The 57,671-nt window shown below is 40.4% G+C and carries 40 protein-coding genes and 1 pseudogene (2 of these 41 cut by a window edge); 32 read left to right on the top strand and 9 right to left on the bottom strand.

Annotation, left to right across the window (positions count from 1 at the left end; genetic code table 11):
• The 24 genes from AB5217_RS06365 to AB5217_RS06250 form a co-directional block, all read left to right on the top strand.
• Positions 1-190, top strand: partial view of an alpha/beta hydrolase gene (locus tag AB5217_RS06365; protein WP_229115798.1) — the 3' portion only. It extends 611 nt beyond the left edge of the window; 190 of the gene's 801 nt are visible here — the last part of the coding sequence; its start codon lies off the left edge, out of view; its stop codon occupies positions 188-190.
• Positions 191-880: 690 nt separating this feature from the next.
• A complete protein-coding gene (locus AB5217_RS06360; protein ID WP_368112667.1) occupies positions 881-2,191 on the top strand; it encodes a glycoside hydrolase family 28 protein in 1,311 nt (436 codons plus the stop codon).
• 302 nt (positions 2,192-2,493) lie between these two features.
• Positions 2,494-4,923 carry a glycoside hydrolase family 88 protein gene (locus tag AB5217_RS06355; RefSeq protein WP_373131945.1) on the top strand — a complete coding sequence of 810 codons (2,430 nt, stop codon included), beginning with the start codon at positions 2,494-2,496 and terminating at the stop codon, positions 4,921-4,923.
• A 173-nt stretch (positions 4,924-5,096) separates the two neighbouring features.
• A complete protein-coding gene (locus tag AB5217_RS06350; RefSeq protein WP_004301615.1) occupies positions 5,097-6,788 on the top strand; it encodes a polysaccharide lyase family 1 protein in 1,692 nt (563 codons plus the stop codon).
• A 26-nt stretch (positions 6,789-6,814) separates the two neighbouring features.
• Complete coding sequence (locus AB5217_RS06345) at positions 6,815-9,088, top strand: fasciclin domain-containing protein (protein ID WP_004301617.1); 2,274 nt, start codon at positions 6,815-6,817, stop codon at positions 9,086-9,088.
• A 12-nt stretch (positions 9,089-9,100) separates the two neighbouring features.
• The gene (locus tag AB5217_RS06340; protein WP_004301619.1) at positions 9,101-12,367 is read left to right on the top strand and encodes a SusC/RagA family TonB-linked outer membrane protein; all 3,267 of its coding nucleotides are present in this window, start codon (positions 9,101-9,103) and stop codon (positions 12,365-12,367) included.
• Between the two features lie 13 nt (positions 12,368-12,380).
• A complete protein-coding gene (locus AB5217_RS06335) occupies positions 12,381-13,928 on the top strand; it encodes a RagB/SusD family nutrient uptake outer membrane protein (RefSeq protein WP_004301622.1) in 1,548 nt (515 codons plus the stop codon).
• A 16-nt stretch (positions 13,929-13,944) separates the two neighbouring features.
• Positions 13,945-15,678, top strand: coding sequence for a DUF5108 domain-containing protein (locus AB5217_RS06330; RefSeq protein ID WP_032846044.1), 1,734 nt, complete (start codon positions 13,945-13,947; stop codon positions 15,676-15,678).
• Positions 15,679-15,685: 7 nt separating this feature from the next.
• The gene (locus tag AB5217_RS06325; RefSeq protein ID WP_004301626.1) at positions 15,686-17,365 is read left to right on the top strand and encodes a hypothetical protein; all 1,680 of its coding nucleotides are present in this window, start codon (positions 15,686-15,688) and stop codon (positions 17,363-17,365) included.
• A gap of 20 nt (positions 17,366-17,385) precedes the next feature.
• Positions 17,386-20,526, top strand: coding sequence for a SusC/RagA family TonB-linked outer membrane protein (locus AB5217_RS06320; RefSeq protein WP_032846036.1), 3,141 nt, complete (start codon positions 17,386-17,388; stop codon positions 20,524-20,526).
• Positions 20,527-20,528: 2 nt separating this feature from the next.
• Positions 20,529-22,202, top strand: coding sequence for a RagB/SusD family nutrient uptake outer membrane protein (locus tag AB5217_RS06315; protein WP_004308520.1), 1,674 nt, complete (start codon positions 20,529-20,531; stop codon positions 22,200-22,202).
• 123 nt (positions 22,203-22,325) lie between these two features.
• Positions 22,326-24,437 carry a hypothetical protein gene (locus AB5217_RS06310; RefSeq protein ID WP_195647115.1) on the top strand — a complete coding sequence of 704 codons (2,112 nt, stop codon included), beginning with the start codon at positions 22,326-22,328 and terminating at the stop codon, positions 24,435-24,437.
• A 16-nt stretch (positions 24,438-24,453) separates the two neighbouring features.
• The gene (locus AB5217_RS06305; RefSeq protein ID WP_032846031.1) at positions 24,454-27,717 is read left to right on the top strand and encodes a DUF4450 domain-containing protein; all 3,264 of its coding nucleotides are present in this window, start codon (positions 24,454-24,456) and stop codon (positions 27,715-27,717) included.
• 35 nt (positions 27,718-27,752) lie between these two features.
• Complete coding sequence (locus tag AB5217_RS06300; RefSeq protein WP_185968689.1) at positions 27,753-29,162, top strand: glycoside hydrolase family 28 protein; 1,410 nt, start codon at positions 27,753-27,755, stop codon at positions 29,160-29,162.
• A gap of 28 nt (positions 29,163-29,190) precedes the next feature.
• On the top strand, positions 29,191-29,526 hold the full coding sequence (locus tag AB5217_RS06295) for a hypothetical protein (RefSeq protein WP_004304482.1): 336 nt from the start codon (positions 29,191-29,193) through the stop codon (positions 29,524-29,526).
• A 269-nt stretch (positions 29,527-29,795) separates the two neighbouring features.
• Positions 29,796-30,488 (top strand): hypothetical protein, encoded by a 693-nt coding sequence (locus tag AB5217_RS06290; RefSeq protein ID WP_004304486.1) that lies wholly within the window; start codon positions 29,796-29,798, stop codon positions 30,486-30,488.
• A 37-nt stretch (positions 30,489-30,525) separates the two neighbouring features.
• Positions 30,526-31,248, top strand: a complete 723-nt coding sequence (locus AB5217_RS06285; RefSeq protein ID WP_118032528.1) for a DUF4369 domain-containing protein — start codon at positions 30,526-30,528, stop codon at positions 31,246-31,248.
• Between the two features lie 295 nt (positions 31,249-31,543).
• Entirely contained in the window at positions 31,544-32,053 is a 510-nt protein-coding gene (locus tag AB5217_RS06280; protein WP_032846649.1) for a DUF4251 domain-containing protein, read from the top strand.
• A gap of 16 nt (positions 32,054-32,069) precedes the next feature.
• Entirely contained in the window at positions 32,070-32,885 is an 816-nt protein-coding gene (locus AB5217_RS06275; RefSeq protein ID WP_032846647.1) for a DUF4369 domain-containing protein, read from the top strand.
• Positions 32,886-32,911: 26 nt separating this feature from the next.
• Positions 32,912-33,745 carry a DUF4369 domain-containing protein gene (locus AB5217_RS06270; RefSeq protein ID WP_032846646.1) on the top strand — a complete coding sequence of 278 codons (834 nt, stop codon included), beginning with the start codon at positions 32,912-32,914 and terminating at the stop codon, positions 33,743-33,745.
• Entirely contained in the window at positions 33,738-34,112 is a 375-nt protein-coding gene (locus AB5217_RS06265; RefSeq protein ID WP_368112666.1) for a DUF1573 domain-containing protein, read from the top strand. The genes AB5217_RS06270 and AB5217_RS06265 overlap by 8 nt, the downstream gene beginning before the upstream one ends.
• Before the next feature lie 247 nt (positions 34,113-34,359).
• Positions 34,360-35,700: an O-antigen ligase family protein gene (locus AB5217_RS06260; RefSeq protein WP_230595660.1), complete on the top strand. Its 1,341-nt coding sequence runs from the start codon at positions 34,360-34,362 to the stop codon at positions 35,698-35,700.
• Positions 35,604-37,010: a discoidin domain-containing protein gene (locus AB5217_RS06255; RefSeq protein WP_229115796.1), complete on the top strand. Its 1,407-nt coding sequence runs from the start codon at positions 35,604-35,606 to the stop codon at positions 37,008-37,010. The genes AB5217_RS06260 and AB5217_RS06255 overlap by 97 nt, the downstream gene beginning before the upstream one ends.
• Entirely contained in the window at positions 37,001-37,423 is a 423-nt protein-coding gene (locus tag AB5217_RS06250) for a PD-(D/E)XK nuclease domain-containing protein (protein WP_004304505.1), read from the top strand. Before AB5217_RS06255 ends, AB5217_RS06250 begins: the two co-directional genes overlap by 10 nt.
• A gap of 291 nt (positions 37,424-37,714) precedes the next feature.
• Here AB5217_RS06250 and AB5217_RS06245 read toward each other — a convergent pair whose 3' ends face one another.
• Positions 37,715-38,149: a DUF6078 family protein gene (locus tag AB5217_RS06245; protein WP_032842376.1), complete on the bottom strand. Its 435-nt coding sequence runs from the start codon at positions 38,147-38,149 to the stop codon at positions 37,715-37,717.
• 432 nt (positions 38,150-38,581) lie between these two features.
• Between AB5217_RS06245 and AB5217_RS06240 the strand changes: the two genes are divergently transcribed.
• Positions 38,582-42,868: a two-component regulator propeller domain-containing protein gene (locus AB5217_RS06240; RefSeq protein WP_368112668.1), complete on the top strand. Its 4,287-nt coding sequence runs from the start codon at positions 38,582-38,584 to the stop codon at positions 42,866-42,868.
• Positions 42,869-42,933: 65 nt separating this feature from the next.
• Here AB5217_RS06240 and AB5217_RS06235 read toward each other — a convergent pair whose 3' ends face one another.
• Positions 42,934-44,073 (bottom strand): glycoside hydrolase family 88 protein, encoded by a 1,140-nt coding sequence (locus AB5217_RS06235; protein WP_042994127.1) that lies wholly within the window; start codon positions 44,071-44,073, stop codon positions 42,934-42,936.
• Between the two features lie 264 nt (positions 44,074-44,337).
• On the opposite strand from AB5217_RS06235, the gene AB5217_RS06230 reads away from it, so the two are divergent.
• Together AB5217_RS06230 and AB5217_RS06225 are read left to right on the top strand one after the other, a co-directional pair.
• Positions 44,338-44,661 (top strand): nucleotidyltransferase domain-containing protein, encoded by a 324-nt coding sequence (locus tag AB5217_RS06230; protein ID WP_032843062.1) that lies wholly within the window; start codon positions 44,338-44,340, stop codon positions 44,659-44,661.
• On the top strand, positions 44,658-45,059 hold the full coding sequence (locus AB5217_RS06225) for a HEPN domain-containing protein (protein ID WP_004301673.1): 402 nt from the start codon (positions 44,658-44,660) through the stop codon (positions 45,057-45,059). The genes AB5217_RS06230 and AB5217_RS06225 overlap by 4 nt, the downstream gene beginning before the upstream one ends.
• Before the next feature lie 23 nt (positions 45,060-45,082).
• Here AB5217_RS06225 and AB5217_RS06220 read toward each other — a convergent pair whose 3' ends face one another.
• Entirely contained in the window at positions 45,083-45,733 is a 651-nt protein-coding gene (locus AB5217_RS06220; RefSeq protein WP_004301675.1) for an HAD family hydrolase, read from the bottom strand.
• Between the two features lie 179 nt (positions 45,734-45,912).
• Here AB5217_RS06220 and AB5217_RS06215 point away from each other — a divergent pair, with 179 nt between their 5' ends.
• Positions 45,913-46,287: a hypothetical protein gene (locus tag AB5217_RS06215; protein WP_004301677.1), complete on the top strand. Its 375-nt coding sequence runs from the start codon at positions 45,913-45,915 to the stop codon at positions 46,285-46,287.
• 2 nt (positions 46,288-46,289) lie between these two features.
• Positions 46,290-46,718 (top strand): DUF6575 domain-containing protein, encoded by a 429-nt coding sequence (locus AB5217_RS06210; protein ID WP_004301681.1) that lies wholly within the window; start codon positions 46,290-46,292, stop codon positions 46,716-46,718.
• An 82-nt stretch (positions 46,719-46,800) separates the two neighbouring features.
• On the opposite strand, the gene AB5217_RS06205 is transcribed toward AB5217_RS06210, so the two are convergent.
• The 3 genes and pseudogenes from AB5217_RS06205 to AB5217_RS06195 form a co-directional block, all read right to left on the bottom strand.
• Positions 46,801-48,477 carry a glycoside hydrolase 43 family protein gene (locus AB5217_RS06205; RefSeq protein WP_032843063.1) on the bottom strand — a complete coding sequence of 559 codons (1,677 nt, stop codon included), beginning with the start codon at positions 48,475-48,477 and terminating at the stop codon, positions 46,801-46,803.
• Positions 48,478-48,631: 154 nt separating this feature from the next.
• Complete coding sequence (locus tag AB5217_RS06200) at positions 48,632-49,873, bottom strand: DUF4861 domain-containing protein (protein WP_004304515.1); 1,242 nt, start codon at positions 49,871-49,873, stop codon at positions 48,632-48,634.
• Positions 49,874-50,074: 201 nt separating this feature from the next.
• Positions 50,075-51,738: pseudogene (locus AB5217_RS06195) on the bottom strand (glycoside hydrolase family 28 protein).
• Between the two features lie 352 nt (positions 51,739-52,090).
• Here AB5217_RS06195 and AB5217_RS06190 point away from each other — a divergent pair.
• The 3 genes from AB5217_RS06190 (at position 52,091) to AB5217_RS06180 (ending at position 54,756) form a co-directional block, all read left to right on the top strand.
• Entirely contained in the window at positions 52,091-52,948 is an 858-nt protein-coding gene (locus AB5217_RS06190; protein ID WP_032843067.1) for an enoyl-ACP reductase, read from the top strand.
• 6 nt (positions 52,949-52,954) lie between these two features.
• Complete coding sequence (locus AB5217_RS06185; protein WP_004304519.1) at positions 52,955-53,962, top strand: hypothetical protein; 1,008 nt, start codon at positions 52,955-52,957, stop codon at positions 53,960-53,962.
• Between the two features lie 89 nt (positions 53,963-54,051).
• Complete coding sequence (locus tag AB5217_RS06180; RefSeq protein ID WP_004304520.1) at positions 54,052-54,756, top strand: SAM-dependent methyltransferase; 705 nt, start codon at positions 54,052-54,054, stop codon at positions 54,754-54,756.
• On the opposite strand, the gene AB5217_RS06175 is transcribed toward AB5217_RS06180, so the two are convergent.
• The 3 genes from AB5217_RS06175 to AB5217_RS06165 all read right to left on the bottom strand — a co-directional run.
• Positions 54,722-55,840 (bottom strand): hypothetical protein, encoded by a 1,119-nt coding sequence (locus AB5217_RS06175; protein WP_032843069.1) that lies wholly within the window; start codon positions 55,838-55,840, stop codon positions 54,722-54,724. The genes AB5217_RS06180 and AB5217_RS06175 overlap by 35 nt on opposite strands.
• Before the next feature lie 63 nt (positions 55,841-55,903).
• Positions 55,904-56,752 carry a lipoyl synthase gene (gene lipA, locus AB5217_RS06170; protein WP_032843070.1) on the bottom strand — a complete coding sequence of 283 codons (849 nt, stop codon included), beginning with the start codon at positions 56,750-56,752 and terminating at the stop codon, positions 55,904-55,906.
• On the bottom strand, positions 56,752-57,671 hold the end of the coding sequence (locus AB5217_RS06165; RefSeq protein WP_032843071.1) for a S9 family peptidase. It continues 1,291 nt past the right edge of the window; only the last 920 of its 2,211 coding nucleotides appear in the window; its start codon lies off the right edge, out of view; its stop codon occupies positions 56,752-56,754. Before AB5217_RS06165 ends, lipA begins: the two co-directional genes overlap by 1 nt.

Raw genomic sequence — 57,671 nt, 5'->3', positions numbered from 1 at the left:
TTTATCCGATGATGACAGGGGCGTGGTACCTATGAATTCTATTCGTTACTATTCTGCTTTGAAAGAAAAGGAGATACCGGCTGCCATGTATATTTATCCCAGTGGTGGGCATGGATGGGGAATGAAAGATAGTTTTAAATTCCGCAATGAAATGTTGATAGAGCTGAAGGCTTGGTTAATGACTTTTTAAAGTAAATGATCGAATCTTATGATATAATTCTTCTTATGGACAGGTTGCTCTTGACAAACCCTTTTTTATGTTGTATATTTGTAGGTGTGAATATCAATGAGTAAAAGGTATCATTAAAAAGAATGAAAAAGAAAATAGTACAATATGATGACAATATATTAGGGAACTCTTGCAGTAGTTAAACTGTGAGAGTTTCTGTATGAGCCAGAGGCTGCGAATCTTTATGGGGTTTGCAGCCTTTTTTGTTGCAAAAAAAGACCGCTATATCTTTAAAGTCGGAATTTATCATTTATAATAAACTTGGGTACCGTTTATAATAAACTCCTCAATAATTTATTAAGAACGTTGAAGAGGATTATGAAAGAAGAGTTAATTTTTTTCTTCTTTGATATATGATAAAATATGTTTTATCATGAGTTTACTATAGAAAGTAAATGAAATGGACGTTACTATCACGAAATTCTATTCTTTTATAAAGAAGATGTGCTTTTTTATTTCGGACATAACGTTTTTATTCTGGTTCTATGTATATATAAAAGTGTATCCGGATATGGAATATTGTATATGGATAAGTAGTATTTGAATCCTTTGCATAGAACTCCATAAGAAAATCAATATCTCCATATCCTTAGGCTTGGGGTGAATGGGAAGATGCGGTACTTTTGCGGAAAAAGTAATAAGCAGTAGAAAATGATAAAGTCAGCATTTTTAATAGTAGCGACATGTTGCAGTCTGCAACTGTTTAGTCAGGAAAAATTTCCCGATGGTAAAATTATACCGGATTGGTTTTACAAAAATGAAAAAACTGATATAAATGGATTAGGAAAGAATTTCTTGATTACCGACTATGGAGTAGTGAATGATAGTACACTGTTACAGACAGAGCAAATTCAGGCTGTTATAGATTTGGCGTCTGATAATGGAGGCGGAGTCATTGTTATACCTGAAGGTACTTATCTTAGTGGTGCGCTGTTCTTTAAGCCGGGAACACACTTGCATTTGGAAGAGAAAGCTATATTAAAAGGTAGTGACGATATTAGCAACTTTCCTGTAATAGAAACACGGATGGAGGGACAGAACCTAAAGTACTTTTCAGCTTTGATTAATGTTGATAAGGTAGATGGTTTCACCCTTTCCGGAAAAGGAAAAGTTGATGGAAACGGTGAACGATATTGGAAGTCATTCTGGTTGCGGAGGCGTGTTATTCCTAAATGTACTAATATGGATGAATTGCGTCCTCGTCTACTTCATATATCTCATAGCAATAATGTACAAGTTTCAGATGTGCGACTTGTTAATTCTCCGTTTTGGACAACTCACATTTATAAGTGTGATAGCGTAAAACTTTTGAATTTGCATATCTTTTCACCTTCTTTTCCCATAAAGGCTCCAAGTACGGATGCAATCGATATTGATGCGTGTAAAAATGTACTTGTCAAGGGATGCTATATGTCGGTTAATGATGACGCAATTGCATTAAAAGGTGGCAAAGGACCATGGGCTGATCAAGATCCCGATAATGGTGGCAATTGTGATATTATCATTGAAGACTGTACTTTCGGATTCTGTCACGGAGTGCTGACTTGCGGTAGCGAATCGATATATAATCATAATATAATTCTTCGACGCTGTAATCTGGATCAGGCTAAACGCCTGTTGTGGTTGAAAATGCGTCCGGATACTCCCCAACAATATAAGTACATCCTCGTTGAAGACATAAAAGGAAATGTCCGCAATTGTATCTTTATTGCTCCTTGGACACAGTTTTATGATTTGAAAGATCGCAAGGATATGCTAGTCTCGTATTCCAGCTATATTACAATGCGTAATATTCATCTGGATTGTGATTCCTTTTTTGCTGTAGAGAAATCAAAACAATATAAATTATCCAATTTCTGTTTTGACAATTTGACTATTACGGCTAAAAAAGATGTGAAGATAGATGAAAATATTATTGATGCATTGGTTATGAGAAAGGTTGAGATAAATAAAGTGAATTAAAAAAGAATGGTAGAAAGACTGGAAAATCGTACATAGCCTGTAAAATCGTACAAAATAGGCGTGTGATGGGCTGTACGCACATGAATTTACATAAGAAAGTCGAATTCTCCATATTCCTTTTCTTTAACTCTACCATGTAATGCGGTATCTTTGACATGTGCTTATTCAGTAAAATATTGAATCTAAAACTATAAAATACAATGAAATTCTGTAGAATTATTTTTTGTCTGTGGTTATTGGTCTGTTTCTTTCCAATAGGTATTCATGCAGATATACAACTTCCTTCTATATTATCAGATAATATGGTACTTCAGCAAAATGCGAAAGTACGTTTTTGGGGAAAAGCACGTCCCGGAGAAAAGATTTTGGTAAAGACTTCATGGGATCATAAGAAATACAAGGTGACTGCTTTAGCAAACGGTCATTGGGAACTGATGATACAAACACCGGCTGCTACTTCCGGACAATCTGTAATGTTGAAAGGTGATAATAAGATCCGGATCAATAATATATTAATAGGTGAAGTTTGGCTTTGTACGGGACAGTCAAATATGGAATTTCCCGTAGCCCGTAATCCGCAAGTGAAATGGAAAACAGGAATGTTGAATGAAGCGGAAGAAATGAAAGATGCTGATTTTCCGGAAATCCGCCTGTTTCATGTAGAGCATCAACTGGCACCTGATGGTGAAAAAGAAGATTGCGTTGGAAAGTGGGTGGTTTGTAATCCGGAGAATCTGAAGGACTTTTCTGCTGTAGGATTTGTCTTTGGACGTAAATTGTATAAAGAATTGAGTACACCGGTTGGATTGATTCAGTCTACTTGGGGAGGAACACATGCTGAATCCTGGACAAGTATGAAAGTGATGGAAAACAATCCGCTGTATGCTGATGTCTTAAAACAATATTCGAAGGAAAAGGTGAGTAGGGAAAAAGATAAGTGTAAGGTTCCGGCTACTTTGTGGAATGGTATGATTGCTCCTATAGTAGGGTATACAGTGAAAGGAAATATCTGGTATCAGGGAGAATCCAACTCTGTTCGCTATGAGAAATATCAGGAAGTATTTACTAACTTGATAAATAGTTGGCGGAAAGAATGGAATCAGCCGGATATGCCTTTCTATTTTGTACAGATTGCACCACATTACAAACAACCGGCAGGTATTCGTGAAGCACAATTAAAAACATGGTTAAGTGGACTTGAAAACATTGGTATGGCAGTAGTGACGGATGCAGCCGATTCTACCGACATACATCCACGAAATAAAGTTGCACCGGGCGAACGGCTGGCAGCTTGGGCATTAGCAAAGCAATATGGTAAAAAGATTGTTTATTCAGGACCTCTCTACAAATCAATGAAAGTGAATGGGAGAGAAATTACATTAGATTTTCAATTTGCGGAAGGTGGCCTGCAGACACCCGGCAATGAACCGGTAAAAGGATTTTTTATTGCCGGCAATGATGCGCGGTTTTATCCGGCTGATGCTGTGATTGATGGAAGTTCGATAACACTTTCTTCAACTTATGTCTCTGCACCTGTAGCTGTACGCTACGGTTATGGGACTTTCTTTAGAGTGAATCTGTTTAATAAAGCCGGACTTCCGGCAGTTCCTTTCCGTACGGATACTTTTGCTCCCGACACTTATTATCGTCTGTTTGCCGATTCGGAAATTCGTCGTTTCCCGGAAGCGTGGCAACTGGATCATGGAAAACGCCTGTATTTTGGTTATGCGCAAGGAGTAGGTTGTTGTGCGATGTTACAAGTTTGGAAGAAAACAGGAGACCGTAGGTACTTTGATTATGTAGAGGCATGGGCTGATTCTTTGGTAGACGACAAAGGAGAGATTCATTTATATAAGAAAGAAACCTATAATCTGGATTATATAAATTCCGGAAAAGTTCTGTTTGATTTGTACAAGGAAACCAAAAAGGAGAAATATAAATTGGCTATCGAGAATTTGATAGATCAGCTAAAAAAGCAACCTCGTACAACAGATGGAGGTTTCTGGCATAAGAAAATATACCCTAATCAGATGTGGTTGGATGGATTGTATATGGCTTCTCCTTTTATGGCTCGATATGGAGCTGAATTTAATTGTCCGGAATGGATTGATGAGGCTGTTAAACAATTCACTCTATGCCATCAACATACTTATGACGCCAAGACCGGACTTTACTATCATGCATGGAATGAAGACCGGAGCCAGCGATGGGCTGATCCGGAGACTGGTCATTCTCCTAATTTCTGGGGACGTAGTATAGGTTGGTGGTTTATGGCTATGGTAGATGCTTTGGAATATATTCCCCAAGATCATTCAGGTTATGCTGATATGATTAAATGGACGAAAGAATTAGCAGAAACCCTTTCAAAATACCAAGATAAAAATGGCTTGTGGTATCAGGTAATTGACCAACCTTCACGTACCGGTAATTTTCCGGAAGCTTCTGTTACGACACAATGTATGTATGCCTATATGAAAGCTGTAAATAAAGGATATATTGATAGTAGATATCGTGCCATTGCAGAAAAAGCCTTTAAAGGTCTGTGCAATAAACTGCTAATCTCAAATCCGGACGGAACATTGACATTGACAAGATGTTGCCAAGTGGGTGGGTTAGGTGGTAAGCCTTACCGTGACGGCAGTTTCGAGTATTATATAGGAGAGAAGATGAGAGATAATGATGCTAAAGCAACAGGACCTTTCATTATGGGATGTATTGAGTTGAATAAATAACAAGATTCTGGGATGAAAATATTTGCTATATATTGCAACACTTTTGTAAGGGTATTTGTGGATATTTCTATTCCTAAGAATATTATTAAGGGCACTCCTTAAAGGATGTACACTTTTTAAATTTGATTTTATTTATTAATCAAATAAGTATTTTTAATTATAATTTTATAAGAATGAAAAACACTGTATCTTTTCAGAGGAAAGGCATATCTATTGCCATGAAATGCTTTACAAGCATTTTCTATTTCTTCTTATTTTCGCTTTCATCGCTAGCGGCTTGTGTTGATAAAGAACCGGTAGATGAAGAAGATGTAGACCCTGCTATTAATCCCCCTATTACTTTTGTGGAGGATGATGAAGAAGGTAATAATGAAGGCATTACAGGTCCGGCATTTCCTTCCTTTACCAGTAATAATGCACCAGCATTTCCTGGTGCAGTGGGATATGGAAGAAACGCTGATGGTGCCCGTGGAAGTAACACTAAATCTGTTTATGTTGTAACCAATCTGAATAATAGCGGTACAGGGTCACTAAGAGATGCCGTCAGCCAGTCAAACAGAATTATAGTATTTAACGTATCGGGTGTGATTGATTTAAACAAAGAAGTGCTCGTATTTAAGGACAACCAAACGGTTCTGTTCCAAACAGCTCCAGGTGATGGTATTGAACTTTATAATGGTAGGACTTCTTCTACCAATGCAGATAACCTGATTGTACGCTATATGCGTATGCGTGCCGGTCGGCAGGTTAGTGGCAGTGACAATATAGATGCGGGAGGAGCGGCTTACGGTCACGACCAAATTTATGACCATTGTTCTTTTACATGGGGGACAGATGAATGTTTTTCACTTAACAATGACAAACAGCCAGAGGGACTTTATAACATTACATTACAAAATTCAATACTAGGGCAAGGATGTCAGAATCACTCTTGTGGAGGATTAGTTCAAACGAGTGACGAAGAAGGAATTACTGTTTACCGAAATCTATTTATTGATAATAAGACTCGTAATTTTAAAGTAAAAGGACTGAATCAATTTGTTAATAATGTTCTCTACAATTGGGGAAATGGAGCAGCTTATAATATGGGTGGCGAATCTTCTGGGCACTCCAACACAGTCATTGAAAATAATTATTTTATCAAAGGACCAGCTTATACATGGGTGAATACGTCATATCCTATAGCAACTACAGATAAGAGTATGTTCGATGATGAAACGAAATATCATTATAATGGAATAAGTAGTGACAATAACAATTATTTGGCAGATACTTATCAACAAGTAAATCCGACTAAACCTTTCATTGGTGGTACCGGTGATGGCGATTTCGATACCTATTGTGTAGGCAACTATTACGATGATAATAAAGATGGCACATTAAATGGATTTGAAATCACGCAAGGCAATTGGCAAACTTATTGCAGTGCCACTCCTGTCTTTTTGAGTAAACCAGACAGCCAGCATCCGGAAATCACCATAAAAGTTAGTGCTACAGAAGCCTATCACTGGGTTGTTAAAAATGTTGGTCCGGTTTTACCCAATCGTGATTTGGTAGATCAATTCATGATTGATGAACTAACCACATTAGGGATTAAAGGAACGATTTTCCGTAACCAAAACCTAGAACGCCAATACCCTCTTGCCAAGACTTGGCAAAGCATCAATATTGGCACTCCTAGAGTAGATACGGACAGTGACGGTATGCCCGATGATTTTGAAGATAAATGGGGCTTAAATAAAAATGATCCGAATGATGCTGTAAGAACTGCAGCAAACGGATATACTAATATTGAAAACTATGCTCTTTCGCTTGAATTCCCAAATGAATATGAGAAAGCATGGCAAGAAGCATACGGAGAATAGTAACTTATCTAATAATTTATCAAACAATGAAAAACGCTACATTTTTACAAAAGATGTTGTGGCTGCTATGCCTTCCATTGATCTTGCTTTCGTGTGAGGATAAGATGGACGAGCACTATGAAGTGCCCGATTGGGTGGCAGACAACGCATGGGAGGTGTTAAGTTCCGGTGAACACGGTAACTATTCTATCTTCCTACGGGGACTGGAGATTTCCGGTTACAAACAAATGCTGGAAGGCAAAAGTATTCTGACTATCATGGCTCCTGATGACACAGCCTTTCAGGCTTATCTGAACGAAAAAGGATATGCCAATATTGAAGTCGTGCCCATTAACGAAGTCAAAAAGCTCATTGGTTATCATGTACTTTATTACTCTTACACCAAAGAGAATCTAGTTAATTTCCGTCCTGTGGGAAGTACAGAAACGGAAGAAGAAAAAAATGTTGATGCTGGATTATTCTACAAGCACCGCACCAGAAGTTCGGACACTCCGGAATTAGAAAACAGATCCGATGGTTCTTCCGTTATGGTGTATCATCTTGAACGTTATCTTCCGGTATTTTCTTACCGCTTTTTTCAGTCAAGAAAGCTGGATGCCAAAAGCAATTACGAAGCTTTCTACCCCAATTCCACTTGGACAGGAGACAATGGATTCAATGTTTCCAATGCATCTGTCAAAGAGTATGGCATTATAGCCAACAACGGTTACATTCATGCCATTGACCGTGTGCTTGAACCTTTGGAAACTATCTATACCGAGATGAAAAAACGGGACGAATATTCTACATTTTTCAATCTATACGAGTCTTTTGGAGAATATGTTGCCGATGACAACCTGACCAAATCATATGCTGCAGCATACGGTGTGGACACTTTATACCAATATCAACACAATGGTCTGCCTAACATTGCTTGCGAATGGCCGGTTAGCTCCTCACTCGCTTTCACCTCTTTGACAGCTATGGGTTATACCATCTTTGCGCCGTCCAATACTGCAATCGACAGCTTCTTTGAGGAATTCTGGGCAAAAGGAGGATATACTTCCTTGGGCGAAGTTGATAAACTGGCTATGAATTCATTCCTGCGTCAGTTCATTGATGCCGGATTAGCAGTATTTCCCGGTGACATAGAAAAGAGTATCAGTAGTACGAAAAGTGAGGATAAAATCGTGTCTGTGGAAGGTTCCGAAATCAATGTCAATCCGAATACGCTGAACGATAAAATTATGTGTGTCAACGGAGTATTATATGGTATGAACAAAATCAGCACACCGACTACTTTTGCTTCCGTACTTGGCACCATGTTCCAAAATAAAGAAGCACGTTCGTTCCTTTATGCAATGAACGGAACCTCTCTTCAACCATCTTTCGTTTCAAACAATGCAAAATACATTATGTTGATTCCGAAAGCAGCGCAATTTGAAGGTTCAGAGATTAGAACCTCTTATAGCACATCAACGTTGGAACAGAACACGGAAGATGGATGGGTGGAATTGAGCAATTCTTCCAAACAAGGTATTGTGAATATTCATTCGGCGAATATCCCGGAAACGCAATCGGCTTCTTTGCCGGACAATGGGATAAGGGTCATTACTACCCAGACAAGTTGGAACTTCTGGTTTGTCAAAGACGGGAAAATCACTAGTAACGCCCGTTTCAATATGCAACTGAATCCAGAATTCCAAGGAACGGTATTCTCTTCGTTCACGAAAGTTGGTGAAGGCTCTAACGGTACTTCTTATTGGTTTGACAATGAACAGCTCTTTAGCGCGGAAAATGGTGACTTGTCTCGTTCCATCGCTATTTGTGCCGACAAGCGCTATGTTTATTACAACTTTGCCCAATTGCTCAAGGAGGCGGGTATTACTGTCGGTGAGACTATGATGAATATCTTTGGCAAAGGACGCTTTGTCGCATTTATTCCGACGAATGAAGCCATACAGACAGCATTGTCAGAAGGAAAGATTCCGGGCGCTACCAATGCCTCTTTCGATGAAGACGGCAAGCTGACCGGAGAGTTCGACACAGCGACGTTGAAGGATTATTTGAATTCCTATTTTATCACCGGTGCCAAAAACACCATCGCGGCCTATCCTTATCCCGGTTCCAGTTTCAAAAGCGGAACATACAAGACTGAAAGTAGCGTAGCTCCCAACCTCATTTATACGGATAATGGAAGCACTCTGAACCTCGAATTGCAGGGACACGGCAAGTGCCAAGTGGTTTCAACTTATTCCAATTTCCCGTTTGCTTTTGGAGACGGTTGTTTTCACTTGATTGATGGCGTCTTTTTAAAATGAAAAACATAAGTTATGAAATTATTAAAATACATACTAGTAGCATTAGTATTCGTTGTCACTACCGGAGAGGCTTTCGGGCAAGTCAAAGTCTTGTCCGGTAAAGTATCGGAAATGTTCGGATCGACAGCGGATCCTTTGATGGGAGTCAACATAAACGTCATGAACTCCCAGAACCGTTCTTTGGGTGGAACCGTTTCCAATGTAGATGGTATCTATAATCTGAAGATTCCTGCCGGGGAGAAAAACCTGACAATCGTATTCTCTTATATTGGAATGAAAACGAAGAGAATCAAGTATACGGGACAAGAAAAGTTGAACGTCACCTTGCAGGAGGATACGAGAACTATTGACCAAGTAGTCATTGAAGGAAAACGTATCGAACGCAATGAATTGGGTATTACCGCCAGAGAACAGACTTCCGCTACCCAGAAAGTACAGATGAGCGACTTGGTAGACATAGCTCCGATTACGACCATCGAAGATGCCTTGCAAGGGCAGTTGGGTGGTGTGGATGTTGTGTTGGGCGGTGGCGACCCGGGTGCACGTGCTAATATTCAGATTCGTGGTGCAAGTACGCTGAATGCCAATGCCGACCCGTTGATTGTAATCGATGGTGTGCCCTATCCGGCTAATATTAGTGACGATACCGACTTCTCTACGATCAGTAATGATGATTTGGGAGCATTACTTAACATATCTCCACAGGACATCGAATCCATTGAAGTTTTGAAAGATGCTGCTGCTACTGCCATCTGGGGTACTAAAGGCGGTAACGGTGTATTGATGATCAAAACCAAGCAAGGAGTAACAGGAAAGACCCGTTTCACGTTCTCTTCCAAATTCTCTGCCAAGTTTGAACCGAAGAGCATTCCGATGCTGGACGGTAACCAATATTCAGCCATGATTTCCGAAGCTCTGTGGAACAGTGCCAACTATATAGGTCTTAGTAATTCGCTAAATTATCTGAATATGCTTTATAACTCTCCGGAGATCGGTTATCAACCGGACTGGACTTATTTTGACGAATACAACCAAGATACCGATTGGTTGGCTGCGGTACGCAAGAATACACAGACATGGGATAATAACTTCTCCATGAGCGGGGGTGGTGAAAAAGCCACTTATCGTTTTTCTCTAGGCTACCTCAATGAAGGCGGTACGACGATCGGAACCGGATTCAGCCGTTTGAATTCTTCTTTGAGTATCAACTATAAGTTCTCAAGAAGATTGAATTTCGGGGCACAGTTCAACTACTCTCAATCAAAAAGAGATGAAAACTATTACAACGTGCGCTCGGAAGCTTTCCGCAAAGCTCCAAACAAATCGCCTTATTACGTTGACGACACGACCGGAGAACTTACTTCACAGTATTTCAATCACAGTGAATATAGCAACTTGGATCCGGCATTCAAGGAGGACGGTAATGGTAGCAAATATTACAATCCGGTAGCGATGGCAAACGAGAGCGTCAAGAAAACGATCCAACGGGAGAGCAAGATGACTTTCCGTATCGAATATCAGATATTGAAAGGGTTGACTTATAAAGCCTATGCGAACTTGAATATCCGTAATACCAAAGGCCGTATGTTCTTGCCTCAGGTTGCTACCGGCCTTCCTTGGACAGACAGTTTTGCCAACCGTAGTACAGATACCTCTTCCGACCAGCTGACCATTGCTACGGAAAACCAGTTGATGTATCGCAACAGTTGGAAAGACAAACATTCATTGGTTGCCAACTTGTTGTTCCGTACGAATGAAACGACTAACTCCAGTTATGGCAGTCAAACTTCCGGTAATGCATCTTCCAGCCTGTCCGACCCTACTATCGGAAGCACGGTGCAAAAAGTAAGTTCCGGTGATTCTAAGGTGCGTAATATCAATGGCATTGGCGTTGTTAACTATACGCTGCTCAACCGTTATGTATTCAACGGAACCATTGGAGTAGAGAGTAACTCGGCAATGGGTAAGTCCGAACGTTTGGGGATTTTCCCTGCGGCAGGTTTTGCTTGGCATTTGGCTGACGAACCGTTCATGAATAACACAGACGAGTGGTTGGATGAATTCAAACTCCGTTTCAGTGTCGGTGAAAAAGGTAATGGCGCCGAAGGTACTTCCATCTATCTGGGTTCTTATGCATCCGGTGACAACTATATGAATATGAACTCCATCAAACCCAGTAGCATGCAGCTCAACAGGTTGAAATGGGAAACGACTACCGAATATAATACAGGAGTGGATATTTCTCTTTTCAAGAACAGAGTAAGTCTAACAGTGGATGTGTATCAGAAGTATACAAGAGATATGTTGCAACCAAAAATGAGCACGCCTACCAGCATTGGTTACGGTAGTGGATATAGGATGGCTTACTATAACTCAGGAAAGATGACTAATAAAGGTTGGGAGTTCCGTGCAAACATAATCGCTCTTAAACGTAAGGACTTTCAGTTGGGATTCAATTTCAACATCAACCAAAATACCAATAAGATTACAGAAATTCCGGTAAACTATACGGAAGAAAACTACACATTCGGTAACGGGAACTATGCTTTTCGTTATGAAGTCGATCGTCCTTTAGGCTCTTTTTACGGTTATCGCTACAAAGGTGTTTACCAGAATGCGGAAGCAACTCATGCACGTGATGCAGAGGGCAACATTATGAAAGACGTTAAAGGTAATCCTATTGTAATGATGAACGGTCATTATACTGTAGCTCCGGGTGATGCCATATATGAAGACATCAACCATGATGGTGTCATCAATCAGTATGATATTGTCTATTTGGGCAACTCACAGCCGAGATTTACCGGAGGATGCGGTTTTAACATTACTTACAAGCAATTCAAACTGGTTGCCAACTTCTATGGCCGTTACGGACAGAAAGTCATTAACATGACTCGTTTGAACAACGAATCTATGTACGGAATCAACAACCAAAGTACCGCTGTGCTCAGACGTTGGCGCAACGAAGGTGATATGACCGAAATCCCGCGCGCGCTTTATGGGGAAGGTTACAACACTTTAGGTTCCGACCGTTTTGTGGAAGATGCTTCTTATCTTCGTTTGCAAACTTTATCATTGAGTTACCGTCTGCCTAAAAAAGTATGCAGAGCTTGGGGAGTCAATAATATTGATTTCTATGTGACCGGCCGTAACCTCTTCACTTTTACTAAATATACAGGACAGGATCCGGAAGTGAAGACGGAAAGAACATTGGCAAAGGATGAAGCGGTAACGCCGACCTCCATCCAGCTCACTTGTGGTTTTAATCTAAGTTTTTAAAAACGCTACGAACATGAAAAAAATATTTGTTATACTATTACTGACAGGAGGCTTGTTGACGAGCGGTTGCAGTGACTGGCTTGATGTACTGCCTAAAGACAAGCAGAGCACGGATATGTACTGGCAATCTGCTGAAGACGTGGAATCCATCCTTGCGCAAGGATACAGTTGTATGCGCAATTGTATTCCATATATGATTGACTGGGGAGAGTTGCGGGGCGGATCGGTAATTGTTCCTTCCAGAGCTACCGAGAATGGTAGAGTCCAGAATTTTCAAGTACTTCCTAACAATTCAAGAGTGGCATGGGGTACATTCTACCAAGCCATTGGCATGGCGAATGCTGTATTGAAATATGCGCCGGGTGTGATGGAGAAAGACGAAAGTTACCATGAATCCCAGATGAATTCACACTGTACGGAAGCCTATTTTATTCGTGGATTGATGTATCTGTATCTGGTACGTAATTATGGAGAAGTACCTTTGATCACCGAACCTTACGTGGATGATGAGATGCCGACCAATGTGGCCAAATCATCTGAACAGGAAATCTTGGAACAAATAAAGAGCGATATGCGTACAGCTCTGGATACCAATGCAGCCAAGGAATTTTTTGAAGATTCATGGGCAACTAAAGGACGTTCCACCAAATGGGCTTTGTATGCGTTGATGGCGGAAACCTGCTTATGGGCGGAAGATTATGACGAATGCGTCACTTACGCTGACTATCTAATTAATGCTACCTCCGGTAGGCGTCCGGTTTTCATGTCTGTCCCCAGCCAATGGTTCCAAATTTTTTATCCGGGCAATAGCAATGAGTCCATTTTTGAATTGCAGTTCGATGGCGCTACTTATTACCAGACAAACAATTGTCCGACTAGTATTATGCCATACAGTACTTCCAGTACCAATAAAACTTATATGTATTCTGAAGCGATGACATTGCGTTTGTATGAGGAGAGTCTGAAAGAGGCTGTCCGTACTTATTTCGGTTCATGTGCACCACGCGAAAATCTTCATACACCCAGCTATTATGACGATTATCCCGATAATGCCATTATTTGGAAATACTCAGGGATGGGTACAAATAGTCTGATAGCTATCCGTGGTGGAAATCAGATGGATGCCAATTATATCATTTACCGGATGGCAGATGTCATGTTGATGAAAGCCGAAGCATTGATTCGGAAAGGCGGTAGCGAGAATTGGACGGAAGCCGTAGAGATAATGAACCAGATTCGCAAACGTTCCAACTTAGTTCCCTTGACCGTGGCTATGGAAGAAATTAGTGAACTGGATTTGTTGCAACTATTGCTGAACGAACGGGACATGGAGTTTGCCGCAGAAGGAAAACGATGGTATGATCTGCTTCGTCTGGGAAAGCAGCAAAATTTTAAGTATAAGGCTGAATTTAAGGAACTCGTGATGCAGAACAACAGCACCGCAGAGCCTAAATGGCTAAATTCCGCTTTGAATAACAGCGATGCCTGGTATCTGCCTCTTCCCGAAAGTGATGTGAACACCAACCGATTATTGGAACAGAACCCTTATTATGATAAATAATCAAACCATGAATAAAATGAAAAAGATAGGAAGGATTTATTGGATGCTGCTCATTATCTTATGCACGGCCTGCAATGATCCGTATGAAGGAGACACGTTCTCTGTTTATGATATACAGCCGGCTGCTACTTACTTGTCCAGCCGTTCCGGTGAATTTTCAGAATGGATTTCCATTATGAAATACGCTGACCTATACAATGCCGTCAATCAAGCGACTCAATATTTCACCCTTTTTGTCCCCACGAACGAGGCGGTGAAAGCATTCTATACGAAGAAGGGGATTACTTCTATTGAAGAATTGGGAGTGGAATATGCTCGTAACCTAGTTTCTTTTCATATTGTTCAAGATACAATCAGTCAGGAAAAATTTATCGAGCAAGAAGGCACGTTAAGTAAAAAAACGGTTTCCGATGACTTCCTTTCGGTGTCTTTCGGCAGTGCTGAAAATGGCGGCGGTGGTTTGCAATCAGTCTATCTGAATAAGGAAGCCCATGTCATAGAGTTTGCCAATTTGGTATCAAACGGCTACGTTTATGTGCTTGAAAACACGTTGACTCCGTTGACCGAGAGTGTGTATCAACGTATCGCTGAAAATGGAGACTACACCATCCTGAAAGGTGCATTGGATGCTACCGGATGGGGAAAGGAAATCAATACCATCTACGACACCATAGAAAATCAGTCGGGAGGTACTACTCAGCAAAAGCGAAACTATACCTTCCTTGCCGTAACGGATGCAGTTTTTAGTGAAAACGGTATCAGTAGTTTGCAAGATTTAGTACGGAAATTGGAAGCAGGTTCTGACTATACTAATCCGGATAATGCTCTTTATCAGTACGTTGCCTATCATATTTTGCCGGGAAGCTATGATCTGAAGAAAATGAGGAGTTTTGATACAGCAGACGTAACTTCTAAAATTTGGGATACTTCAAGTACCGGAAATATCGTCAAGGTAAGCAACAAGAATGATATTTTCTATCTCAACTATGCAGATGAGGAACATCGTGCCACGTTCCTCGAAGATTACAGTGACTTGCAGGCAAAGAACGGATACATTCATCAAGTCAGCACATGGTTGCCCATCGCCGAAGCTGAACCGGAAACTGTTTTGTTCGACTTGTGTAATTACTCCCTCATCGGTGAATGGATTGCAGCTGGTCATGGAGAAGAAGGTATCAAATTTCAGGCAGTAGGAGATGAAGAGAAAAAGTGTTCGGTGACAGAATTAAACTGTTATCAATATGAATTAGTAAATCCGGCAGGAGCGTATGACAGTTATTATAATGTTACTTATTTCCAGATAAGTTCAAAAAATGATTGGAAAACAGCAAATAATGGTGATCTTCTAATGCTGAATATTGGTAACACTGGATGGGTTTCCATGCAAACTCCTTCCATTATCAAAGGTAAATATAAAGTGACTCTGCAGTTTGGATATGCTACATCGCAACTATTCATTAAGCAACAAAGTAATAGCAATGGCGGACAAATGGATTTCAAGCTGATAAGCGGAACAGAAGAAGTTTTGTTGAACGAGCAAACTGAATATAAGCCTTATACAGAATTAGAAGGTTCAGCTCCTAAATTAGGACTCTATAAAAGCGTCATAAATAATGAAATAGAGTTTACAGATACTCAATCATATACTTTAAAAATAGTATTGAAAGATCCGGGAGCTAGCGCTAGTTCCAACTCTAAATATCGTATTTATCTGGATTATATCTTATTTGAACCTGTAATAGAAGAATAAAAGAACCATGAAAACGAAAAAATACATACTATATGCTCTATCCTTTCTGACATTGATAGGCAGTAGTTGTTCCGACACATGGGACAACCATTACGCTCAAGAGCAGAGTGCAGTAAACAATGACCAAATTACGATTGTCAATAAACCGCTGACCGAGTATCTGGCAGAAGAATCTTCGTTGACCAATATGTATCAGTTGTTTAAGGAAACCGGTATGATTGACGAAATGCAGAAAAAGGAACAGATGTACACCATCTTAGCTACGGAAGCAGATCTGGCACCAACAAGAGCTGCAAGCAACGATGATGTATATACCGCTCAAACTTATATCTCCGATGCATCTATTTCTCCGTCTAAAATTACAGATGGCCAACGTCTTTTGATGTGGAGTGGCAAATTTTTGAATATCAAGAAAACGGAAGAAGAAACCGGGAACATCATCCAGTTCAATAATGCAACAGTAACTAAAATAGTGAAACTGACTAATGGTTATCTTTACATACTGGATCAGGCGATTGTATCTCCGCGAAGTATGTATGAGATTATTGAATCATTGGGAGACGATTATTCCATTTTCCGTCAGATGATCTTGTCGCGCAATCAACTGACATTCGACAAGAACGCCAGTGAAATTATTGGAGTGGACAACACGGGAAATACGGTTTACGACTCCGTATTTACTGTAAAAGCCCCTTATTTTGAGAATAAAGGCTTCGACATTATGTCGGAAAACGTGACTGCAACCATGCTGATTCCTTCCAACGAGGTAATCAATGATGCTTTGACTACCGCACGTCAGAAACTGACAGAATGGGGACTGGAACGCGAAGACAGTATCATTAGAAACTGGGTATTCCAAGCTGCGTTTTTCAACAAGAAGTACACTAAACTGGATTTTGAGGAGAACGAAGACCTCAAATCGGTGTTTTCCAAGCAGTGGCGTACCACCGTTCAGGAAGTAGATCTTGACCATCCGGTAAACATGAGTAACGGAACTGCATACTATGTGAAGAAGATGAAAATTCCTACCAATGTGTTGATTTATCGTCTGAAAGATCATTTTTATTACTATGAAAAGATGACGGCATTAGAAAAAGAAACTTATTTCAAAACGACAAATCTGGCATATAAGGAAATTGGACATAGCGATGGTAAAAGTTATCATGACGGATGGCCTGCAATGGGATTTCCTAGAATCTATTATTACACTTTGGTGTATGATCTGGCAGATCCTGCAAACAAAACTTATACGCTTGAATTTACACCATTCAAGTATAAAGAAATGGGAACTACAGAGCATGAGGTTTCACCTTATAAGATTCCGGAAGGAACATATAAGATTTATTTCGGATTTGAACAGGACAAAAGTGGTAAAGTTGGACAGGTGAAGATATTTGTCAATGACGTGGAGGTAGGAACCGCTTCAGAAAGTGCAAATAAAGGTACCAATTTCCATTTCGACCGTAATGGCGGTGGATATGCGGAAGGATATGATGCTAATGCTGCCAAAGCTGCCGGAGTTAGCAAATATAGTAACTATGATCGCGATGGTGGAGTCATGTCCAATGAGTTGGTCGTTACGGGAGAAGCCAAACCTATCACGATACGTTTTGAAGGTTCAGGTAATAGCTTGACAAAGGCTATCTTCTTCCACTGGTGTTTGAAACCTACAGAGGATTGTTATTAATCTTATGAAATAAAGACAAAATGAAAAAGATACAAATTTTATTTTTCACTTTTCTGCTTTGCCTTTTTGCAGCCGATGTATGTGCGCAGAAACAGGACAAGGTAAGCGGAAAAATCCTATCTTCTCTCAATACTCCGGTGAAGGGAGCGGTAGTGTCCGTTACAGGAAGTGAAGATGTGACCACAGATGAAAACGGAGTATTCCAAACTGAATGTAAGGATCTGAAGAAAGCGTGGATTTCTGTCTGGGCGGTAGGCTACTACACGGTTCGTCAGGCATTGGACGGACGGAAGGATATCAACATCATCCTGATTCCCGAATCTAAATATAAATATAATGAGACAACGGTTTTGCCTTTTCGGGTTGAAACGAATGAAGTCACTACTTCGGCAGAGAACATCACTAAAAAGGATTTCACGCCTGCCAGCATGAATATTGACCGTGCGTTAGCCGGTCAGATCGCCGGTTTACAGGTCACTCGCGGCAGTGGTATGCCGGGGGAAGGAAGCTATATGAATCTGCGCGGTGTGCGTTCATTTGTCGGTAACAACGCTCCGCTAGTGATTATCAATGGCATTCCTTATATTCCTGACGTGCACAATTCGCAGATGATCAACGGATATAGTCGAAATATTTTTCAAGCCTATAATATCAATGATATTCAGAACATCACTGTTTTAAAGGGTGCGGAAGCTGCTATCTATGGTTCGATGGGTGCCAATGGCGTTATTCTGATAGAAACCGACGGTGCTACTTCAGACAATATGAACACGGAAATCAGTTATTACGGACAGTTCGGAATGAGTTGGAATGATAAACGTATACCGCTTTTGTCTGGTATCGATTATAAGTCGTTCCTGTCTGACATGGGTATGAATTACTATGGAAATATGGAGAACTTTTTCAATAATTTCCCGTTCATGAATGATGCAGAAGGCAAAAACGGTTACCTTTACAACAACAATACCAACTGGCAGGATGAACTCTACCGGAATGGATTCGTCACAGACAATTTGTTCCGTATAGAAGGTGGTGACAATATTGCCAAGTACGACTTGTCATTGGGTTACGCCAACGAACAGGGGATACTGAAAAGTACGAAGCAAGACCGTTATCACACGCAATTAAACGGTAACTTCCTCGTAAGCAAGAACTTTGAAGTGTATGCCACTATCGGTCTGGCTTATATGAACGGTCATTTCCAAGAACAGGGAATGTCCCGGCATACCAACCCGATTTTGGCAGCCTATGCGCAATCACCTTTGCTTGCTCCTTACCAGAAAACGTCCAATGGTGACTTTACTCCTCTTTATTCATCTTATTATTATGGTATCTGTCAGGATTTGACTTTTGCAGTCAGTAACCCTGTCGCCATCGTGAACGAAGTGGACGCTAACAACCGTCAATATGATGTCAATATCAAAGCCGGATTCAACTATCGGATTATTCCCGGACTGTCTGTCGACGGTGTATTTGGCATTTATTATAACTATAACAAAGAGCACATCTTCATGCCGGGTGTAAGCGATCCGGTTATTGTTCCCGCTATTGACACTTACGGTGAACAGAAGAACGTCGTGCGCGAAGGAGTGGCGGAAACGCAGAACTACTTCTATAACCTGAATGCCCGTTTCAACAAAGTGTTCAGTAACAGACACGTCCTTAACGCAATGGCGGGATGCCAAGTGCTGACTACGCAGAACGAACTTGATGGAGCTTTTGCCCGTAATACGACAAACGACTTTTATCAAGTATTAAATTCTGCCAATAAGGTGGGTTCTTATTTCGACGGTTATCTGGCAAAATGGAACTGGATGAACATCTTTGCCCATGCCGACTATACGTATAACAATCTTTTGAATGTTTCTGCAAATATGTCTGTCGACGGTTCTTCTGCCAATGGAAAATATACCAATCGTTTCCGTGTATATCCGTCTGCCGGATTGACATGGATGGCAAAGAATATGTCTTTCCTGATTGACAAGGATTGGGTTAACCGTCTGGATCTCCGTGCCGAATATAGTGTTACCGGCAACAGCCGTTTCTCTTCCAATTATGGCAGAAATTACTATAGCAGTTTGCCGTACATGGCAGTATCCGGCATTGTGCGGACACAAATCCCGAATACACACCTGAAACCGGAAGTGACCACACAGATGAACTTGAGCTTGGACGCCGCTTTCTTGAGAAACCGCATCAGTTTGGGAGTTGATTATTATCGGGGCAGAAGCAAGGATGTAATCATGAATGTCAACACTTCAGCCGTTTACGGTACTTCCGGCTATTATACCAACTGTGCAAAAATCGACAACAAAGGGGTAGAACTCTCCTTCCAGGCTTCTTTAATCCATCTGCGCGATTTCGAATGGATTGTGGGAGGAAATATCGCGTTCACCGACAATAAGATCAAGTCTTTAGGCGGATATGACCAAAAGACATTGGAATATAGCGATGGCGCCACAGTGGTCAGTCGTGTAGGTGGAAGCCCGTACGAATTCTACGGATTACAGGCCGACGGAGTCTATGCCACTCAAGCCGAAGCTGACAAAGCCAATTTGGTCAACAGCAGTATGCAGGCATATCAAGCCGGTGACGTGCGTTTCATTGACCAGAATAACGACGGACGTATTGACATAAAAGACCGTATATCTTTGGGAAGCGCCGCTCCCGATTATTTCGGAGGCTTTTACACTAACTTCCGCTACCGGCATTTCGCACTGTCCGCAGAATTTGCATACTCTAAAGGAAACAAAGCATACAATGCCGTAAGACGTACTTTGGAATCGGCTTCTTCTTTTTCTAACCAGAGCGTTGCCGTCAGTAATCGTTGGAGCGTGGAAGGGCAAGTGACTGATATGCCTCGTGCAACCTTCGGAGACGCTATCGGCAATAACAACTTCTCTTCACGTTGGATAGAGGATGCTTCTTATCTGCGTATAAAGAATATCACATTGAGCTACAACTTTGATAAACCGATATGGAACTTCTTCCGCTCCGGAACGATCTACGTAACCGGTGAAAACTTGCTGACAGCTACCAAATATTTAGGATTGGATCCTGAATTTGCTTATTCGTCTAGCGACAACGCAACACAAGGATTCGATTATGCGAAAGTAATGCAACCAAAATCCGTTAAACTGGGTATAAACTTGAAATTCTAATTATGAAGATGAAAAAAATAATACTGAATGTCGCATTGGTCTTTGCAGCTGCTGTAATGGGTAGCTGTGACAGCTTCTTTGAAGTAGATACGGATGACACGTTGGACGGCAGCGAATATATTTCTGAAGAGAGCGAAATGTATTCGGGGTATATGGGTATCATGGCAAAGATGCAGGCTGTCGGTGACAAGGCAATTTACTTGAATGAACTAAGGGGGGAACTGGTAGAACCCACCTCAACCGCTCCCACAGAATTGTATAGCTTGTACAATTATGATGATGATCTGGAAGGAAACTCGTATGCGAATCCTGCTGGATATTATGAGATAATCAATGCGTGCAACGACTATCTTCGGAAGTTACAGACATACAAGGAGAGCAATTCAATAGATATGACCCGCTATAAAGCTTTGGTCAGCAGTACGTTGCGTATAAAAGCATGGACTTTTATGACGATTGCCAAGATTTATGGTAAAGTCGTATGGGTGGACAAACCGATGGATTCATTAAGGGATCTTTCCAAATTCAAGACTTTGGAATTGGATGATGTCATGGCAGCCTGCAAAAATCTGCTGGACATTGGTTTTGATGATGTAGACGGAACATACGAGACTGCTTGGAAAGACTGGGTGGATCCGGATACAGAACTTGCAAACAGTGAATACCGTCGTTGGGATATGATGACGCCTCCTTACTATGCCGTATATGCGGAAATCTGCTTGTGGATGGGTAAATACCAGAAATGTATTGATCTGATACAAGGTGAAATGAATAGAAGATACCAACAGAGTCAGAACCAGTCTATCGCCTATCTGCGTAACGCCCAATTGCTGGGACAATGGGGAAAGTTCTTTAATTACGAGACTCCTTACGATTATGAGTCGGTATCTGCTGTTATGTACAACTATCAGAATAAGCAGACAAACAGTCTGTTAAAACATTTTGATTCCGATTACCCCAATAAGTTCTGGCTTGCTCCTGCTGAAAAAGCGATGGAACGCTTCTCGGATAAAGACTTCGACCCGATAGGTGCCAACGAAGAAGATTTCAGGAAAACCTATACTTTCAAGGAATACAATGGCAAGTGGGTTATCAGCAAATTCCGTCCGCCCTATAATCCGGTGCGTGCCGCTTATCGCGATGACGTGTTTGTCTATTTGTACCGTGGTGCAGAACTTTATCTCATGATGGCGGAAGCGTTCAACCAACTCGGCAAGAAGAATGCCGTTGATGCATTGATAAATACCGGTGTTGAAGGTTATGTGGATGAATTCGAGAGAAATGCGGATGGAGTTCTTTCCGGAACATGGAACGGCTTTACTCCCCACTGGACCAGTTTGAAAACTGTATATAAACTGGCAAACGGAACGACGAGTATTACTAACCGTGCTTATGGAGATAACGGCTTGCGTGGAACTGCCAAAACCAATATGGGCTCTCGGTCATTCACCAATGATATCAAAAGCAATGATGAGGAACTGTTGAAGGAAATGATGCTGGAAATGGCTTGTGAAGGAAAGGTTTATCCAGCTATGATCCGTATGGCGAAACGTTATAATGACAACAGTATTATGGCAAAATATATTTGCGAGAAATATGAAGGCAAGGGGAATGTTGCCGCTATCCGTGAAAAGATCATGAATGGAGACTATTTCATCAAATGGAATTTAAAATAAAATTTCCTGAATAATCCACTGACATGGATTAAGTAAAATATGGGTGACGCGGGTTTTTGAATGAGAATCCGCGTCATTTGTTTCAAATATAAATACTTTTGTAAATAACAATAATAAAGAATCATGAAAACATTCGCAGTATCTATTGCAGTACTTTTTATTTGGACAGCTTGCGGAGATGGAAATCAGCCGATAATTGACCGCGAGGCATTAGTAGAAAGGAATAGTCCTGTTGTGACGGCATTCGATTCATTAGCTTCACTTTCTGTAGGAAATGGAGAGTTTGCTTATACGGTAGACATAACCGGATTACAGACGTTTCCGGACAATTATAAAAAAGGAGTTCCATTGGGAACGCAAAGCCAGTGGGGCTGGCATAGCTTCGCCAATCCGGACCGGCTTACTCCGGAAGAAACCCTGAAAGAATACGATTTTGGCAGGGGAAAGAAAGAACTTTACGCTACTCAATTCAAAGAAGAAGGCAGACAACAGGATGCCGCTAATTGGTTTCGTGTCAATCCGCATCGTCTTCATTTAGGAATTGTCGGTTTTGACGTGGAAGAAGGTACGGATATTGAACAGGTAACTGACGTTCATCAGAAACTTTGCTTGTGGGATGGAAAAATCGAAAGCCGGTTTAAATTAAACGGTGAAGATTATCAAGTGGAGACAGTCTGCCATCCTTCTAATGATATGATTGCTGCAAATATTACTTCTAAGGCGCATACCGGGATTTGTTTTCGCTTTCCGTATCCTACGGGCGCTCATTGTGATGATGCGTGTAATTGGGAAGCCGTTGATAAACATACAACGACTATTGTTACTCAAAATGAATCTTCCGCAGTTTTGAAACATACTTTAGATAGCACAGAGTATTTCGTAACTTTGTGTTGGGAAGGGAAGGCTACTTTAAATGAGAAAGCAAAACATTATTTTGTCCTGACTCCGATGGACGATCATTTAGCTTTTACATGTGCTTTTACTAGTACAGCTCCTTCAACGCAGCCTGTTACTGTAGCACAAACTCAAGAAGAAGCAAAAAACTATTGGAACTCGTTTTGGAAGGAAGGCGCAGCTGTTGACTTTTCGGCATGTACGGACCCACGGGCCAAAGAACTGGAACGACGTGTGGTACTTAGCCAATATTTGCTTGCTATTCAGAGCGCAGGTACTATTCCTCCGCAAGAGACGGGGCTTACCTATAATTCGTGGTTTGGCAAATTCCATCTTGAAATGATCTGGTGGCACGAAGCTCAATTTGCTCTTTGGAATCGTAGCAACTTACTTGACCGTACATTAGGTTGGTATGAAAAGGTTGAACCGATAGCGCGTCAAATAGCCCAAAGACAAGGGTTTGATGGCGTTCGCTGGATGAAAATGACCGACCCGTCAGGAACAGAAGCCCCTTCCAAAGTAGGAAGTTTTCTGATTTGGCAACAACCTCATTTAATTTATTTGGCAGAATTACTTTATCGTGCTGATCCGACTAAAGAAGTGTTGGAGAAATATAATCGTTTGGTACAGGAGACTGCAGAATTTATGTACTCTTTTGCTACATACGATGAACTGGAAGGACGTTACGTATTGAAAGGTGCCATTCCTGCACAAGAAACGTTGCGTGCTGCAGAAACAATTAATCCTCCTTTTGAACTTTCTTACTGGCATTTTGCCATGCAGACCGCTCAACAATGGCGTGAACGTATGGGACAGCAACGCAGTTTGGAATGGGATGAAATGATCGATAAACTTTCCCCTTTAGCATCTAATAATGAAGGACTTTATCTGGCTGCTGAAACAGCCATAGATACTTATAAAGATATTCGTTATACTTCCGACCACATGGCAGTATTAGGTGCAGTCGGTATTCTTCCGATGAATAAACTGATCCGGGAAGATTATATGAAAAATACATTGCACTGGATTTGGGATAACTGGAATTGGGGTAAAACCTGGGGATGGGATTATCCGATGACGGCTATGAATGCTGCCCGTTTGGGTGAACCGGAAAAGGCAGTCGGAGCTTTACTGATGGATAAACGCACAAACACATACTTGCCGAATGGTCATAATTATCAGGACGGTCGTTTACGTATTTATTTACCGGGTAATGGCGGCTTGCTGACTGCTATTGCGATGATGTGTGCCGGTTGGGACGGATGTACGGAGATTAATCCGGGATTTCCGAAAGATGGAACTTGGAATGTCCGTTGGGAAGGATTGAAGCCATTACCATAATCAAACACAAAAAAATATGAGTTATTTTCATCTGAATCTTATTTTAAAAGGAAAGCTGACAGTTTGTTGCCTCTTGATGTTGCCGGCGATACCATTAAATGCTCAAAGAGAGGCAAAGCAGATCGGTGACTTTAAAGAATCCATCTCCTTGAATGAACATCTGCGAGGTACAAAAAGGACGTTGCAATATCGTCCCGATGGTGATGAGTTTGTTTGTGTCAATGGTAAGAATCGGTATACCCGTGCTTTGTACGGTAGTCACAGTCCCTTTCGGGTAGAAACAAGTGACCGGCCGGTTTTTGCTTTTTATAATAACGGACGCGGAGGAAATATAAGTTTCAAAGTCATTCTTCGTGACGGAACAGAATTGGCGCTTGACTGCACCGGGCATTGTGAATCCCGTTATTCGGCTGGAAAACGTACCTATTATTTGACAGACCCGTCTTGGGGAAAAGGAGAACTGCGTATTTCTGTATTGGCATTAGCCGATATGGATGGAGCTATTTGGCGTTTTTCTCCTTCGAATATGCCTAAAGGAGCTATACTTCGTTGGCAACATGGGGGAGCTACCGGAAAACGTTTGAGTCGTAATGGAGATATGGGGGTAGATCCGGCTGATTGCTTCGAACTTCCTGTCGAAGCGACTGACCTTGTCACTGGTGAACTTCCTTTGCAGAAAGAAGTATACTTGGTACGTGGGGAGGTTCCCGAAGGTTATAATGTCCGTAAGCTCTATCAACAAGCGGAGGCAGCTTCTTTGGCATTGGCTTCTCATTTGAAGATAGAAACGCCGGACCCTTATTTGAACACGTTGGGTGGTGCATTGGTCGCAGCTGCCGATGGAATTTGGGACGGGCAGGTTTGGTTGCACGGTGCTATTGGCTGGCGTATGCCGTTAAGTGGGTGGAGGGCCGGATATACTGGTGATGCTTTAGGTTGGCATGACCGGGCACGGACTCATTTTGATGCTTATGCAGCTAGTCAGGTGACTGATGTCCCGAATACAATACCTCATCCGGCACAGGATTCTACAATGAATCTGGCGCGTTCGGAAAAACGTTGGGGAACTCCTCAATATAGTAATGGGTATATTTGCCGGAATCCTGAACGTAACAACCAGATGCACCACTATGACATGAATCTTTGTTACATGGATGAATTGTTATGGCACTTCAACTGGACGGGAGATACTGCGTATGTCCGCAAAATGTGGCCTGTGATTACCCGCCATCTAGCTTGGGAAAAATTAAATTATGATCCGGACAATGATGGTTTATATGATGCATACGCTTGTATTTGGGCAAGTGATGCGCTTTACTACAACAGTGGCGCAGTCACCCATTCGTCGGCTTATAACTACCGTGCCAATAAAATGGCAGCTTTTCTTGCTTCTTTGATAGGCGAAGACCCTTCACCTTATCAGAACGAAGCCGAGCAAATATTGAAAGCGATGAATAAGCGTCTTTGGATGCAGGGCAAAGGTTGTTGGGCGGAATATCAGGATTTTATGGGACATCGCCGGCTTCACGAAAGTCCGGGATTATGGACTATATATCATGCACTCGATAGCGACGTTGCCGATCCTTTTCAAGCTTATCAGGCTACACGGTATGTTGATACGGAAATACCACATATCCCCGTGTATGCCGATGGACTGGAAGAGGGGTATGCAACGATTGCCACTACCAATTGGTTACCTTATTCCTGGAGTATCAATAATGTGGCTTTCGCAGAGGTAATGCATACAGCTTTGGCCTATTTCCAGGCAGGACGTCCGGAGGAAGCATATCGATTGATGAAAAGTTCATTTCTGGATGGTATGTACTTAGGTAACAGTCCCGGCAATTTGGGGCAAGTCAGCTTTTATGATGCTGCCCGTGGAGAGTGTTATCGTGACTTTGGAGATCCGATAGGGGTAGCTTCCCGATTACTGGTACAAGGATTGTATGGCATTTTACCCGATGTATTGAACGGGAAGATGGTGATTCGTCCGGGATTTCCCGCAGGATGGTCAAAAGCTTCTATTTCTTTGCCTGACATAACCTATCACTTTGTCAGGGAGAATGATATAGATATTTACCGGATAGAGCAACGTTTTAAGGCACCTTTGGCATTGACATTACAAGTGAATGTCGGAAGGGAAAGGATTCATTCTGTGAAAGTAAATGGGAAAGAAGTTGACTGGAGCTTTGCGGAAGCTGCTTCCGGTTATCCGGTGGTTGTTATTCCTGCTTCTTCTGCCCAAAAAGCAATTGTCGAAATAGTGTGGGGAGGAAACAGTCTGAATCCGGTTCTACCTGAAATACAGGCGGAGGCTTTAGCGGAGATCCGTGTTCCATCCATTTTAGGGGCGGTATTCGGTGAAATATATGATCCGCAGGGAGTGCTGATACAACCGAATGTTAGTGATACATCTATAAGAAGTAAGGTCAATGATCATTTGGGGCATCATACATTCTTTGTTCGCACGAAACAAGGACAGATGGAATGGTGGCAGCCTGTAAACGTACAGATTACAAAATCGGAAAAATCACCGGTCATTCTTCCTTTCTCGCAGGTGAATACGTCAGAGTGCCGGGTGATGAATATGGATTCTTTGTTCAATGCGAATGTGACAGATATTTTCCGGAATGAGTATCTGACACCCCGTTCGCCTTATACCACTTTACAACTTCCTGTTCAGGGCATTGGCGAGTGGTGTCATCCGAAATTAACTGCTGATATTGATGATGCAGGTTTGCGTGCCTTGGTACGTGATGAGATGCTGACTACCAAACTGGGTGTGCCGTTCCGAACATTGGCTCAAGGAAGCAATATTGCTTTTACTTCGTTGTGGGATAATTATCCCGACAGTTTGAGTATTCCGCTTTCCGGTCGGGCTTCTCATGCCTATTTAATGATGGCAGGCAGTACCAACCACATGCAGTGTCGCATTGCTAATGGTATTGTTCGTGTATACTATACAGATGGAACTTCTGATGTATTGGAATTAGTGAATCCGGATAACTGGTGTCCTATTGAGCAAGATTTCTATGTTGATGGTCAGGCATTCACTGTTGTTTCTCCCCGTCCTTATCGCATTCATTTTAAGACGGGTTTGGTTAGCAATGACTTGGGAAAGGACTTAGGCATAAAGGGTGTTTATGGACGTTCCATCGAGGGAGGAGCAGGTGTACTTTTGGACATGCCTCTGAATCCTTCCAAAGAGTTAAGTCATCTGACGTTGGAAACACTTTCAAACGATGTTGTTATCGGTTTGATGGGAGTTACATTGCAATAAAATAAAAATAACATATTAATAAAAGGATAAGAATTATGATGAGAAGAACTATTAATTTACTACTGATGTTGCTTTTTGTGGCAGAGGTAACATCTGCGAATACTGTTGATTTTGATAAAGCATTTAAAGAAAGCGCCCGTATCGAAAAACAGATTAAACGGACCTCTTTTCCGAAACGAACATTTCTTATAACTGATTTTGGAGCAAAAACGGATGATGAGGCTAATCCTTGCCATGAAGCCATTAATCAGGCTATTTTACAGTGCAGTCTGTCAGGAGGTGGCATAGTAATTGTTCCTAAAGGCACTTTTTATACCGGACCTATTACTTTAAAGAGCAATGTGAATTTCCATCTCGAAGAGGGAGCTGTTTTGAAATTCTCTACAGATCAAAGCCTTTATTTTCCTGCTGTTTTAACTCGTTGGGAAGGAATTGATTGCTATAATGCTCACCCCTTGATTTATGCTTATGGTGAAAGCAATATTGCCATAACAGGAAAAGGTATTATTGACGGACAAGGTAGCATGGAAACTTGGTGGCCGATGTGTGGGGCCGTAAAGTATGGTTGGAAAGAAGGCATGGTGGCTCAACGCAATGGAGGTCGTGAACGTCTGTTGATGTATGGTGAAACATCGACTCCTGTCTACAAACGTCTGATGAAACCGGAAGACGGGATGCGTCCGCAACTATTGAATTTACATTCCTGTCACACCATCTTGATTGAAGGTGTTACTTTGTTAAATTCTCCATTTTGGGTGATTCATCCTCTTTTCTGCGAGAGCTTGATTGTTAGCGGAGTGACTGTTTTCAATCGTGGACCTAACGGAGACGGATGTGATCCTGAATCTTGTAAGAATGTGTTGATAGAGAATTGTACATTTGACACGGGTGATGATTGTATTGCCATTAAATCAGGACGTAATGAAGACGGGCGTAAATGGAATATTCCCAGTGAGAACATTATCGTACGTGGTTGCATGATGAGGAATGGACATGGAGGAGTAGTGATCGGCAGTGAGATTTCCGGTGGTTACCGTAACTTGTTTGTAGAAGACTGCCGAATGGATAGCCCGAATCTGGATCGTGTTATTCGTATTAAGACGAGCACTTGCCGCGGAGGACTTATAGAAAATGTATTTGTTCGTAATGTAACGGTAGGACAATGTCGTGAAGCTGTGCTTCGCATCAATCTGCAATATGAGAATCGGGAGAAATGTAAGAGAGGGTTTGACCCGATTGTCCGTAATGTGCATTTGAAGAATGTAACTTGTGAGAAGAGTAAATTGGGTGTGCTTATTATAGGGCTGGAGGATGATAAACATGTATATAACATCAGTGTAGAGGATTCTCATTTTAATAATGTAGCCAAAGGAGCAAATGATATTAAAGGGGCGAAAGATGTGACTTTCAAGAACCTTTATATCAATGATGAATTGGTGAAATAGAATATAGTTGTAATAGATAAAAATAACTATGGATGAAGAAGAGTGGAAGACTGCCTATGATGTACAAATCTATGTTACATCTTTATCCGCAATAAGCGATTGCAATTGGAATAGATTAGAACTCTGGGTAAATTTTCATCAAGATGGTTTTATCTATAAGTTGAGACATTATTACCCTGTACTTTCAGAAGATGATATACATGTCATTCTTTTGTTACGTATTGATTTTAGTAATGCGCAGATTTCAAAGTTATTCCAGATTCTAGGAAGTTCTTTTCGAATACGCCGTAGTAGATTGAAAAAGAAAATGAATGTTTCTTGTGAATCTATTACTGATTTTATTAAATCATTACGTTTGGAATGATCTTTCTTTAAAAACCATATTTAAATGCGTATACATTGGCTGTGTATACGCATTTGTATACGGTTGAAATTTGTATTTCAATTTATAAATGTCGTCCTTTGTTACAACAAGAGCGATAAACTTTTATTTGTACTAATATTATGGAAAAATACAGCTCCTTATCTTATATAATATAGATGGAATTGGAAGTGAACTATACAATTTTTAAAAATATATGGTATTGCTCTGAAAAAGATATTCAAAATTAGTAATCTCTAAAAGTCATTCTTATGAGAAAGTGGAATTGTGGCTTTGTTATGGTTGGATTAGCCTTTCTAATCAGTATTTCAGTACTTAGCTGTCAGACGGATGATGCTGACGATTACTCTCAACAGGCAGAAGATGTGACTGCTGCAGATCTCTTTATTGCTTCGGAAGCTTATCAGAATTTGGAAAAAGAAATAGGAAAGGACATGAGAAGAGAACAAAACGCAATCTCTAAATTGTCTAAAGAAGACTTGGAACAATATCGCTTACTCCGGAAAAATCTGCTTAATATCGAGACTCGTACCGAAGCAATTACTCAATTAAAGATTCTGACAGGATATGATTATCAAGCTAACCGTAATCGTATTTCTTCTTTGGTCAGGGACGTTTTTAAAGATGCTGATTTTACTAAATTAGAATTGATGAGGGCACGACAAAAAAGTCGAATGTACAAAGTCGTGATTACGCGAGCAGATACCAATGCAGAACTACGTGAAAAATGCAAAAAAGATTGTGCGGAAACGGCCAAAGAAGAAATAATGGAATGTCATAATCATTTTAACGAGAATATTGAGGATTTACCTGCGAGTGAATTTCCCAATGGTGATAATTATAAATTCTGGGTAAAAGTAAGAGATGCTTGTCTATCGGCTGCAGGAACAAAAGAAGGAAATTGTGAAAGCAGTTGTGATAAAAGCTATCCAGATGAGGAGTAAATTTTAATTGTAAGAGTAATATTTAATAGTCGTAATAATGAAAAAATATCTATTTATTTTTATTTTCGTATCTATAGCCCAGCTATTCTATGGACAAGAAAAATACACTATCCAGGGTGAATTACCCGACCATTCGTTAGATAATAGTTATTTGCGTTTGACTAATAGTTCAGCTCTTAGTCAAGAAAAAGAACGAATTAAACATTTATTTATTGATAGTATATTGGTGGTTGACGGGAAATTCCATTATGAAGGTGTACTTTCACAAAAGCCATTCTTGGCGTATCTTTATAGTGCAGGGACAAAAAGAAAGATGTTGGATTTCGGCCTGTATTTTATAGTTGAGCCTGGTAATATTCATATCCGCATCGCTAATTGGGCAGATGAGGGTGTGGTATCAGGTACTCCTATTAATGAAGATTATAATACCTATATGATCACAAGGAGAAGTATGGAAAATCAATTACTCTTTTTAGAGAAATATGCCCAATACCCGGATGTCGTACGGTTCCACTTATCTTTTTTATTGAACGGACGAAGAATGTCAAGGGATCCTAATTTTCCAAAATATCTACAGATTCTCGACCGAATGCCTAAAGCAGATCGGGATATTCTTTTGGCTTGGCTGGACTATACTATTAAAAAGTATGAATATGAAAAAAAAACCAAACCATTATTGGACAGTATACGTAACAATGCCCCTCGTTTCATCGAGACTATTCCGAGTAATTCATCATCAACAACGATGAAAAATAAGTAGAATTTTAGTCTTATTGTGATTTGTGTGACGTGTTTTTGATTATGAAATTGACAATCAGCGGGAGAATAAGTGCCCTATATGTTACTACCTTAAAAATAGTTTTATGAAAAAAAGCAAAGCTTTCTTGAATATGGTTGTGTTAACCTTTTTAATAGCTATATCTATGCTTAGTTGTCAATCGAATGATGATTATTTGCAAATCGGAATAGGCAATTGTGAGAGTAGTAATGGTACGTGTCCTATAACCGTATTTCATTAGGCTTTTTATACATCCATATTTAAGTTATAATCTAATATGAAAGTAAAAAGGCAAATTCTTGTTCTATTTTTGACAATGCTGGTAGGAATTCCGATTCTTTCTGCCCAAAGCAAAAAAGAACAAAAGAAACAAAAGGCGGAAGTTGTCGGAAAGATTGTTACATCAAAAGTCTACAAGATAAATGTAGGTACTTGCATTCTTCCATGTAAAGCTCCTATATTATTGAATGAGTCTGATTATTCAATAGAAATTAAAAATGATTCTATTTTTTCTGATCTTCTTTATCTCGGTCAAGCTGATATACCATACAGGAGAGGAGCTGAACTTTACTTTCAGGCTCCTTTGAAAAAATATACTATGGATATAGATAAAAAGAAAAATGCTCACATCAAGTTTTCAGCAAATACAACAATAGGTAATTGCAACTTTTATATTAAGGTATATTCCAATGGAAGTGCGAGCATTTATATCACCTTGCAGCAGGGGAAAAGTATCAATTTTTTAGGAGAATTAAATATGCGAAGAGAAGAAACGGAGTCTCTGTAACACTTAAATTATTATCATGAGAAAATATCTATTCATATTAATGTTTGTATCTATAGCCCAACTATTTTACGGACAAGAGAAATACACGATTCAAGGTGAATTTCCAGATAATTCGCTAGACGGAAAATATATAATACTGACAGATAAGTCTTTTCTTCCTGATGAGTACAAACGTAAATGGAAAGCATCTGACGATGAAGTAAAGATATTGGTAACTGATAAAAAATTCTATTATAAAGGGGTAACTACACGAAAACCTTTTTTGGCGCAAATATATTACGATAGACCAACATTCAGTGGTCAGACAAGTGCGACTTCTTTTGTAATAGAACCTGGGAATATCCAGATCCATATAACCAATTGGTATGAGGAAGGAAATGTATCGGGTACTCCTATTAATAAAGACTATAATACTTGTGTCATTGAACGGAGAAATCTGGTAAATAGAATTTTTAGAACTATCCGTTTAAAGGGGCAGACTTCGGAAGCTGAAGGAGCTTATTCTTTTGGTTCAGCATTTGAGGATTTTGAAAAAGGTGAATTGGCTTTCTTTGAGAAATATGCCAAATATCCGGATGTTATCCGAGTAATGTTATCTCGTTATTTGGAAGTTAAGGACTTAAATAAAAGATTGGTGGATGCTAAATATTTACGTATTCTTGACTTAATGCCCAAAACGGATCGGGATATTTTGATAGCGTGGCGAGAGTATACAATGAAGAGAGAGGAGTATTGGGCAAAGGGAAGAGCGTTGACCGATAGTCTTAATCGTAATGCTCCTCGTTTTATTGAAAGACGGGTAAATAATATGCTTGATATAACTGTAAAATGATTTTATAGAATTGAAGTGTAATTAATATGAAAGAGAAACTGTTTTTTCTCATTATAATCGTATTTTCTGCTCAATTACTTTTGGGGCAAGAGAAATTTACGATTCGGGGTGAATTCCCTGATAATACTCTAGATGGTAAATATGTGTTATTAATAGATAAATCGTATCTTCTTGAAGAAAGGGAAGGACAAAAACAAGCATACGACAACAGCATAAAAATAAAGGTGATTGGCAAGGAATTTTTTTACGAAGGAACTGTCACACGAAAGCCTTATTTTGCACAAATATCCTATGATGGTTCATCGTTCCATAAAGAGACTGATATTAATCTTTTTGTGGAACCTGGGAATATCTATATTCGTATGGTCGATTGGGATACTGACGCTAATGTATCGGGCACTTCCATCAATGAAGATTACAATACTTACATTCTTGAGCGAGAAGCTCAATGGAGTGCTGTATATTGGAATAGAGATCGGAGAAAAGTGGCGGAAGATAGTACTAAAACAGAGAATAGTAACTTATTAGATACATCAGTAACTGAACAGCGTTCAGAAGGTCGGTTTACTTTTCTTGAAAAATATGCAAAATATCCGAATGTCATCCGAGTCATGTTGGCTCGTGATTTAAGGACAAAATATCCGATTAGGGAGTCTGAACTCTCTCAATATCTACGCATTATTGATTCAATGCCCCAAGCGGATCGAGATGTTTTTTTGTCATGGTGGGATTATATTATAAAAGAACGAGAATTTAAAAAGAAGACCAGAATAATATTAGATAGTTTGATCGGTGATCCACCTCGTTTCATCGAGACTATTCCAAGTAATTCACCATCAGCGACAATGAAAAATGAGTAAAATCTTTGGTCTTATTGTTATTCTGATGATTTGCGTTTCTTGCAATCAAAAAAGGAAAGCAGAGGTATCTCTGTCTTCCTATACACACGATTTCGGAATAATTAGTTCTGATATAATTTGTCGTGATAGCATTACAATCACCAATGTAGGCAATGCCAGGTTGGAAATAGGAGAGATCGAAACTGGATGTGGATGTACACAAGCATCGGTGGAGAAGTATGAATTAAATCCTGACGAATCGTGCTCGCTTCATTTTTCTTTCAATCCGAAAGGAAAAGGAGCAAGGGCAAAGGAAGAACTAATTATTATCAATGCAAACACAGACTCCCTCTTTTATATTCTGCAAGTTAAGGCAATTATTCAGTGATAATGTTTTTACGTTTTCTTTTTTACTTATCACCACCTTATACTTATCGGCTGATTGGTTTATGGATAGGTATTTTATGCCTAAAAATATAAGTTTCATTGTCGGCATCGTAATATGGGGAGGTATTTGCATAGGGAACTGGAAGCGAAAAATTAGACTGTCTGTTGATTTTCTATTTCTGTCTTTTACTGTTTTTATGGGATATGTTCTCGTTTGCAGTCTCTTTACATCGCAATATATACACAGTGTGTACATTGTATCTGGATGGATTCTTTTTGTGTTGATGCGTAATAGAAAAAATCCTACAGAAACATTTAATAGCATTTTAGCTGTCGTTGGAGTTTTGTCGGCCTTGTATGGCTTGCTGCAATATGTAGGGTGTATAGAAACTCAATCTTATTTTCCAGTTACCGGTTCTTTTGATAATCCCGCCGGATTTGCTGCGAGCATCGTTCTCTGTTATCCTTTTCTTTTGTGTCATTCTTCTAACGGAAAAAGAAGAACGTTCAAGGTTATGGCGTGCCTTCTCCTCATTATAGTCGTTATCTTATCCGGTTCGAGAACAGGTGTATTTACTTTATGTGTAGTAACACTTCTTTTTTATGCTCTCCGTTATCGGAAGTTAATTCATAAAAGGCGCATCTTTCTTATCAGCGGAGGCGCTTTGTTTCTAATAAGTTTATTCATTGGTCTGATTTATCTAAAACCAGCTTCCGCTTCCGGTCGTGTTCTGATTTGGAAAGTATCTGCCGGATTGTGTAAGGAACATATAATTCAGGGAAACGGACTTGGTTCTTTTAAGGCGGATTACATGCCGGAACAAGCCAAATATTTGTCTTCCTCCCATGCTGATGAAAGCGATAGAATATTGGCAGGAAACACGAATCATCCATTTAATGAGTATCTGTTGCTGCTGATTGAACAAGGACTCATAGGAATCGCTTTATTCTTATTGTCGTTGATTGCTGTTTTTCGAAGTAATGTGGCATTTGACACTCCAGCCATACTGACGCTTGTTTCTATTGCTATATTTTCCTGTTTTTCTTATCCATTCAAATATGCTTTTGTTTGGTTCATGATTATCTACTGCCTCGCTTCACTTAATCAACGGGAGGTTGCTCTACGAACAATACGTTTCAACAAGCCATTTTTATTGATTATTCTTTTTATACTCTGTTTCTTTTTGATTAAGAATATCATTTTCGAGCGTACATGGAAACGAATTTCGTTGGTTGCAGAAAAGAACAATGGTTTGCTGGATAATGAATTATCTGTATTTACCAAGCTATATGATGAGTGGAATGGCAATCCCTATTTCTTGTACAATTATGCATCAGAATTGAAAAATGTGGAATTGTACAAACAAAGCGTCAACATATTCTTGCATTGCGAATCTTATATCAATACGTATGACCTGCAAATGCAATTGGCGGATAATTACTATCAAATGGAATGTTGGGAAGAAGCTGAAAGACGATATAAGCTGGCACAATGTATGTTTCTTATAATGACATTTGGAATAAAACACCCTATCATGCGGCAGAAGCTATTAATATTAAACTACGTGATACCGTTATTGTCGATTTGAAAAAGCCTCTGAAGTGGCATGCGTTATATAAGGTTCCGTTTTGGTGCAATATTCCTTCCAATTCTTGTGAGACAAGGACAAACACAGCTTTAGCTATCATGCGCAGTAAGGGGTTTGCGGTTTCGTATGATTTCGTTTTGCAGTGGCCTACAAAAGCACATGCACATTCGTGGCTTAGTATTTTGATAGATCACGATCGCCGAATGGTATGTGAAGGAGGGCATGAACCTTTTTTAGCTACCCTACGACCGGGTGAGTGTAAGGGAAAAGTATATCGAAGAACATATTCTCCCAATTCGGCCTTAGTCCGGCTGAATAAAGAAGCTGGTAGTGTCCCGTCAACGTTGCGCAATGTGTTTATAAAAGACGTTACGGATGAATATGCAACGACCATTGATCCTGTTTTTCCTGTACTTTCCGGGAAAAGAGAACGCAAAGAAAAATATGCATATCTGGCAGTATTTGACAATGCGAAATGGGTTCCTATTTGTTTTTCGGAAATAAAAGATAGTAAGCAGATCGTCTTTGATAAAATAGAGAAGGGAGCTGTCTATCTGCCGGTATATTATATAAATGGAAGGGTTCGCCCATTCAATTATCCTGCCTTGTTGAATGAGAAAGGTGAACTGGAGTTTTTAAATCCCGATAGTACACGTAAAAGAAGTATTAGTTTAAAACGGAAATATCCCTTAACACGCAAAGCGTTCACTACAGCACTCCGTTTAAAACACAGCATGTTTCAAGCAGCACACAAGGAGGATTTTAGTGATGCCGTCACAGTACATACGTTCAAAGAGTATAGCGTATCGGGTAGTATAAATGTGAGCGATACTACAAAGTATCGTTATTGGCGTTATATCTGTCCAAAGCCCTACCGCTGTAATATTGCAGAATTGATGTTCTTGGATAAAGAGAATAAAAAACTGACAGGAACAATTATTGGTTCTGAAGAACGAAGTAAAAATCCTCATTATAGCCGTTCTGCTGCTTTTGATTTAGATCCGTTGACATTTTTCGCATCTAAAACTTTAAGAGATGGTTGGGTAGGATTGGATTTGGGCAAACCGGAATCTGTTGGAAGAATAGGCTATATGACACGTAATGATGACAATAATGTTCGTATTGGAGATACTTACGAGCTTTTTTATTGGGATATGGATTGGGTGTCGTTGGGCAAACAAATAGCTGACGATTTTAGTCTAACCTTTCACCATGTACCACAAAATGCTTTACTTTTATTGAGAGATCTTACTAGGGGGACGGATGAACGAATTTTCTTGTATAAAGATGTTAAGCAGATATGGTATTGATTCATCGGCAAAATGCCATCCGTGAATTTATCGACGGCGAGGCGCACGTCAAGGGATTCCTGCTGGCTTACTTAGGGTTGACGCAGGGCTACATCCTTCTTCCCGAATACGAATCTTCCAAAGGTTATGCGGATTTCTACATGATGCCCGATCTGGTGCGCCAGCCGGACATAGTCTACAGCTATATCGTGGAGGTGAAGTATGCCCGGCGTGACACCTCCGATGCCGACATCGCCTTGCTGAAACGTGATGCGGCAGAACAGTTGCGCCGCTATGCCGATGATGGGAAGGTGGCCCGCACGAAAGGGAATACCCGGCTTGGATTGATTACGCTGGTGTTCAAGGGATGGGAATTGGTGGCACTGGAGAAGCTGGCGTCCAGAGCGGATTGCGAAAATGCATCAGAAGCCTAAATATGGTATCCGATTTTTTTTAATATTTATGCTTGAACATTTGGACGGGCGTCTGCGGAGGCTTCTTATTATAAGGGGAATATGACGCATGTGTAACCTTTAGGTCTTCGCTTGCCTGTTAATCTTTATTTGTGCTAAAAGTTTCACAGGTTTCATCGTCGTGAAACTTTATTTCCATCATGATGAAACTTTTTTTTCATTTCTATGGAACTTTTTTTTTATCGTTATGAAACTTTTATTCAATTCCTATGAAATATTTTCGCAAGTATCTTTCCCGTCACAATCTGTGGCTTACCAGTCATAATCTTCAATGTATTCGTCGAAGTTAATCTTTGTCTTGATGCCGTGTTCCAGGAAAACGTCTGCGATTTGTTTCTGTTCCGATGGATGAAGTCGACGTTGTTTGTTGCGAATACGGTAGTACATGCTTTTCCCCATTAAAGATTTAAGGCTGTTTTGTATGGCCATAGCTTTTTTGTGCGGAACGTCGTCTAATATATGGCTGATGCCAAGTGCAAAGGTCGTGAGAGTGTATGCACTGAAATAGGAACATTCCTTTTCATTCCCCGCTACATGGTTGATGTTGATCGCTTCGTAGTGAGGAACACTTTGGGGCACAATCATCGCAGCCTGAAAACGGAGGCATTTGTTGCGGCGCGGACATTTGGTGTGGTTGCAAAACAGATACATTTTAGGTATATCATCGTATGTAAGTGGCTTATTCATTGTTTTTATCATATTCAACTTTTATATCAGACGAATTTGATACAAATATAAGGATTTATCTTGAAATACAGAATTTGCTTCACTTGTTCTTATTTTTTTAGATGACAACCTTTTTAGAATAAAGACATTCCACCTGCAAACTCCTTATTTATCGAAGAAACAGAGAAAAGTGAAGGAGATGGAAGAATTGACCATGTTATAGAGAAAAGCATTGAATTGTTCAAAACCGTACCGATTATGAACCAATGCAAATCATTGGTCAGTATATGGAAAAAATGACATAAATATGGATAATAATCCTTGTTTCGAAATAGACTGCTAAGTTTTTTGTATTTATTCTTCCTTTTGGTTAGTTTTGCTTGTATAAATCTTAAAAAAACTATGAAAAGATGTATCTTTGTAACCAGCAATCAAAATAACCCTAACCACTATATGAAATATAAATTATTATGCCTTTTCGTTTTGTTTAGTTTTTCTATATCGGATCTGTATGCTGATATTGAACTTAGTTCCAAACAAATGAGAACCAGTGATGGGCTACCTAGTAATTCTGTACGATGCATGTTTCAGGACAGTAAAGGATTCTTATGGTTGGGTACTTTAGACGGATTGACCCGTTATGATGGAAATACTTTTCTTACTTATCAGTTGGAAAGCGGGAAACACGATCGGATTTCTTTAGCAGATAACAGAATAAAACATGTGGCAGAGGATAAGAATGGTTTTTTGTGGATAAAGACTGTGCCGGAATTATTCAGCTGTTATGATCTACAGAAAGCTTGTTTTGTAGATTTTACCGGTACCGGAAGTGATGGAGAGAACTATTCAGAAATATTTATGTCCTCTAATGGAGATGTGTGGCTTTGGCATAGAAGGAATGGTGTGCGTCAAATTGTTTGTGAGGACGATCGGACTATGACCTCTGTGAAGTTTAGAACGAAATTTGGAAACCTGCCCGATGACCGGATTAAATTTATAAATGAAGATTCTAGTGGCAGGATCTGGATTGGTACCATGCAGGGACTTGCGTCTGTTTATAAAGGGAAAGTTGAATTTATTGATAGGAAATTGAATTTTTCTTCTTCTTTCCCTCATGGAGAGGATATGTATTTTCTGACAAAGAGTGGAGATGTGTATCGCTGTGTAAATGGATCGAAAAAAATAGACTGTTTAGCGTCGCTGTCTGCAATAGCCGGTAATACATCTGTCAGTACACATTCATTGATAAAAGATAAATGGGTTATATTTACTTCCAGCGAAGGAGTATATGAATTTGATTTTCAGAACTTTCAAATAACTCCTTGCAGGGAATTGAAAATAAATAATGGAAAAGTTATTCATGACAATTATGGAGATTGTTGGGCTTACAATAACACTGGACGAATTTATTATATAAACTCGAAGAGCGGAGAAATAAAGAATTTTCAACTGATTCCTGAAGAGAAGATGAAATATATAGATTATGAACGCTATCATGTGGTGCGTGATGACCGGGGGATTGTGTGGATTTCAACTTATGGAAACGGACTTTTCACCTACGATATTCAGGAAGATCGGTTGGAACACTTTGTTTCCGAAGGGAAGAATGCAGGACCTATAGGGTCAGATTTTTTGTTATGTTTGATGAAAGACAGAACAGGAGGAATATGGGTAAGCTCCGAATATTCCGGTTTGTCTCATATTTCCATTTCAAATAAAGGCATTACACATGTCTATCCAGAATCACCGGATGTTTTTGACCGTTCGAATACAATCCGGTTACTGACTAAAATGTCGAATGGAGATATATGGGTAGGAACGCGAAGAGGTGGATTGTATAATTATGATTCTCATCTGAAAACTAAGATAGATAATCATTATTTGCCCTATAATATTTATGCGATTTCAGAAGATAGTCAGGAGAATATATGGATAGGAACCCGGGGAGACGGACTAAAAATAGGAGATACGTGGTATAAAACGGATCCGTCTAATCCTTTTGCCTTATCTCATTCTAATATTTATTCCATTCTTCGTGATAAGAAAGATCGTATGTGGGTGGGGACATTTGGAGGAGGACTGGATCTGGCAGAATCAACGGAAAAAGGACAATATAAGTTCCGTCGTTTCTTTCAAGGAAAGAAGTATGGCTTACGGATAGTCAGAGTAATGGCAGAAGATGAGAAAGGGATGATATGGATGGGCACAAGTGAAGGTATCTGCATATTCCACCCTGACTCATTGATTGCTAATGAAGATAACTATCATTTGTTCAGCTACACCGATGGCAATTTTTGCAGCAATGAGATTCGTTGCCTGTTTCGTGATAGCAAAGGGCGCATGTGGGTAGGAACTTCGGGTGCCGGGCTGAATCTATGCGAACTGTCAGACGACTGTCAGTCTTTGAAATATACACATTATGGAATAGCGGAAGGACTGGTTAATAATATGGTGCAATCTATTTTAGAAGATCATTCGGGACAATTATGGATTGCTACGGAATATGGAATTTCAAGGTTCAATCCCAACAGCCATTCTTTCGAGAATTATTTCTTCTCATCTTATACATTAGGAAATGTGTATAGCGAGAACAGTGCGTGTATGGGTGCAGACGGTAAACTGATTTTTGGAACAAACTACGGATTGACGATTATTGACCCGAAGAAGATTCCAACAGAGAGATTGCTTTCTCCTATTGTTATCACAGGATTGTCCGTTAATGGAATTCAGGTGAAGCCTAATATGCCGGGTTCTCCTTTGCAAGAATCTTTAGCCTATTCGGATAAGATTACATTGAAATATTTCCAGAATTCTTTTATGCTTGATTTTTCTACTCTTGATTATTCGGATAATGGTCAAATCAAGTATATGTATTGGCTGGAAAACTATGACAAGGGATGGAATGTTCCGTCTTCTTTAAGTTTTGCCACTTATAAATATCTGGAGCCGGGCAGTTACATTTTCCATGTGAAATATTGTGATGGTGCCGGTATTTGGAATGATACCGAAACAACCTTGAAGATTGTTATCGTGCCTCCGTTTTGGAAAACAAATTGGGCTATGCTCGGATATTTCATCCTGATATTAATAGCTTTGTACTTTACATATCGTATCATTTTTAATTTCAATAGGTTGCGCAACCGCATCAATGTTGAAAAACAACTGACAGAGTATAAATTGGTATTTTTCACAAATATCTCTCATGAATTCCGTACTCCGCTTACATTGATCCAAGGAGCATTGGAGAAAATGTACCGGATGGATGATATTCCACAAGCCTTATTGCATCCGTTGAAAGTCATGGATAAAAGTACACAACGTATGTTGAGGCTGATTAATCAGTTGCTGGAGTTCAGAAAAATGCAGAACAACAAGTTGGCTCTTTCTCTGCAGGAAACTGATGTAGTTGCTTTCCTGTACGAAATATATTTAAGTTTCAGTGACGTAGCAGAACAGAAGAATATGGATTTCCGCTTTTTGCCGTCTGTGCCATCCTATAAAATGTTTATTGATAAAGGTAATTTGGATAAGGTGGTGTATAACTTACTTTCAAATGCTTTTAAGTATACTCCTTCGGGTGGGACAATTCTGTTTTCTGTGAATGTGGATGAGGTGAAGAAGTGTTTATACATTCAGGTAGCGGATACCGGAGTAGGTATTCCTAAAGAAAAGCAGGGAGAATTGTTTAAACGTTTCATGCAAAGTAGTTTCTTCGGAGATAGCATTGGAGTAGGGTTGCATTTGAGCCATGAATTGGTGCAGGTGCATAAGGGAACGATTGAATATAAAGATAATGAAGGGGGAGGTTCCGTATTTACGGTATGTATTCCGACTGATAAAACTGTTTATTCGGAAAAAGACTTCCTGGTTCCCGGCAATCTCCTGCTGGAAGAAGCGAATATGCAGACTCACCATTTACAGGAACTTTCAGAAGAATGTCAGGAACATGAAAAGACAGTCACCACATCAAGAAAACATAAAATATTAGTCATCGAAGACGATAATGATATTCGTGGATTCCTGCAGGAGGAGCTTAGTGCTTATTTTGAAGTAGAAGTGGCTGCGGATGGAATATCCGGATTTGAAAAGGCATGCAACTATGACGCAGACTTGATTATCTGCGATGTATTGATGCCCGGGATGACCGGTTTCGAAGTGACAAAGAAACTGAAAACTGAATTTGCGACAAGTCATATTCCTATTATTCTGCTGACTGCCTTGACTTCACCGGATAAGCACCTGGAAGGACTTGAAGCGGGAGCGGATGTTTATGTTGCAAAGCCATTTAGTTTTAAGCTTTTGCTTGCGCAGGTGTTCCGGCTGATAGAGCAATGCGAAAAGTTACGGAAGAAGTTTTCCAGTGAACCGGGGGTAGTACGTCCTGCTTTATGTAACACGGACCGGGACAAGGAATTTGCAGACCAGTTGGTAGCTGTAGTCGAAAAGATTTATTCTCAATACAATATTTCTATTGATGAATTTGCGCAAATGATGGGGATGGGACGAACTGTGTTTTATAAGAAATTACGCGGAGTGACAGGATACTCACCGAATGAGTATTTGCGTGTCGTACGAATGAAGAAGGCTGCCGAACTGTTTTTGACCGAAAGGGATCTGACTGTTGCGGAAGTTTCTTATAAAGTGGGTATTAACGATCCTCTTTATTTCAGTAAATGTTTTAAAGCGCAGTTTGGAGTATCTCCTTCGGCTTACCAGAAAGGGGAGAGAAGTAAAACGTAGTATATACTTACCTTGAATCCGGTTTGTGCAGGATAGACCGGATTCAAGATAAGTATGTTTATCAGTTACATATTGAGGTTTAATTTATAGATTTCACTTCCGGCAAGAAGGAAACATCCTGTTCCGAAATCCTCAAAATCAGGAACTTTGTCGTATGTGACAGGTTGACTGTCTTTCGGTTCTTTGCCGGTTCCCTGTACATAACCAAGAAAACCATTCGGGTGAACTGCATCCTTCACCATAGCATTCCATGCTTTTATGATTACAGGCAGATAGGTCTTTTTATCCAATAGACCGTTGCGTACGCCCCAAGCCATACCATATACGAAAAGAGCTGTGCCGGAAGTCTCTTTGCCTCCGAAGTTTGACGGATCGTGGAGGCTGACATTCCAAAAGCCATCTTCACGCTGGCATTGTTTCAGTGCTTTGCTCATAGCCATAAAATCATTGATGTAATCTTGGCGATGTTTTTCATCAGATGGAATTTCGTTCATTACCCGCACCAAAGCTGCGTATACCCATCCGTTACCACGGCTCCAATAACAGTTTTCGCCATTAGGCTCTTTGTATGGAGGATCGAAATTATGGTCTCTCCACCACAAACCTTCTTTGACATTGAACATTCCGTTCTCTCCGTGTTTATTACGGGTATATTCGTACATATCCCACATTTTGTCGAAGTACTTCTGTTCGCCTGTAAGTTTCCCCATTTTGGCAAATATAGGCATCCCCATCTGGATAGCATCTATCCACCACCAGTCGTTTATTTGTGGAGTATTGACCAGCATATCCATATTGGCTTTCGTTTTCCGTATTTTTTCAGGATCGGGGCAAATGTTGTATAAATCGAGATAGATTTGGCTGGCGCAGTAATTATCTGCATTACGGGTGGTTGTCCCACGGTGGAAGCCCCATTGGTGGTAATCCGCCCATTCTTTGGCATAGAGATAATATTCGTCTGCGGGATAGATGGAGTAGAGTGCCATTAAGCCTTCGTAATATACGCTTCGTGTCCAGATATTACTGGGGCGAACTACTTTTTTCACAAAGGAAGGAGTGCGATAGTCGGCATATTTCTTCATGAAATAGTCGTTCACATGAAGAGTTACTTTCAGAATTTCTTTTTTATCGGGAACTGTCTGTGCTTTTATGTTCCCGTAACTCAATATTACTCCTGCAAAAAATAGTATAAGATGCTTTTTCATTTTATAATAAATTAGATTACTATTGTTCTTAGATTTAGGCACACAAAGGTGAGCCTTTCTTTACCTGTTGCAAAGAAAATGCATTGTAAGGAAAGTGATATTGAAATTTGTACGGAAAATATGTAATATTAGACTTTATTCTTTATTCATATTAGTCATGGATAAGAACCAAGTATGAATAATTAGCAAGAGCGATTTTTTTGTAAGTCATATTGTTGTATTGATATTTATTGTATATTTGTAGAAGAGTAAGGGGAGACGAATATGAAAAGTCATACAAATAAAATATTAGAGTCTATTAAGCAGGCATTGACAGAGCATTTACCAAAAGGTGGCAAGGCTTTGTTGTTTGGTTCTCAAGCTCGTGGGGATGCACGGATTGATTCTGATTGGGATATTTTGATTATCTTAGATAAAGAAAAATTGGAGCCTGAAGATTATGATAAGGTAAGCTTTCCCTTAACTATGTTGGGATGGGACTTGGGAGTGCGAATTAATCCGATTATGTATACGATGAAAGAATGGGCTGCAAGTTGTATTACACCATTTTATAAAAATGTAGAGCAGGAAGGAATTGAATTAGTATGAAATTGACAGATGAAGAACGTAATTCTTTGGTGATATTACAGTTGGAGAAAGCTAAAGTATTTTTGAAACAAGCAGATGAGATGTTTGATCTGAAGTATTGGGATATTGCTTCCAATAGATATTATTATGCCTGTTTTCATGCTGTTCAGGCTTTATTAATACAAAATGGATTATCATGTAAAACCCATGATGGGTTGATAGCTTGCTTTGGCTTGAATTTTATAAAAACAGGCAAAATTAGTGCACGTTTGGGAAGTTTTTTGGCGCGTATGGAACAATTACGGCAAAAAGGGGATTATAATTGCATTTATTCAATATCGGAGGATGAAATCAGTACGATAAAAGCTCCGGCAAGAGAACTTATTGAGACTATTGAAGTTTTACTTGCCGAATCATAATTATTCTTGTAAGGATATCATCGTTAAAAGACCATTTTTTTTATTTTTTCGGCCACATCTGTCATATATGCCGGATTAAATTCTTCCAGTTCCGTACGTGGTCGAAATCCCCATGTCACTCCGCAAGCTGTTACACCGGCATTGGCTGCTGTTTGCATGTCTACACCGGAATCACCTACATAAAGAACATCTTCTTTTCGTACATCGGCAAGTTTTAATATATCAAAAACGATTGTTGGATCAGGTTTGACATTTACTCCTTCCCGTTGGCCGAAAACGGCAGTGAAATGAATTTCCGGAAAGTAGTGGGCAACCAGTTTCTCGGTAGCGGCCTGATATTTGTTGGAGGCTACGGCAATCTGAATGCCTGCGGATTGCAGATAAGACAATAACGCTGAAATACCCGGGTAAGGACGACTATCGTCTGCATTGTGAATATCATAATAAGGAATAAACTCTTTTCTTACCCGGAGCACATTCTCTTCTGTCTTTTCTCCTTCGGGTAATGCACGTTCAAAGAGTTTGTTGATACCATTTCCTACCATGAAGTTATACTTTTCTACATCGTGTGTGGGGTATCCTAATTTATTCAAAGCATAATTAGTGCTATGGGCGAGGTCTGCGATAGTATTTAATAATGTACCGTCCAAATCGAATATTATTAGTTTTTTCATTAAGGCTTATGTTTATAGTTAATTCTATATTTAAATCTTTTATTCTGCAAAGGTATACTAAAAAAATGAGATTGGGAAGAATGAGGCAATAGTTTAGAGAATATCGAATGAACAACAAAGCCGGAAATATATTTGTTATTCTACCAGATTGGCTTAACTTTGCGAAAAACTAAAGAATAATGAATGCAGAATGGTTTGAGGCATTGCCTGAACAATGTCCCCCAACGGATGCGAAGCGGTGCGAAGGCTGTTATTATAGAATTGCAAATGGTAATCCTGTTACAACAGAAGATTTCTTTTCGCAAAGAAAAATGCAGCCGGATAAGGTCTTTAAAGGATTAGGAATAGATGAATGTGTGACAAGGGCAGTCTCTCTATTTTCAGAGAGGGAAGAAGCGGAGAAAAGATTAAAGCTTCCTAAGTTCAAGAAGGCAAATATTGCTTTAGTCATATTGGAACCAAAAGATGGAGTGTTAAAGAAAACATTTGATATAGCACATTATTCTTGGTGGAGAACAAAGGATTTTAATGTTTTACAAGCTAAAATAGTCTGATTATGGGAATGGAAGATGTGTTAAGGATAGACAAAATTCTGGATTTCTGTGATGTGCCTCAGCTTTTTGTGGCAAGAGATGCCTTTGATACACTGTATCTTTGTCTTTTGTATGATGATGAGACGGTTTATCGCTATACGGGAATACGTATCTCTACACGTAGACTTGAATCCTTCTTAGCAGGTAAAGCCGATTTGCGTTTACTCTATCTACAGCCTGAAAATGAGCATGAGTATTACGATGTTGTGTTTCAATCGGGTGAATACCAGAAAACGTTATTAAAGGAAAGTGTATTGTTGGAAGATAAATTGCCGGCTGAGGGATATGTTTTATCTGGAGAGAAGCGCGAGAATGTGGTCATTAATTTGCCAATAAAAGACCGTAGTCTGCTTGCAGAGCTTGTTCGTAAATTTGGCTGGGCTTGTATGTAAGTTTAAAGAAGATAAAAAAGATTGTCCCGCTACTGCTTGAAAGTTGCGGGACAATCTTTTTTCATCTTTATATATACTTTGATTACTTCTTCGTAATACGGAACCAGTCAACGTCTGCCCAACCGCCGTCATTCGTTTTAATAGCCGGACGCGTACAGAACATACCGACTTTGGCACCAATCCATTGTCCTTCTCTTGCCTGGAAAGGAACACCTAATGATTCATATTTCTTTCCGTCGAGGCTATAGCTGAAATTACACATCACAATGAGGTCATGTCCGCCTTCACTACCCTTGATTTTCTTTCCGTCACAACTGAAACGCACTTTCAGATAAACCGTGTTTTGCGAAAGATCAACAGCGGCTTTCACTTCTTCTGGTTTGCCTTTATCTGCTCTGTCACATTCAACTTGCGACAGAACCAAACCTTTGTCTGTATTTTCTAGAACAAGTCCGGCATAATCCCTGCCCATAACGACAAGTCCAGTGCGTTCGCCTTTATTCTTTTGGTTAGGGCTGAACGTCAGTTTCATTGTTGCGGTAAAATTATCAGAAGGAGTTTTTTGTAATAAGAGGTTGGCTACATCCCACAGGTTCTTATAATCTTCTACTACCGGATAAGAGTATAATCTGACATAGCTTTTGTCACCTGCATAATACGCCCATTTTTCATTAATGTTAGCATGCCATTGCCACTGCGGAGAAAGTGTATACCCATCAAATTCGTCACTTTCTTGTGGAGTGCAGATAGGATATGTTTTACCGACATTTGGCTTCTTGTAAGTCAAAACAGGTTCTCCGCAGCCGTCACCGTCTTTATCAATACCGATAACAGGCCAGTCGTTCACCCATTTCATCGGTTGGAGATGCATAATGCGTCCGTAAGCACCGACATCTTGAAAGTGGAGGAACCAGTCTTCTCCGGTAGGAGTATCTACCCATGCACCTTGGTGAGGACCGTTGACAGGAGAGTTACCTTGCGCAAGTACTGTTTTCCATTCGTAAGGACCGTAGATGTTTTTAGAACGTAATACGACCTGCCAGCCTGTCGGTACACCGCCGGCCGGATGGAAGATATAATAATAGTCGTTTCTCTTGTACATTTTAGGACCTTCGCAAGTCTGATGTGCTTCGTGACCGTCGAAAATTATACGGGAAGGAGTGATCGCTTTTGTTGCTTCTGCATTCAGTTCGCAGATAGTGATTACACTTTTCAGTCCGGCACGACTTCCTGCGTATGCGTGTACCATATATACTTTTCCGTCTTCATCCCAGAACGGGCAAGTGTCAATGATACCTTTTCCCGCTTTCACCAAGACCGGTTCGCTCCACGGACCTTTCGGATCTTTGGCTTTCACCATAAAAGCTCCCTGATCGGGATCTCCCCAAAAGATGTAAAACTCACCGTTGTGATGACGAATAGCCGGAGCCCATACACGATTGCCGTGTTCCGGCCGTTCCGGAGTTTCGATAGGGGAGAGGGCATTGGGAACTGCGGCACCGATGATTGTCCAGTTGACTAAATCTTTAGAATGAAGGATTTGCAATCCCGGCAAACAGTTGAAACTGGATGAAGTCATATAGAAATCATCTCCTACACGGCAAGCATCCGGATCGGAATAGTCGGCATAAAGCACCGGATTTTTGTATTTACCGTTTCCGAGGTCGGAAACCCATACTTCAGATACATAGTTCTTCTGTGCCACTGCGGTGAAAACCGTTAATAAGCAAAAGGCTAAAGTCTGTGTCAATCGTTTCATGTTATAGATAGATTATTTATATAAATGATTCGTTGGTTTTATCTGATGGCAAAGGTAAATAAAAAGACTCTGCACAAGGAGGAATATTTGTGCAGAGTCATAGAAAAATTGGTAGATACCTCGTAATTTTTGTTTAGTTGTATTTGTTTCTACCCTATTTATTGGTGCGGTTATCTTTTATTCTCACTGTCACCGGATGAGCCAGCTCTTCTTTCCATTCGCGGAGATGAGCAAACCATGCTTCCGGCGTTTTATATCCGAATGTCTCTTTCATCGAGGTGAAAGTCGTGTGATACTGGAAATATTTATTTCCCGGGGCGGTAATTGTATAAAGGAAGTTGGCTTTATCCTTTTCTTCCGATTTTACATAACGTTGAGGAATACAAGTGCCCAGCCCTACAGTTTCTTTAGCATATTTCACGGTGTCGTTTACCGGCCAGTCTGTTCCCCAGCTTCCTACGAGTCCTTTATGATCGGAGAAAGATTTGGAAGTACCTACGATGTCTTGCACACCTGTGCAGAAAATTTCTTTATCGAGCGGTTCGTCAAAGAATGCTTCGATATGAAGATCGCGATGTCCGGCATAAAGCGTGTAGCGTGTCATCATATTCAGTTCCTGATCCTGATATTTCCATCCGGTTACTTCTATTTCTGCAATTACACGTACCGGTCCATAAGAGACGATACGTTCTGTACGAGTGTCCACTGGAGTAATATGGGTTGCCTTTTGTCCGTCCCAACCTTTCAATGCACCCGGTCCGCAACTGTCGAACACGCGAAGTACGTCATCTCCGAATCCTTTAGCTAACTGCTCATCCGTCGGATAGAACTGCGATTCTTTGATTTCCAGTCCTTTGTTGAACTTGCCGTAAATATCCGGTGTCTGTTTTTCATTGAAATAAAGACGGTATCCTACCAGTTCCGATTCCAAAACCGGACCGTGAGGACGTACCATGCTGTATATATTGCTAGTGCCGGGAACGGTGATAGCCTGTACCCGTTGATGTTTACCTTTCTTGTTGTCTACAATAAACATATCGGCATAAACTCGTTCAGGATAAGTCTTTGTACTCTTTTCCGAAGAAAGTGTAACCTGAAATGTTTTTCTACCATGGGCAGGAAGATCGGCAACAAAGACCAGTTCGTCCATCTTGCGGTCCCGGTTCAAATCGTCCAACTGCGAAGGAATTTCCTTCATACCTTCCATGACAACAGCTGATTTTACTTTGAAACCAGCGTGCAACTCATGTAGATTGATAACAACCGGAGCATCCGCTTTGGGCTGATTCCAGTTGTTTTGTACTTCAACTGTGATGGTTTTCTCCTGTTTCTGCGTTTGGGCAGACAGACTGAAAGCTCCTAAAAAGAAAGTAATAATAAAAAGATTTTTCTTCATGTTTCTAAGGCTGAAATTATACGTCGTATTTCTCCTTGCAAAAATAGCAGAAAAAATAGCAGACTGTGTCTCTTTTGAGGAGATTATAGTCTGCTATTTGAGCTTTTTACTCTATATAATGATATTGTGGTTTTCTTTTTGCACCACAGAGTACACAGAGGGCACAGAGAAATAAATATGCAGTAAATGGATTTCATTTTATTAAACTGAATCCTTTGTGTCCTCCGTGTCCTCTGTGGTGAACTTTATTTGAGACTTAAAATTTCTTCTTTCGCTCCCAGTTCTTCATAAACCTTCCCGTCTACAGTCAGATTCTTGGCATTTTTGACATTTAGTATATTGTTGCCTTTTGATGATTCTACATATACATTCTCCAAAGTAACTCCGTCGACTTGGCTGATAACAACGCCGTCCGTAGCTTCTGTCATCACGACATTCTTAACAGTAATATTGCTGATCGGCATTTCCGGTAAACCATTGAAGAACATGGCACGTCCCGAACCTCTGCAAACAATATTAGAGATATGAATATTGCGGAAAGCGGGTGTTTCTTCCGTTACCGGAGGAATACTTGTCTTCATGCGGTTCAGCAAGTCTTCTTCCGATTCTTCGCCGGCGCCTTTTCCACCATAGAACAAGTCGAACAACAAAGGTTCGTTCGGAATGTTAATCATGTTGATATTATTAATGTAGATGTTTTCTACCACACCGCCACGTCCGCGGGTACTCTTGAAGCGCAAACCTACATCTGTGCCCATAAATGTGCAGTCTTCTACATAGATATTCTTCACGCCACCCGACATTTCACTTCCTACTACAAATCCACCGTGTCCATGCAGTACTGTATTATTTTTCACGATAACGTTCTGGCAAGGTTCACCACGTCGGCGACCATCTTCATCTTTACCGGATTTGATACAGATTGCATCGTCTCCCGCATCAAACACACTATTGATAATTAGAGCGTTTTTACAAGATTCCAAGTCGATAGCATCACCGTTTTGAGAATACCAGGGGTTGATGACCATGATATTATTTACTGTGAAATCTTCGCAAGACAAGGGGTGCAGACACCAGCTTGGTGAGTTTTTGAAAGTAACGCCTTCCAACAGTACCTTTTTACTTTTGACGATACTCAATAGTACCGGACGCAACCATGGACGGATTTCTGCCCATTCTTCATCTGTGTTGATACCTTCGGGTACATTGAAGTCTTTGCAAGCCATTGCACCTTTTAATGAGCCGGCAGTGGGATACCATACTTCTTGTTTTTCGTCGAGAACACCTCCTGATTTTACCAGTTTTTTCCATTGAGAAGCAGTCAGCTTTCCTTTTTTTACTGGACGCCAGCAGTCGCCGTTTCCGTCAAATGTACCATGTCCGGTGATAGCGATATTCTCTGCATTGCGTGCGGAAATCGGCGATTGGCAACGACGAGTCTCCAATCCTTCAAAGGACGTGGCAATGATAGGATATGCTTCAAAATCACCGGTGAAGAGTACCAATGCATTCTGTTTAGTATATAAATTTACGTTGCTCAACAGTTCGATAGGTCCTGTCAACCAAATGCCTTCCGGGATAATCACTTTACCCCCTCCATGCTGATTTACATCTTTAATAGCATCGTTGATTGCTTTTGTATTCAGGAACAGACCGTCTCCTTTGGCTCCGAATTTCTCAATGTTTACTTCGTAAGCAGGAAAAACCGGTTGCTGTACTTTCGGCATTTCAAAAGGTAAATTCTGGTAAAGAGCGTCACTGATTGAGCTTTCTTTTACAGCAGTCTCGCTTTGTTTACATCCCAATGAGATAAACGGTAAACAGCATACGGCCATCCAGAAGAGTCTTTTTGTCAATGTGTTCATTTAGTAACTTAATTTCTATAGGGTTATACATCTATTGTTTTTCTTGGTAGTTGGTTGATGATTAATAAGGATGATTTCATAATTCTTATGTCCTTCCGCAGGCGATCTGTCGCAGGCAGCCTGCAGGAGAGGAATAAGACGAATTCATGTTAACCTAATTCTAACCTTAAATAAATATTATGAAAAAACCTCTTAATTATCGATTGCAAAGATAGGTGGGAAAGCCTAAGGCGATGTGGACTAATTGATAGATTACGTGTATTTTTTGTCATTTCTGTCTATTATTTGCACACTTCTCGTGTTTTTATGCAGAAAGTTCCTATCTTTGCACAAAATTTAACTATTAAAAGATATGAGTTACAACTTGTTGAAAGGAAAAAGAGGTATTATCTTCGGTGCTTTGAACGATCAGTCTATTGCCTGGAAAGTGGCAGAGCGTGCCGTAGAAGAAGGTGCAACCATTACATTATCAAATACTCCGATGGCTATCCGTATGGGAGAAGTCGATGCTTTGGCCGAAAAATTAAATTGCCAAGTTGTTCCGGCAGACGCCACTAGCGTAGAAGATTTGGAGAATGTATTCAAGACCTCCATGGATATACTGGGTGGACAAATTGATTTTGTACTCCACTCTATCGGTATGTCTCCCAACGTGCGCAAGAAACGTACTTACGATGACCTTGACTATGGAATGTTGGATAAGACATTGGATATTTCAGCTGTTTCATTCCACAAAATGATTCAGTCGGCCAAGAAACTGAATGCTATTGCTGATTATGGTTCTATCGTTGCTTTGAGCTACGTAGCCGCACAGCGTACTTTCTATGGCTATAATGATATGGCCGATGCAAAGGCTTTGTTGGAGTCTATTGCTCGCAGCTTCGGTTACATTTACGGACGCGAACATAGCGTACGTGTGAACACGATTTCACAGTCGCCTACATTTACTACTGCCGGTTCGGGCGTGAAGGGTATGGACAAACTGTTCGACTTCTCCAACCGTATGTCTCCGCTCGGAAATGCAACGGCTGACGAATGTGCCGATTATTGCATCGTGATGTTCTCCGATCTTACCCGTAAGGTGACTATGCAGAACTTATTCCATGACGGTGGATTCTCCAGCGTAGGTATGAGTCTTCGTGCCATGGCTACTTACGAGAAAGGGCTCGATGAGTACATGGACGAAAATGGTAACATCATTTACGGATAAAAGATTATGAAACTACGGATCTCTCTTCTTATTATATTAATGAGTATGCTTTTCACCTCCTGCGGGATAAGCACAGGAAAGGGTACGGAGCAGAAGGAAGAAGAGATTTCTGTTCTGAGATATGATAAGCTGTTGAGCGAATATGTTCGCTCCAACAGCTTTTCTGCTATGCAGAAGTTGACGATGGACTACCGTATGCCGACGAAAATCCTGATTGAGGATGTATTGTCTATCGGCACGGTGAAAGATGATACCATCTCGCAACGTCTGCAAAAATTCTATTCGGATACGACTTTGGTTCGTTTGCTTAGCGATGTAGAGGCAAAGTATCCTAATCTGGATGAGGTGGAAAAAGGACTTAGTAAAGGATTTCGGAAACTGAAAAAGGAAGTGCCTGATACGAAAGTGCCGTTTATCTATTCGCAAGTATCCGCTTTCAACGAATCTATTATTTTAGTGGATTCTTTATTGGGAATCAGTCTTGATAAATATATGGGGGAAGATTATCCTCTTTATAAGCGTTTCTATTACGATTATCAGTGTCGCTCGATGCGTCCGGAACGGATTGTGCCGGATTGTTTTGCTTTTTATCTTTTGAGCCGTTACGGTATGAACTATCATGAAGGTACTTGTCTGATTGACTTGATGATGCATACGGGGAAGATCAATTACGTAGTGCAAAACTTATTGGGATATAGTGATATCGGTGAAGCAATGGGGTACTCTAAGGAGGAAAGCGACTGGTGCAAGGATAATGAAAAGGAGATATGGAATTATATCTGTACCAACGATCATCTGCATGCTCGTGACCCGATGGTGATCCGCTATTATATGAAGCCTGCTCCTGCTGTTGATATGTTGGGTGCTCAAGCTCCGGCATTGATAGGTACATGGATGGGAGCAAGAATCATTGCTTCTTACATGAAAAAGCATAAGGATATGAAGCTGAAAGATCTCCTGGAATTTACTGATTACCACGAAATGTTAAGTGAATCCAACTACTTGGCTTCCTAATTGTTACATTTCTCAATTTTTAATTAGCTTCGCTCAAAACCTTATTTGATTTTTAATATTAAAGTATAGTCTTAATTCTCAATTTAAAAGTGGAAACTGCCCTTTATTTGTTGCCCGTGACTTTAGGCGATACACCTATTGAAAAGGTATTGCCTTCTTATAATAAGGAAATTATTTCCGGTATTCGGTATTTTATAGTCGAAGATGTTCGTTCTGCCCGTCGTTTCCTGAAAAAGGTGGACCGGGAGATTGATATTGATGCGTTGACATTTTATCCGTTGAACAAACATACTTCACCTGAAGATATTTCCGGTTATCTGCAACCTCTGGTAGGCGGAGCTTCAATGGGAGTTATCTCCGAAGCCGGTTGTCCGGCGGTAGCTGATCCGGGAGCGGATGTGGTTGCCATTGCACAACGTAAAAAACTGAAGGTAGTTCCTTTGGTTGGACCCTCTTCAATTATTCTTTCTGTGATGGCTTCGGGCTTTAACGGGCAGAGCTTTGCGTTTCATGGTTATCTGCCGATTGAACCGGGGGAACGTGCCAAGAAACTGAAAACTTTGGAGCAGCGTGTGTATGCTGAAAACCAGACACAACTTTTCATTGAGACGCCTTACCGGAATCATAAGATGATAGAAGATATTTTGTTAAACTGCCGTCCTCAAACAAAGCTTTGTATTGCTGCCGATATTACATGTGAAGGAGAGTATATACAGACGCGTACTGTGAAGGACTGGAAGGGACATGTGCCTGAATTGTCTAAGATTCCCTGTATTTTTCTCTTATATAAATAACGCCTTTCAGGTGTTCATATTCATCTTCGAAACAGCTACTGAAGAAGCCTTTTCCCAAGTTTTCCTCTATCTGTTTGAAGCTCCATAGCTTACTGTTCTTAAAGCGAGGGGTACAAAGGATGGAATCATCCTTGATATCAACGATGAATAAGTAGATAAGACGATTGGTTACTTCATTCTCAAAGTGATAAACGATATTGAACTCTGGCTTGATATCTTTCTCGTGCGGGAAAGCATTGTTAATCAAACGGGTGGCACCTGCTTCTAAAGATTCTCCATAGCGGAGATAACATTCCATGGGAATGTCCACTTTTCCTTTGTCCAAAATGGCTGTTGACGGTCTGTCGCAAAGGAACAGCATTCCATGAGTGGATATGGCAATTCTTATCACCGGATTGATGTATGCGTTCTTATAATTAACAGCTTCTATTGCAGGGGTTTTCCCGATCACATCTCCTTTTGTATTCACAATAGGAACATATTCCGTGTGAGACATTAAGTGATTGAAGAAACGGATAGCGATCTGGTTGAACAGGATGCTCATAAGAAAGATGCTAGGAGGTAACACTTTATAGAGTACAAACATGCTCGTCTTGCTCAACGGATCTTGAACAACAATGGTAATGCTGATTATAATGAAATGCAGTATTCCGAAAATCAAGGCAATGCGGGCAGATACAACGGCGGCTTCTGCTCCCTGGGCATATAAACGTTTGTTGCAAGAACCTATCTGTTTTAAGAAGTGGTTGATAAACCTTTTCTTATGCATATAAAGACTTAGCATCGGAATGAGAATACTGACTTCCAGAGTAAGCGGAAGTGCACCGGGAGGAACATAATCACCAGGAATGAGAGCTGCTACGGATAATAGCGCCAGCACTCCGGTCGCTATATAGAGGATAAAATTAGGAATTAACAATCCTTTACGTCGATAAGAAAGGTATATTCCTATAATACCTATACCTGTACCGATGTAAATAGCCGTGTCTTGCGTTATAAGTTCACACAATAAAATGGAAATAATAACGGGGATAAAACCCAGCGACATGTTAAATGCGGAAGAAAGTATTCCTTTATGGTCCATCTCTATATTTATGTTTATTTGTCGGTTTTATCTATAAAACAAATAGTGTATGTGTTTTGTTTGCTAACGAATATGTTTCTCTGCATGGTAGGAGGAACGAACAAGGGGAGCACTCTCTACGATGTTGAATCCTTTCTCTAAACCAACTGTTTTATATTTCGCGAATTGCAGCGGAGTGATGTATGCTGCAACGGGATAATGCCGATGACTCGGTTGCAGGTATTGACCTATGGTAAGAATCTGGCAACCGGTTGCTAACAGATCGTCCATCAATGTTTCGACTTCCTCCGGAGTTTCACCCAGTCCGACCATTATGCCGCTTTTAGATTTGACTCCCTTTTTGGAAATGTGTCTGATAACCTGTAAGCTTGTATCATAATTTGCTGCACTGCGGACTAGTGGACTAATGCGGCGCACAGTTTCCATATTGTGTGATATGATGTCGGGGCGGGCGTCAATTACTAAATCTACCAACTCCATTTTGCCTTGAAAATCCGGAATTAGCACTTCAATGGTTGTCTGTGGATTCAACCGTTTTATTTCCCGGATGGTATGTGCCCAATGTTCTGCTCCCAAATCAGGTAAATCATCCCGGTCTACAGAGGTGATGACGGCATGATCCAGTTTCATCAGTGCGATGGATTCTGCTACATGGGTAGGTTCGTTTGCATCTAACGGATGCGGACGCCCTGTCTGTGTGTTGCAAAATTTACAGCTACGCGTGCAGATGTCACCGCCAATCATGAAGGTAGCTGTTCCTTTTCCCCAACATTCCCCCATATTAGGGCAACGCCCACTGCTGCATATCGTGTGCAAGCAGTGGGAGTCGACAATTCGCTTTGTTTCGGTGTATCGTTCGTTGGCACCGATATTAATTTTCAGCCATTCGGGCTTACGTACTCTATCCGTCATTATAAGTTGTTCAAGAAGAAGTTGGTCAATCGTGTGTACAAGTGTTGGCGGGTGTTGCCACCATATATTCCATGATTACGGTTCGTGTACACTTGCATATCAAATTGTTTTCCAAGCTGAACTAACTGTTCGGCATATTCTGCACAGTTCTGGAAGTGAACATTGTCATCTGCCATACCATGTACTAGCAACAAGTTGCCATGAAGTTTGTCGGCACGGGTGAAGGCTGATGATTCCTTATATCCTTCCGCATTTTCTTTGGGAGTGCGCATGAAACGTTCGGTGTAAATCGTATCATAGAAACGCCAGTCGGTCGGTGCGGCTACTGCTACTCCGGCTTTGAATACGGGAGTTCCTTCGCTCATGCTCATAAGAGTCATGTATCCGCCATAACTCCAACCCCAGATACCGATGCGGTCTTTGTCCACATACGCTTGTTTACCTAGGTAAAGCGCTGTTTCCACCTGGTCTTTGGCTTCTTTGACTCCGATTTTCAAATAGGTACATTTCTCAAAAGCTTCTCCACGGCCTCCAGTGCCACGACCATCTACACATACCACGATATAACCGAGGCTTGCCATGTATGTCTCCCAACTGATTCCCCAAGTATCTAATACCTGTTGGGAACCCGGGCCACTATATTGATACATCAGTACCGGGTATTTTTTGGATGCGGAGAAATTAACCGGTTTCATCATCCAGCCGTTCAACTTCACGCCATCTGTAGTCTGGAAAGTAAAGAACTCTTTTTGTGGTACTGCATATCCGGACAATGTTTGCTTCAACGCATCATTCGTAATAAGCGTTTTGAGCGTTTTTCCTGAATTATCGTTCAAAGTAACCAACATAGGAGTATCCAAGCTGGAGAACTTATTCATATAATACTTCATCGATTTGCTGAAGAGCGGCGTATTGGTTC

Source organism: Bacteroides sp. MSSM.1001136sp1_RTP21357st2_D2_RTP21359_211015, assembly GCF_040913205.1.
Lineage (GTDB): Bacteria > Bacteroidota > Bacteroidia > Bacteroidales > Bacteroidaceae > Bacteroides > Bacteroides ovatus.
Note: the sequence above shows the minus strand (reverse complement) of the source record. Positions and strands in the feature narration are given on the sequence as shown.

What these genes read in the sequence shown, in the direction of transcription:
- AB5217_RS06360 (WP_368112667.1), top strand. Translation starts at nt 881, where the DNA reads ATGATAAAGTCAGCATTTTTAATAGTAGCGACATGTTGCAGTCTGCAA.
- AB5217_RS06355 (WP_373131945.1), top strand. Translation starts at nt 2,494, where the DNA reads ATGGTACTTCAGCAAAATGCGAAAGTACGTTTTTGGGGAAAAGCACGT.
- AB5217_RS06350 (WP_004301615.1), top strand. Translation starts at nt 5,097, where the DNA reads ATGAAAAACACTGTATCTTTTCAGAGGAAAGGCATATCTATTGCCATG.
- AB5217_RS06345 (WP_004301617.1), top strand. Translation starts at nt 6,815, where the DNA reads ATGAAAAACGCTACATTTTTACAAAAGATGTTGTGGCTGCTATGCCTT.
- AB5217_RS06340 (WP_004301619.1), top strand. Translation starts at nt 9,101, where the DNA reads ATGAAATTATTAAAATACATACTAGTAGCATTAGTATTCGTTGTCACT.
- AB5217_RS06335 (WP_004301622.1), top strand. Translation starts at nt 12,381, where the DNA reads ATGAAAAAAATATTTGTTATACTATTACTGACAGGAGGCTTGTTGACG.
- AB5217_RS06330 (WP_032846044.1), top strand. Translation starts at nt 13,945, where the DNA reads ATGAAAAAGATAGGAAGGATTTATTGGATGCTGCTCATTATCTTATGC.
- AB5217_RS06325 (WP_004301626.1), top strand. Translation starts at nt 15,686, where the DNA reads ATGAAAACGAAAAAATACATACTATATGCTCTATCCTTTCTGACATTG.
- AB5217_RS06320 (WP_032846036.1), top strand. Translation starts at nt 17,386, where the DNA reads ATGAAAAAGATACAAATTTTATTTTTCACTTTTCTGCTTTGCCTTTTT.
- AB5217_RS06315 (WP_004308520.1), top strand. Translation starts at nt 20,529, where the DNA reads ATGAAGATGAAAAAAATAATACTGAATGTCGCATTGGTCTTTGCAGCT.
- AB5217_RS06310 (WP_195647115.1), top strand. Translation starts at nt 22,326, where the DNA reads ATGAAAACATTCGCAGTATCTATTGCAGTACTTTTTATTTGGACAGCT.
- AB5217_RS06305 (WP_032846031.1), top strand. Translation starts at nt 24,454, where the DNA reads ATGAGTTATTTTCATCTGAATCTTATTTTAAAAGGAAAGCTGACAGTT.
- AB5217_RS06300 (WP_185968689.1), top strand. Translation starts at nt 27,753, where the DNA reads ATGATGAGAAGAACTATTAATTTACTACTGATGTTGCTTTTTGTGGCA.
- AB5217_RS06295 (WP_004304482.1), top strand. Translation starts at nt 29,191, where the DNA reads ATGGATGAAGAAGAGTGGAAGACTGCCTATGATGTACAAATCTATGTT.
- AB5217_RS06290 (WP_004304486.1), top strand. Translation starts at nt 29,796, where the DNA reads ATGAGAAAGTGGAATTGTGGCTTTGTTATGGTTGGATTAGCCTTTCTA.
- AB5217_RS06285 (WP_118032528.1), top strand. Translation starts at nt 30,526, where the DNA reads ATGAAAAAATATCTATTTATTTTTATTTTCGTATCTATAGCCCAGCTA.
- AB5217_RS06280 (WP_032846649.1), top strand. Translation starts at nt 31,544, where the DNA reads ATGAAAGTAAAAAGGCAAATTCTTGTTCTATTTTTGACAATGCTGGTA.
- AB5217_RS06275 (WP_032846647.1), top strand. Translation starts at nt 32,070, where the DNA reads ATGAGAAAATATCTATTCATATTAATGTTTGTATCTATAGCCCAACTA.
- AB5217_RS06270 (WP_032846646.1), top strand. Translation starts at nt 32,912, where the DNA reads ATGAAAGAGAAACTGTTTTTTCTCATTATAATCGTATTTTCTGCTCAA.
- AB5217_RS06265 (WP_368112666.1), top strand. Translation starts at nt 33,738, where the DNA reads ATGAGTAAAATCTTTGGTCTTATTGTTATTCTGATGATTTGCGTTTCT.
- AB5217_RS06255 (WP_229115796.1), top strand. Translation starts at nt 35,604, where the DNA reads ATGTATGTTTCTTATAATGACATTTGGAATAAAACACCCTATCATGCG.
- AB5217_RS06250 (WP_004304505.1), top strand. Translation starts at nt 37,001, where the DNA reads ATGGTATTGATTCATCGGCAAAATGCCATCCGTGAATTTATCGACGGC.
- AB5217_RS06245 (WP_032842376.1), bottom strand. Translation starts at nt 38,149, where the DNA reads ATGAATAAGCCACTTACATACGATGATATACCTAAAATGTATCTGTTT.
- AB5217_RS06240 (WP_368112668.1), top strand. Translation starts at nt 38,582, where the DNA reads ATGAAATATAAATTATTATGCCTTTTCGTTTTGTTTAGTTTTTCTATA.
- AB5217_RS06235 (WP_042994127.1), bottom strand. Translation starts at nt 44,073, where the DNA reads ATGAAAAAGCATCTTATACTATTTTTTGCAGGAGTAATATTGAGTTAC.
- AB5217_RS06230 (WP_032843062.1), top strand. Translation starts at nt 44,338, where the DNA reads ATGAAAAGTCATACAAATAAAATATTAGAGTCTATTAAGCAGGCATTG.
- AB5217_RS06225 (WP_004301673.1), top strand. Translation starts at nt 44,658, where the DNA reads ATGAAATTGACAGATGAAGAACGTAATTCTTTGGTGATATTACAGTTG.
- AB5217_RS06220 (WP_004301675.1), bottom strand. Translation starts at nt 45,733, where the DNA reads ATGAAAAAACTAATAATATTCGATTTGGACGGTACATTATTAAATACT.
- AB5217_RS06215 (WP_004301677.1), top strand. Translation starts at nt 45,913, where the DNA reads ATGAATGCAGAATGGTTTGAGGCATTGCCTGAACAATGTCCCCCAACG.
- AB5217_RS06210 (WP_004301681.1), top strand. Translation starts at nt 46,290, where the DNA reads ATGGGAATGGAAGATGTGTTAAGGATAGACAAAATTCTGGATTTCTGT.
- AB5217_RS06205 (WP_032843063.1), bottom strand. Translation starts at nt 48,477, where the DNA reads ATGAAACGATTGACACAGACTTTAGCCTTTTGCTTATTAACGGTTTTC.
- AB5217_RS06200 (WP_004304515.1), bottom strand. Translation starts at nt 49,873, where the DNA reads ATGAAGAAAAATCTTTTTATTATTACTTTCTTTTTAGGAGCTTTCAGT.
- AB5217_RS06190 (WP_032843067.1), top strand. Translation starts at nt 52,091, where the DNA reads ATGAGTTACAACTTGTTGAAAGGAAAAAGAGGTATTATCTTCGGTGCT.
- AB5217_RS06185 (WP_004304519.1), top strand. Translation starts at nt 52,955, where the DNA reads ATGAAACTACGGATCTCTCTTCTTATTATATTAATGAGTATGCTTTTC.
- AB5217_RS06175 (WP_032843069.1), bottom strand. Translation starts at nt 55,840, where the DNA reads ATGGACCATAAAGGAATACTTTCTTCCGCATTTAACATGTCGCTGGGT.
- lipA (WP_032843070.1), bottom strand. Translation starts at nt 56,752, where the DNA reads ATGACGGATAGAGTACGTAAGCCCGAATGGCTGAAAATTAATATCGGT.